This is a genomic window from Paenarthrobacter sp. NPDC058040 (genome assembly GCF_042885775.1).
Classification (GTDB): domain Bacteria; phylum Actinomycetota; class Actinomycetes; order Actinomycetales; family Micrococcaceae; genus Arthrobacter.
Map to the genome: position 1 here is coordinate 108,975 of NZ_JBHVRN010000007.1, position 55,378 is coordinate 164,352.

Below are 55,378 nucleotides of genomic sequence, written 5' to 3' on the forward strand. Positions count from 1 at the left end.
GGCAGTTGGGTGTAACATACTCACATGTTTAAAAGGGGAGAAGCTGACGCTACCTCCTCTTCCCATCTCTACGATCTGGACGCCAACGATCCGCTGCGGCAACTGGTGGACAGGACTGGCCTCAGCGACGCCGACCTGCGGCAGATCAATCAGCTCATGGCCGCGCTAGGCCGGTTGCACGACGCGGAGCAGCGGCTCTCGGACGCCTCGCTGAAGTACATGAAGCTCAACCGCTCGGACATGCGGGCGCTCCACTACCTGATTGTCTGCGCCAATAGCGGGGTCACAGCCACGCCGGGCGCCATCGCTTCCCACCTGAACATCTCGACGGCGTCCACCACCAAGTTGCTGGACCGTTTGGAACGCGCGGGCCACGTTACGCGACAACCGCATCCCACCGATCGTCGCGCGTTGACCATTGCCATTACGGCGGAAACGCACGAGGCGGCCATGCAAACAGTGGGACGGCAGCATGCCCGCCGCTTCCTTGCCGCGGCCCGACTGACGCCCGAAGAACGGGATGTTGTGATGCGCTTCCTCGACGACATGGCCGAGGAGATCTCGGTTGATAAGGACACCTGGGCCTAATCTGCCCGCATCTCGGGTGGACGTGCGGAGAATCACACAGTGGAGCGCCTGACCACCTATTGAACAGATCTCCCCGAGCTTGATAAATTAGCGCTGGCAAGTCATGCCACCCCCCATTTTTCCCGCACAGCACCTAAGCAAGACGGGCACATTTTTTTGAAAGGCCACCATGGAATTGCTGTGGGAAATCGCCGGTTGGACGGGCGCTGCGCTCATCTTGAGCGCGTACTTGAGCGTCTCCATGGGCTGGCTGAAAGCAGGCCGGCGCTTCCAGACCGCCAACCTGATCGGCGCGGTGGCGTTCATGATCAACGGCGCCGTCCACGAGGCTTGGCCATCCGTGGTCACCAACGCCGCGTGGTTCCTGATTTCGGCGATCGCCCTGGTGCGCATGCGCGCGGCCGCGGAGTCTCCTGCAGCCGTGGTGGAAGAAGCGCCCCAGGTCCAGTTCCCCGGCGTCCCGGACACCACTGGACAGATCGCCGTGGTGGAGGCGATTACCTCGGCGGTGCACGGCGACGTGGAGCACCGCGTGGCCGAATGCCAGGCCAGCCTCGCCGGCGGACACCTTGCTGATTACGTGCCCGCCGACGACTGCGCAGGAAAACCCGTAGCGAGCCTCGCAGGGGCTTAGCTGGCCGTTACCCCTGGCCTGACAGCGTCAGTGCGATCAGTACGACGTTCAAACCGACAATCAGCGCTGCACTGGTCCAGCCCGCGATCTTCAACGGCAGGGCGTCTACGTGGATACCCATCACGTCCTTCTTGCCGGTGAGCCGGATCAGCGGGATCAGGGCGAAGGGAATGCCGAAGCTGAGCAGGACCTGGCTGAGCACCAGTGCCAGGGTTGGTTCGATGCCCGCGCCCAGGATGATCAGGGCCGGGATGAGAGTGATGACGCGGCGGGCCAGGAGGGGAATCCTTACTTTGAGCAGGCCGCCCATAATCGTGGCGCCGGCGTAGCAGCCCACGGAGGTCGAGGCCAGTCCGGAGGCCAGCAGGCCGATCGCGAAGACGACGCCGATGGCCGGGCCGAGTGCCGAGGTTACGGCTGCGTGGGCTCCGGCGATGGTGTCGGTTCCCTCAATGCCGCGGAGGCTTGTGGCGGCCAGGAGCAGCATGGAAATATTCACGACGCCGGCCAGCAGCAAGGCGCCGACGACGTCGAACCGTGTGGCCTTGATAAGGCGGGTGCGGACCACGGGGTTGTCCGAGAAGCCGTGCCGGTCCCGGGCGAGTGCCGAGTGCAGGTAGATGGCGTGGGGCATCACCGTGGCGCCCAGCATGCTGGCGGCGAGGAGAACGGTGTCCGTTCCTTCGAAGCGGGGCAGCAATCCGCCCACAGCCTCGCCCGCGTCCGGCGGGTTGACGAATAGCCCGGACATGAAGCCCACGGCGATCACGCCGAGCAGCACCAGGATGGCGTACTCGAAGGAGCGTTGTCCGCGACGTGTTTGCAGGGCAAGCAGGAGCATGGACGCAATGCCGATGATGACGCCGCCGGTCAGCAACGGGAGGCCGAACAACAGGTTCAGGGCCACCGCGCCGCCAATCACCTCTGCCATGTCCGTGGCTCCGGCGACGATCTCAGCCTGCGCCCAGTACAGCCGCCGGCGCTTGTTTCCCAGGCGCTTGCCCAGGATCTCGGGGAGGCTCATCCCCGTGGCCAGCCCAAGCTTGGCGGATTGGTACTGGACCAGCACGGCCATGGCGTTGGCTACCACCAGGACCCAAACCAGCAGGAATCCGTAGTTGGCGCCGGCCGTGAGGTTTGCAGCCACGTTTCCCGGATCGACGTAGGCTATGGCGGCCACGAAGGCCGGGCCAAGCAGGAGCAGTCGCGACCAAACGCGGCCGGGGGTTGCTCGTTTCTCCAGGGTGGGTGCTGCCATGGTCAATCCTCATCATTGGGGCGTAGTGATACTAGGAGGATAGCGGAAAGTTAGGCACACCGAAAAGTAGTAGTTAGGTATGCCGTCTTCTGTTGCTGGCTTAGTACAGGAAGATCGGCAGCCACTCCCGGTTGTGGGCGTGTACCAAGGCGAGGAACAGGACGAAGTCGAAGATCAGATGGACGGAGACCACATACGTAAACGACTTGGTCAGCTTGAAGGTGTAGCCCTGCAACAGCGCGAAGGGGAAGGTCAGCATCGGACCCCATGACTGGTATCCGATCTCCCACAGGAAGGAACTGAAGACCACGGCCTGGAGCAGGTTGGCCAGCCAGTCCGGAAAGTGTTGGCGCAGCAGGGTGAACGTGGTGCAGATGAAGAACAGCTCGTCCCAGATGCCCACGGTGTTCACGCCCAGGAACAGGCGCCAAAAGATGGTGGGGTCCGAGGCGTCGGGCCAGTTTCGATAGACGCCGGTAGTGATGAGGTACGCGGGAAGGATGAAATAGCCCAGCGCCACGACGCCGGCCAAGTAGAGTTTCGCCGCGAAGGGCCACTTGCGCCCGGTATTGACGGGGAACTTGATGATGTTCTCGCGGTAAACAAAGCGCGATGCCAGCCAAGGAACCAGCACTGCGAGGCCAAGCGCGCCACCCATGAGGGCCATGTGTTCCAGGCTCAGGTCGGCGTTGAGCGGCACCAGGCTGATGACCAGGATTCCCGCGGCCACGAGGCTTAGATGCTGCAGTAACTTTCGGTCGACGAAAGCCGCCGTGATCAAGCTCAGCGCGAGCAGGGAGTAACCCAGCCAGTCATTGCCGAGGGCGAACAACGGGATTCCGGACACTGAGAGCAACGTGGAGGGCAGCAGTTTCCAGCTCAGTGCCGTCCTTGGCGCATCCATCGAAAGTGTGGTCACGCCTCCAGCATCTCAGTTCCGGGGATCGTTGCCGACGTAGCTCCCTGGTGGCATGCCGGCGCCGAAGACCGGACCCGGATCCGGCCGCTTGGGGTGACGGTCCTCCCCGGAGCTCCTCTGGGTAAGGCGACGCAGGACCCACGGCACCAAGTGCTCGCGTGCCCAGATGATGTCGCTTGCCCGCGCTGCGCGCCAACTGCTTTCAGGCAGGCTCTTGGGTGTTTGCGGTTCCAGGGAATGAGGAACGTTGAGCGTATCGAGCACCATCATGGCGATGGTGTGCTGTCCCAGCGGGGAGAAATGGAGCCGGTCCGGATCCCACATCAAGGGATTGGTCAGTTGCCGCAACGCCCAGAGATCGGCGATCAGGGCATCGTGGCGGGCGGCGATGATCCGGATGTTCTCGTTGAAGATGGCCACCTTGCCTCGGGCCCGGCCCAGGACGGGAGTCGCACCCCAATCCGGGCCGGTGAACAGCAGGATCGATGCCCCGGAAGCAGCGAGGGCCGCCACCCCGTCATCCAGCTCGAGGGCAAGGTTGTCCGGATCGGTTCTGTGGAAGAGCAGATCGTTGCCGCCTGCATTGAGCGTGATCAGATCCGGCTGCAACGTCAACGCCGGGCCAACCTGCTCGTCCAGAATCTGTTGCAGCAGCCGGCCGCTGATTGCCAGGTTCGCGTAGGCGAAATCAGGGTGCCCCACGCTTAGTTCTTCCGCCACCCGGTCGGCCCAGCCGCGGAGGCCGCCGGGGCTTCGAGGCTCGGGATCGCCCACGCCTTCAGTGAACGAGTCGCCCATGGCCACATAGCGGCTCCATGGGTGCAGGTGGGCTCCCGAATAGCTGGAGCCTTCCTGCGCCTGACCATCGGCGCTGGCGGCGTTCATCTCCCCATACTGCGCGCTGCCGACCGCAAGCGCCATGCCGGGTTCCAACTCATTGGGGGTAAGGGGCCGGGGCAGTCCAGCTGGCGAGTATCCGCATGGCGTCGGCTGTGGCGGATCCAGGTTCCACGGTGTAGACGAGCATCACGAGTCCCGGGTCCGTGGAGAGTTCGAACGATTCGTAGCCGAATTCGAGGTCGCCTACTGCCGAATGGGTGAGCATCTTCTGGCCGGAGCGGTAGCGGAAGACGTCGTGGGATGCCCACAGTGAGCGGAATTCCGGGCTTTGGGTGGAGAGCGTGCCCACGATCCCGATCAGCTCTTTGTCGTAGGGGTCTTGGGCTGATGCGGCGTGGAGGAGAGCCACCACATTGCGTTTCGCGTTGTTGAAGTCCCGATGGAACCTCGGCGCCCGGGAGTCCAGGAACAAATAATGGGCATAGTTGTAGCGGTCACCGGAACCGTCCTCCGGGAGCGAGTACAGTGCTCGCCCGATCCTGTTGGACGCAAGGCGGTCGAGGCGTGCGTTTTGGATGAAGGCAGGGGCATCGATGGAGTCCAGCACACTCTGGACACCGGGCCGGACCACGGTGCGGTTGGAAGGTTTCCGGCGCCGAGCCACCCGTTGGGTGATCCGGGTGAGGTCGAGCAGGTGGTTCCGCTCGTCTTCGTTGAGTTGCAGGGCACGGGCTACAGCTTCGACGACTTCCCGCGATGCGCTGGAGATCTTGCCTCGCTCCAGGCGGGCGTAGTAATCGACGCTGACACCGGCCAGCTGGGCGACTTCTTCCCGGCGGAGGCCGGGCACCCGCCGGGCGCCGTTGTAGAGGGGGACGCCTGCCTGCTCTGGGGTGAGCTTGGCGCGCCGGGAGGTGAGGAAGTTGCTGATCTCGGACCGGGAATCCATGTTTTCAAGGGTATGACTGTGGCCGGGGACGATGTCAGTACCAGGCCGGCCCGTAGTTGACGTACGGGGATTCGAGACCATGTGCCTCCTCATCGCTGAGTGTGAGGGACAGTGCATCAACCGCCTGGTTGAGGTTGTGCGCCTTGGTAGCACCGACGATGGGCGCCGAAACGCCGGGGTTCCGCAGCACCCAAGCCAGGGCTATCTGGGCCATGGTGACACCACGGGCCTCTGCCAAGGCCTCTACGGCGTTGATGACGGGTTCGTCGTAGTCGTTGTCGAACGCCTGGACCACCTTGTCCGTGGTGGAGCGGGTACTTTGTTCACCCGCTGGACGAGCGAGGCGGCCTTTGCCGTTGGGGGAGTAGGGTACCAGGCCGACGCCCGTGTCCGCACACATGGCCATAAGCTCCGGCTCATCCTGGCGGCGCAGCAGGTTGTATTGGTTCTGCATGGAGGCGAATGTGGTCCAGCCGCCACGTTCTGCGGCGCGCTGGAGCTTTGCGAACTGCCAGGCATACATGGACGAGGCTCCGATGTAGCGGACTTTGCCGGCCTTGATGACGTCGTGGAGCACTTCCATGGTTTCCTCAACCGGTGTTTCGTCGTCGAACCGATGGATCTGGTAGAGGTCTATGTAGTCCGTGCCGAGGCGGGCCAATGAGGCGTCGAGTTGCTCCAGGATGGCCTTGCGGGAGAGGCCGGAGCCGCCGGGGCCGCTGTGCATTTTGCCGCGGACCTTGGTGGCAAGGACAACGTCCTCGCGGCGCGAGTACTTCTTGATGGCACGCCCAACGATTTCCTCGGAGGTACCTGCCTGATACACGTTGGCCGTGTCCCAGAACGTGATTCCCAATTCGATTGCCTGGCGGAAGAAGGGGCCGGCGTCGTCTTCGGTCAGGGCCCACGTATGCGCGTTCTCGGTGGTGGGGTCGCCGTAGCTCATGCATCCCAGGGCGAGTCGGCTGATCTTCAGTCCCGTGTTTCCGAGTCGGGTGTATTCCATGGCAGTGGTCCTTCTTTCCTGCGGAGGTGGTCCCTTGACGCTACGAGAGTTCCACCATCCGAAACAGGACCTGTCAGACCCTGTTCCGCCAGGGCTAGATCCACTGCGGCGCTGCCGGGACCCCCTCCGGCGCGGCGCCCTTTCCGGTGGCCGTCACCCCGGTGCTGCCTCGCCCTGCGGCCCATTCGACGACGGCGGGCAGCGGCCCGGTGATAATCGTCGGGTCCGTGGCACTGGTGTCGCCGAACGTTGTGTTGGCGTCCGTGACCTTGATCAACAGCCCGGCATCCGTGCCCCGGGTTTTCCAGGCGGAGGTGATGTCCTTCAGCAGCCGTTCAAGGACGGGTACGGGGATGTCATGGAAGGTGGCGCCGTTGTCCAGATCGACGGCGTGGATCCACACTTCGCGGGTCCGCAGCCAGGCCGTTTCCGAGGCCGGTACGGTTCGGCCTTGGGCCGTGCAGACTTCATTGGCCCACGACGCGTCGGGCAGGTCGCGCCACTCCACGGACAAGTGCACGGCGGAGTGGTCGATCAGGTTCCGCAACGCGATCGGGGACAGCGTGGCGCCGAAGTCGATCTCTTGGTTGCGGGCTTCCGGTGAGGAGTACATGGGCGTCTCCACTCCCGTGGCTGCCCACTCCACCAAACGGGCGAGGGCCCGCGCGTTGTAGCCCACGTGTGCCACAACGTGGCGGCGACTCCAGCCCGGAAGGCGGGTGCCGCCGTCGAGCTCTGCATCGGAGAGTTCGTTGAGCTTCCGGGCGAAGAACGCGGTGCCCCGCCGCGCCTGCAGGATATCTTCCTGCAAGCGCGGATCGGTGGTTTGGTCGTGGCGGGCAACCATCAGGCCTCCTTGACCACGCGGTTGTTCAGCTGGCCGAGGCCCTCAATGGTGGTGACCAGGAGTTGGCCTTCCTGGAGGTACCGCTTGGGGTCCTGGGCGTGGCCGACGCCGCCGGGGGTTCCGGTAGCGATCACGTCGCCCGGGTTGAGCGTGATGATGGTGGAGATGTAGGAGACCAGGAATTCGGGTGTGAAGACGAGGTCGCCGGTGGGGGTTTCCTGTTGGATTTCCCCGTCCACCGCCGAGGTCATGAGGGGGCCTGCAGTGAACTCGTCCGTGGTGACCAAGGCGGGGCCGAACGGGGTGGAGTTCTCCCACGTCTTGCCCTGGAGCCACTGGATGGTGCGGAACTGGTAGTCGCGCATGCTGATGTCGTTCAGGACCGCGTAGCCGGCGATGTGGTCTTTCGCGTCGGCTTCGGCGATGCGGCGGCCCTTCTTGCCGATGATCACGGCGAGTTCGGCCTCCCAGTCCACGGTGTCCGATTCCTGCGGCAACGCCAGGTCATCGTTCGGGCCGATCAGCGATTCCTGGTACTTCGCGAACAGCGTGGGGTACTCCGGAATTTCCCGGCCCATTTCCTTGATGTGGTTGCGGTAGTTGTGGCCAACGCAGATGATCTTCCCCGGTGACGGTACGACGGCGGCGAGGTCCGCGCCGTCGAGCGCGTGCGTTGGTCCGTTGGCCGCCTTCGCTTTCTCTTCCCAAGCGGGATCGTTCAGCAGCGCGCCGACGTCGGCGAAACCGGGGATCTCGGTGAGGGTGGTGCCGTCCTGGCGGACGGCGGCGGTGCCATTTCCGGCTGCGGTTTCGTTGCGGAGGGTGAGGAGTCTCATTACTTGCGTCCTTCGGTGTAGCTGCGGTTGAAGTTCAGGCGTTCAAAGATCGGGGCGTCGCTGAAGCGGAACAGGTCGAATTCCGTGTCTGCCTGCAAGGACCATTCCTGCCAGGACGGGACCACGAACAGGTCACCCTTGGCCAACTGTTTGGTTTCGCCGTTCAGGACCACGGTGCCGGTGCCTTCGAAGACCTGCCACACGCTGGAACCTACTTCGCGGAGCGGCTCGGTGGTGGCGCCGGCGCGGAGGCGGTGAAACTCCGCACGGATGGTCGGCATGACGTCCCCGCCCGTGGTCGGGTTCGTATAGCGGATGGCCGCGTGGCCTTGGGACACGGTGGCTGGGTGGCCCTCGTCTTCCAGCAGGAGCTGTTCGCGCAGGGCGGCGTCGGTGTGTTCCCAACGGTAGGCGGCGATGGGGGAGTTGGTAGTGTCCTGCAGGCCTGAGAGGGGTCGCAGGCCCGGGTGGGCCCAGAGCCTTTCCGAGCGGGAAATGTCCGGGGTGGCCTCGTCCGTGACGCGCTCGGTGCCGAACTCGAAGAACCCGGCGTCCGCGTAGTGCACGAACGGGATGTCCAGCCCATCGATCCAGGCCATGGGCTGGTCGGTGTCGTTGTGGTGGCCGTGGAAGTTCCAGCCAGGGGTGAGCAGGAAATCGCCGCGGCGCATGGCCACGGGATCGCCGTTGACCACTGTCCAGACGCCTTCGCCTTCGACGACAAATCGGAAGGCATTCTGGGAATGGCGGTGCTCCGGGGCCGTCTCGTGTGCGCCCAAGTACTGGATCGCTGCCCACAACGTCGGGGTCGCGTACGGTGTTCCGGCCAGGCCCGGGTTGGCCAGAGCAATGGCCCGGCGTTCCCCACCGCGGCCCACCGGAACCAGGTCCCCGGCACGGGCCGCCAAGGGATACAGGTCTTTCCAGCGCCACACGTGGGGCACGGCCTTGGGAGTGGGGACCATGGGCATCAGGTCACCGATCTCCGTCCACAACGGGATCAGGTTCTCCTGGTCGAAGTCCTTGTACAGCTGGTCCAGCTGGGCCTGTTCCTCAGGGGTCGGCTCCGGCAGTGCGTGGCTGGCGGCCACGGATTCGTGGGTCGTGTTCTCGGCGCTGATGGACACGAAAGGCCTCCTCGATAGGTCCGAACGGATATGGCGTAGTTCGACCCTAGGAAGGCCCCGCCCCCAACGCCCACATAATTCTGCCCTACAGAATCTATGCTCCCGTTGTGGGGCCCGTTGTGCGTGGAATGGGGCGTGTTTGGGGCGTAGGGGGCCCCGCAACGGAAAGGTCAGCCCGGATCGGCTGGATTGGCCGCGATGTCCAGCTCCAGCTGGCGGCACGTCTCGCGCAGGGAGGCGACCAATCCGGCGTCGAACACTTTGCGGAACCTGGTGGAGGGAGTGGCGACGCTCAGCGCCCCCACTACTGAGCCCTGCCGGTTGTGGAGCGCGATGCCCATGGCGCTGACACCTTCCTCCGTGCCTTCGAAGTTGGCGGCGAATCCGTTGCTGCGAACGGACTCCAACTCCCGGAGGAAGGCGGGAAAATCCGAATCCGGAATGGTGTCGCCCCCGATTTCCGCGTTGTGGCTGCGGAACAGCTGCTCGATCATCGCCGGGTCCAGTTCGGCCAGTATCGCCTTGCCGCCGGAGGTCTTGTCGGCGGGCATCACCGTTCCCTGACGATCCCCGATGCGCAGCACGTTGGATCCCTCCACCGTGGCCAGGAAGCGTACCTTGCTGCCGACGCGGACCATCAGGTTCACGGTCTCGTTGAGCTGGGCTGAGAGAAGTTCCATGTGGGGCTGGGCGAGGTCGCGCAACTGCCGGGTCCAGACCAGCCCGGCCGGTCCCACTCCCATGGCGGGGCCAGGGACGTAGCGACGGTTTTCATCCTGCAGCGCGAAGCCGCGGTAGACCAGCATTGCCAGGAGGCGATGTGCCGTCGAGGGGGCAACTCCAAGCTCCGCCGCCGCGTCCTTGAGTCGCAGCGCACCCCCGTCGCGCAGCAGTTGGAGCAGTTGGAGCGCGTTGTCCACGGCTTCGATGGAGTACGTGGGCCTCTTTTGGACAGGTTTGCGGCTTGGGCTAGGCACTGGCTTGTTCTGCACAACAGAATTGTATGGCGGTTAGTCAACCGTTCATTCGACAGTGGCTGGCATGAATCACACACTTCCCGCTGCAGCGTCGCAACGGTTGACCGGTGAAACCCCGGACGCAGTTCCGCGCTTTTCCAAAGGCGCAGCCATGGCGGTCCTGGTCTGTTGGCTCCTTGTGGTTTTCGACGGTTACGACCTCATTGTCTACGGCACGGTCCAGTCTTCACTGATCGCCAACACCGACTGGGGCCTCACTAAAGCAACCGCAGGCACCATCGGATCCATGGCCTTCCTCGGCATGATGATCGGAGCCATTTTCGCCGGCCGAATGGCCGATTCCTGGGGCCGGCGCAAGACCATCCTCGGCTGCGCAATCGTCTTTTCGCTCTTCACCATCCTCTGTGCCTTCGCACCCAACGCGGCAGTCTTTGGAGCCTTGCGTCTTCTCGCCGGGATCGGACTCGGCGGGCTGGTTCCGTCAGCCAACGCCCTGGTGGCCGAGTTGGTCCCGGCAAAGTGGCGGTCCACAATAGCCACGCTGATGATGTCCGGTGTGCCCATTGGCGGATCCATTGCCGCATTGGTGGGCATTCCGCTGATCCCGGCCTTTGGCTGGCCTTCCATGTTCCTCGTGGCCGTGCTTGCCTTGGTGGTCGTTGTGCCGTTGGGAATCAAGTACCTCCACGAGACACTGGCCCCCAACAAAGGCGCCGGCGCCAAAGACGCGGCCGGCTTCGGCTCCCTCCTGCGTGCCCCGTACCTTGGCACCAGCATGCTGTTCGCCTTGGCCACGATTGCCACCCTTTTCGCTTGGTACGGCCTCGGAACCTGGCTGCCGAACCTCATGCAGCTCGCGGGCTACAACCTCGGCTCGGCACTGACTTTCGCACTGGCCCTGAATCTCGGGGCGGTTGCCGGTTCGGTCATCACCGCTTGGGCTGGAACACGCTTTGGCCCGATTCCGACGGCGGTAGCGGCCGCCGCCGTCGCCGCCGTCGGGCTTGTGGTCCTCTTGGCCGGGCCGCCGGTGACGGTGGTGTACCTCGCACTGGTGCTGGCCGGCGTCGGAACCCATGGCACGCAATGCCTCATCATTGCGGCGGTCGCGAGCCATTACCCGGACCACCTTCGTGGTACCGCCCTCGGTTGGGCACTGGGTACGGGCCGCATTGGAGCCGTCGTGGCACCGCAGGTGGGTGGCCTCCTGCTGGCCGCCGGACTGGGCGTCAACTCCAACTTCCTCGCGTTCGCCGGTGCCGCCGCCGTCGCAGCTATGCTGCTGGCCGCCGTCGGACTCAAAATCACAGCAAAACAAGGAGCAACACATGTCTGAGTACGCCAATTCCACGGAAGTGCTGGTTGTGGGAGGTGGCATGGCCGGACTCGCCGGAGCCTTGGCCCTGCGCGAAAACGGAGCGAACGTCACCTTGGTGGAGCGCGCACCGGAATTCGGCGAAGTGGGTGCGGGCCTGCAGATGGCACCGAACGCATCCCGCGTCCTGAAGCGCTGGGGCCTCCTGGAGAAGGCGCTGGAAATTGGTGTCCAGCCCAAGCACCTGGTGTTTCGCGACGCCGTGACGGGTGAGGAGCTGACCCGGCAGAGCCTCAAGGGAGAGTTCGAGGAGCGCTACGGTGCCCCGTACGTCGTGATCCACCGCAGCGACCTGCACCGTGTCCTGCTTGAAGCTTGTGAAGCGGCCGGTGTGAAGCTGGTCAACGATGTCCTGGTGGAGAGCGTCGAAACGGTGAACGGCCGTGGCGTCGTGCGCACGGCCTCCGGACCGGACTACGAGGCCGACGTAGTGATCGGCGCAGATGGACTGAAGTCCACGCTCCGCCCGCTCGTGGCCAACGATGAGCCGGTGTCCTCCGCCTACGTGGCCTACCGCGGCACCGTGCCCATCACCCCCGAGACTCCGGCGACGGATCTTGAAGACGTTGTGGTGTACCTCGGCCCCGACTGCCACCTGGTCCAATACCCGCTCCGCAAGGGTGAACTCCTGAACACCGTGGCCGTCTTCAAATCGCCCTCGTTTGAGCGCGGCGAAGAGCAATACGGAGGAGTGGACGAGCTCGAGGCCGCCTACAAGGACTGCGTTCCGGCTGTGCGGGCCGCGCTGGCCAACCTGGGTACCAGCATCCGCTGGCCCATGTATGACCGGGATCCCATCCAGAACTGGGTCGCGGGTCGCATGGTCCTCATGGGCGACGCTGCCCACCCCATGCTCCAGTACCTCGCGCAGGGTGCCTGCCAGGCGCTCGAAGACGCCGCGGTCCTTCAGGACGTGAGCGCCGGCACGGTCTTCACCGACTCCGGCGTCAATCCTGAAGCATGGGATGAGGCAATCTCTGCGTTCAACTCCGCCCGCGCCGAGCGCACCGCCCGCGTCCAGCGTACGGCCCGGGTGTGGGGTGAGTCGTGGCACGTGTCCGGTGTGGCACGGACGCTCCGCAACCTGCTCTTCAAGAGCCGCAAGGACAATGACTTCCAGTACAACGATTGGCTGTACGGCCAGGCCGGTGAAGGTCGGCCAGCCGAAGAAGCGCCCCGCGTAACCAGCCAGCTGATGTCCTGACGCTTTAGCGCTTGGGCCGCCTGCCGTCGTCGTACTTTCTGGCTGGAAGTACGACGACGGCCCGCGGCCTGGCAGGGGCTGAACGCTTCCGGAACCCCCGGGTTTTCCACATACGCGGGTTGGCGTGGTCACTGGGCGCTAGTGCCGTGACAGGTTTAAGTATGGGAATCGGCGGGCCGGCTGTGGCTGAGAAGGTAGGGTATCCACGCGTCAGCGCAGTGGCCTTACTTGATGAAGGCGCGGCTGCCCTGCAGGGGCTCCGGGGGTCGGTCCTTGGGCAGGCCGCGATGTTCGACCATGATGAGGCCTCCGAGTTCGCCGGCAAGGTGGAGCATCTTTCCCGGACCGTGGAGTACCTCCAACTCGTCGCCGCCCAGGTTGTGGAACGCAGCCGCCAACAAGCCCATCACGCCAGGCAGCTTCAAACGTCCACCGGGGAGGTCGCAGCATGGCGCACCGGTTGGACTGAAAACGTACACGCAGGCGCGGCCATCGACGCGAAGGCGGGAAGTGCGACTTCTGTCCTCGACGACGGCTTCCGGAACGCTGCCGAGTTCCTCCGGGTCCGCCTCCGGATCACCATCCGGGAAGCCCGGCGCCGACTCGCCCTGGCCGGGCGTGTTCTGCCCGGTACCGGGATCTCCGGCGAGCAGATCCCGCCGCGGCACGAAGACCTTGCCGGCGCCGTGGCTGATGCGCAGGTTTCCGCTTCCTCGGCCACCCTGATCAGTTCTGCATTGGACCGGGTCAAGCTCCTGACAGACGACGGCACCGTCGCCGCGATGGAGCAAGCCTTGACCGCGGTGGCCGTCGAATCCGACCCCGACCTGGTCGCGCGGGTTGCTCGACGATGGACAGACCTTATCGATCAAGAAGGGGCTGAACCCACGGAAGAAGTCCTCCGCCAGATTCAGGGGGCCTTCATCCGCAAACCCCGCCATGGCTTGCAGCACCTCGAAATCTTCGCAACAGCCGAGCAGTTCGAAACCCTCACCACCGTCATGAACGCCGCCACCAACCCTCGCCTCGCAGGCCCTTGCACCAAGGCCGGACGCGGAACCAGTGCCGAAGCTGCCGCCGCAGGAGGCTCGGCCGCCGAGGTCAGCGGCCCCGTCCCGGAATTGGACCGTCGTTCCCGTGCCCAGAAACTACTGGACGGTCTGGTGGGAGGCTGCAAGGTTGCCTTGGCTGCAGGCCGCCTGCCGGCCAATGGAGGCCTGAAGCCCCAAGTCATGGTCACCATCGACTATCGCGACCTTTTCGGCCGTCTCCAAGCACCCGGCAGCGCAACATCCACCTTCACTGGGCCCATCCACCCGGAAACCATCCGCAAAATTGCTTGCGACGCCGACATCCTTCCGGTCTTGCTCGGCGGCGAGGGGCAAGTCCTGGACATCGGACGTGCAAGCAGGATTTTCCCGCACCACATCCGCAAGGCACTAACGGCCCGGGATCAGGGTTGTGCCTTTCCCGACTGCACTATGCCCGCTCCCTGGTGCGAAGCCCACCACATCACTTACTGGTCGCAAGGTGGCGCCACCAGCACCGACAATGGTGTGCTCCTCTGCTCACATCACCACCACGTGATCCACAAGGAGCAGTGGAACATTGTTTGCAGAAAGGGCGTCGCGTGGTTCACCCCGCCACCGCATGTTGACCCCAGCCGAACAGCCCGGCGAAACCGCCAGCACAGCACGCCGCTGCGCAGGTAAGTCGTGGCTACCGGTACAGCCCGGACAACACGTCGGCACCGCTGCCGGTCATCGGTGCGTTGGTGCTGCGCACACGGTCGCGCTAAGCCGGTGCATCCCCCGAAGACCCTCGAACCTGCAAGAGCGAAGGAACCTGGTGCAATCGGGCGGGCAGGTCCGGCGTGGACAGCCGTTCCAGGATGAACTTTCCCGCCTCGACCCCCACGGCGAGGTTCCCGTTGTCCACGGACGTCAGTGAGAGGTGCCGGATCTTTGCCAGGTAGGTGTTGTCGTAGCCCACCAGCGAGAGGTCCTCGGGAACTGAAAGATCCAGATCGTCCGCGGCTGAGAGGGCGCCGATGCAGGCAATGTCGTTGTAGGCGAAGATCGCGGTGGGCCGCCCTGCCGAAGAGAGCAGGCGCCTGGCCGCGGCGTACGCTGACTCTTCGCTGACACCGGCGGACAGCACCACTGGCTCCAGCCCGGCGTCGCGCATGCTCCGTTCAAACGACTCCCGCCGCAACCGGCCCACTTCGCCCGGCCCTTGGAGGTGCGCGATGCGCCGGTGTCCCAGCGCGAGGAGGTGTTCGGTCGCTTGCCGCGCGCCGGCGTCGTCATCATTGACCACAATGTCGACGCCGTCCAGCATCGGTTCCCGGGTCCCGGCCAGTACCACCGGGATGCTTTGCGCCGCCTTTTCGATGGCGGCGGATTCAGTGGTGGTTCCAACCACCACCAGTCCATCGATCCGCTGCTCCAGCAGTGTTTCCACGGAGCTTCGCCCAACGCGTTGGTCTGTGTACGAATCCGCCAGCACTGGCGAGACTCCAGCGGAATGCAGGGAGGCGGTGAGTCCTTCCAGGAGCTCAACGAACCAGGGGTTCCGGATGTCGTTGAGCATCACGCCGATGGTCCCGCTGCGCGGCCCGGACAGGCGCTGGGCCAGTCGGTTGGGCCGGTAGCCCAAGTGCTCCATGGCCTCCAGGACCGCACGACGGCGGCTCTCACTGACGTTGGCAGAACCCTGGAGGACCAGGGAGACCAAGGATTTGGAGACGCCCGCGGCGCTCGCGACATCGCGGATGGTGGGTTTCGCGGCCGGCATGCAGTGTCTCCTCTCGTCCAGCGCTCCGCAACCAAGCTTAGGGGCTTGACGCCAGAGACCTGTCACGGCCATTATGGACCGGTCCAAGTAAATTCCAAAGAGTCAATGAGGATCTTTCATGAGTGCACCAAACAGCCGGCAGTTGGTGGCCGGCATGGTCGGGGGAGGGCCGGGCGCGGACATCGGCAAGACCCACCGCTACGCCATGCGACTGGACGGCCATTACGATCTCCAGGCCGGAATCTTCGGCCGGGACCGCAGCAAGTCCCGGCAAATCGCCGTCGACCTCGGCGTGCCGGAAGACCGCACCTACGTCGACATCCACCAGATGGCCCACGCGGAAGCCGCACGCGAAGACGGGGTGGACATCGTGGTGGTGGCAACGCCCAATGACAGCCACTTCGAGATCGCACGGACGTTCCTGCAAAAGGGCATTTCCGTGGTGTGCGAGAAGCCGCTGACCCAGGACTCCGCTACCGCCGCCGAGCTGGTGCGCATCGCCGAGGACAACGAGGCGATCCTCGCCGTGCCGCACTGCTACTCGGCCTACGCGATGGTTCGCCAGGCTGCCCGGATGGTCCGCAACGGTGAGCTGGGTGCCATTCGCTTTGTCGACGTCGAGCATGCCTCCGGCTGGGCAGCAACACCCCTCGAGAACGAAGGCCACAAGCAGGCGAAATGGCGCACCAACCCGGACATTGCCGGCTTCCCGAGCGTCGTGGGCGACCTCGGCACGCACGCGTTCCACCTGCTCCGCTACATCACGGGCCTCGAAGCCGAGCGCCTGTCCGGCCGCCTGCAGACCTTCGTGCCCGGCCGCCGGGTGTTCGACCACGCCACCGTTGAACTCGAACTCACCGGCAACGTCCCCGCCCGCGTCTGGGCCAGCATGGCGGCGACCGGCCACAACCACGGCCTGCGCATCCGCATCTACGGCGAGACGGGCAGCCTCGAGTGGCAGCACGAGGATCCCCACCACCTCAAGGTCCAGGACCTCGCCGGCGCCACCACCGTCCTCACGCACGGACTCAGCACCCTGCACGACGACGCGTCCCGGCTTACGCGCGTCGGCCTCGGCCATCCGGAAGGCTTCCTTGCGGCCTTCGCCAACTTCTACTCGGACCTCGCCAAGGTGCTCCGGGCGCGCCGCGACGGCACACCGCTCCCGGACCGGGAACTGTCCTTCCCCACAGGGATCGACGGGCTGATCGGCGTTCAATTCGTCGAAGCCGTGGCCGCCTCACACCACGACGATTCCGCTTGGAAAGTCCCCGCCTACCAGAAAGCAGCAGTCTGACCATGCCCCGTTTCGCACTATTGGGGGCCGGTTTCATCGGTTCCGTCCACGCCGCCAACCTCGCGGCCCACCCCGGCATCGACTTCCGGCTCGTTTACGACGTCGACCAGCAGCGCGCGCAAACGCTCGCGGCCGCGCACGGTGCCTCCGCCGCCGTCGCACTGGAAGAGGTCTTCGATCCGGAGGAGATCGACGCCGTCTTCATTGCCTCCTCCACCGATACGCACGCCGAACACCTGCGCCGCGCTGCCGCCGTCGGAATTGCCGTGCTGTGCGAGAAGCCTATCGACCTGGACATGGACCGCGCCCGCGATACTGCCGCGTTCGCGCAGCAGAGCGGCATCCCCGTGATGGTCGACTTCAACCGACGCTTCGACCGCGACTACGCCGAGCTCAAGCGCGTGGTGGATTCCGGCGGGATCGGCAAAGTTGAGCTGATCCAGCTGACCTCGCGTGGCCCGTCCATGCCGCCGCTCTCCTACGTGGCCACGTCCGGCGGCCAAATGCGCGACCAGACGGTCCACTTCTTCGACCTCGCGCGCTGGCTGTCCGGGCTGGACCCGGTGGAGGTTTTCGCCACCGGCTCGGCGCTCGCGGAGCCCGGCATTGCGGAGTACGACGACGTCGACACCTCCGCGGTCACGTTGCGGCTCCCCGGCGGGGCGATGGTCCAGATCGATTCCGTGCGCCGCACCGGATACGGGTACGACGAACGCATCGAGATCATGGGCTCGGAGGGGATGGTGGAGGCCCGTCGTCATCGGAACGGCGCTGTGTCCCGGTACTCCGGAACCTCCGTGGTGGACGACGGGCTGCACGCCGGTTGGTTCGAGCGCATTCAGCCGACGTACGCTGCGGCCCTCGCGGCGTTCGTCTCCTCCCTCAACGGCGAGGCCGCGCCGACGCCTTCACTCGAGGACGGTCTGAAGGCCCAAGCGATCGCCGAAGCAGCAGTGCTTTCCCTGCGCAGCGGCCGCCTGGAACCCATCAAGTATTAGCCCAAGTAGGCCGCAATAGTGCGCGTTTTGGACCGTCAAAACGCGCACAACTGCGACTCAGTTGGGGGAGAAGGCGGCGCGGAACGCGGAAAGGGCAGCGTCTCCCGCCTCGATGCCTTGGCCACCCACGGCTCCGGCTTCCATGCCGATCACCCCGGTGTACCCGGCGTCGCGGAGTGCCTTGGCAATGGCCGGGTAGTTGATCTCGCCGGTCCCGGGCTCAAAGCGTCCCGGAACATCAGCCACCTGGATTTCGCCCGTGTACGGCTGGGATGCCCGGACCAGCTCAATCAGATTCCCTTCGCCGATCTGCGCGTGATACAGATCCAGCATCATCTTGACGTTGGGGTGGTCCACGGCCTGCACCAATGCCAGGGTGTCCTTGGCCCGGGCAAGCGGAATGCCGGGATGGTCCAGGATGGTGTTCAGGTTCTCCAGGGCGAAGGTGATGCCGTGCTTCGCGCCCAGCTCTCCGAGTTGCTCCAAAGTGCGGAGCCCCGTCAGCCACATCTCTCCCGTGGAGCGGTGCGTTGGCCGGACAGCCCGCCCGCCCTCGCCAAGTTCAGCGGGGTGCACCACCATCCGCTCGACTCCCAGCTCAAGCGCCGTGGGGATCAACTTCTCCGCCGAGGCCAGGACCTCGTGGGCAGTGGCGGGGTCGATCACGCTGCCGCCAAAGTAGCCGCTCATCGAGGAAAAACGGGCGCCGGTTGAAGCGAGGGCTGCGATGTCCCGCCCACGCGTGTCCCACAGCTCCACCTCGAAGCCAAGATCATGGATCCGGCGCACACGATCGATCAGCGGCAGCTCGCCGTAGACCATTTCGGCGCAGACAGCCAAGCGGAAACTCATGCGCCGGCCCCCTGCAAGGCACCTTCGGCGGCACGCAGTTCGGCGATCTCCGAAACGTCTACGGGCAGGCCGGTTTCCGAGGACTTGAACGCAGCCAACGCCACTGCCAGTGCGTTCCGTGCGTCGACCCCGCCGGGAGCAGCGGACGGCGAGGCGGCCGCCGTCGTGCGTGCATAGCCGCGGCGCGCAGCGACGTCGTCCGCGAAGTGCGCCAGCTCGTCCGTGTAGGCGTCGTGGAAGAGGTGGATGTTCAGGCGGGTGGTGTCCGAGCCGATGCCGGCGGCGGTGTAGCTGGTGGCGTTGGTGGCCTGCGGCGTGCCCGCGGTGACCATGCCTGCGGAGCCGAAGACCTCACCGCGGACGTCGTAGCCGTAGAGGGCGTTGAAGTTCGCTTCCGCCACGGCGATGGCGCCGTTGCTGTACGTGACGGTCACGACGGCGGTATCCAGCAGGCCGCCGGCCTTCGCCTCAGGTGCCACCAGGGCATCGGCCACGGCATGGACCTTGACGGGGACGGCGCCTGGGTTGAGCCAGTTGAGGGTATCGAAGTCGTGGATGAGGGTTTCCAGGAAGATGGTGCCCGGCGCGATCCGCCCAGGGTTGGCGATTCCGGCTTCCGTGCCGGGGTCGCGCGTGAGGGAGCGAAGGAGTTGCGGGACGCCTACGGCGCCGTCGTCGATGAGTTTGCGGGCCGCGGCGAAGTCCGTTGAGTAGCGCCGGTTGAAGCCAAAGCGAAGGACGACGCCGGCACTCGCGGCCGCTTCGATGGCCGCGTCCAGTTCCGCAATAGTCCGTCCGCCGGGCTTTTCGCAGAAGACATCCTTCCCGGCTTTGGACGCAGCGGCGATCAGCTCCGAGTGGAATCGCAGGGGAGCCGCGATGAGCACTGCGTCCACGTCCGGATCGGCCAGGACATCGGCCACGTCCGTGCTGATCTTGGTGACGCCTAGTTTGGTGGCGAGTTCTTCGACGGCGGGGAGGACTGGATCGGTGATCGCTTCCAGCCGGGCATTCGGGATCCGGCGTGCGATGGATTCGGCATGGAACTTGCCGATCCACCCTGCGCCGATCAAAGCGATGCGAACGGGCCGGTCTTCGGCCACCGGATGCTGGAGGTACGTCATTGCTGCTCCTAGGTTCAGGCGTCTAGATCGTTCTAGTCGAACCATGGTGGCATGCTTTCGACGGTCACGTCTAGATCGTTCTAGTCGCTGGATCGGGAGGATTCACGACGGCGGCTGCCGCGCCTGGGTGCGTGGCATCCCAAGGCGAGTTGCAGGACAGGCCCAACCAGCAGGAGGAGCGAGACGCTAAGCACGGCCCCGACGGCGGTGAGGAAAACCAGCCCTCCCATGACCAAGAGGTGGAAGTCCCCAACATCCGTCAAGGACGGGACGGTGAACATGGCTATTTCTTGAGGGGACTTCACGGGGGTACTCCTGCACTGCATCGAATAACTTGCTGATGAAGGAGTGTGCGGCCTGGGTCGATAGTGTCGCAGATTGCCCTGCGGGTTTGCGGGGAAAGGCTACAGGTAATCCCCAGCGTGATCGCGGGCGATTTCCATGAGGGTTGATTGGAAGGCCACTTCCGCGGGTGCGTAGACCTTGTCCTGCCGCTGGGCGAGAAGGACCCGGCGCAAAGGAGCGGCATCGCCCAGGCTGACCACCCTCACGTCCGGATGTTGCAGCGCGACTGCTGTCTTGGGAACCATGGCCACACCCATGCCGACGCTGACCATCGCCTGCGCCTCCTGGTAGTCATTGGCCAGGAAGCCAATGGAGGGTTCAAAGCCGGCGTCGTGGGCCGAGCGCTGGAGTACCTCTACGACGGGGTGGGCTTCGGCCCGGACGATCCAGGACTCCTTGCGCAGTTCCTCCATGCGGATCTCCTCCCTGTCCGCCAAGGGGTGGTTGCGGGACACCAGTAGTACGGTGCTTTCCTGGAACACCTCGGTCAAGCGGATGTCGTCATCCTGGAAGCGATTCCAGGGATAATCCCACAGCAGGCACAAGCCGGTGATTCCGGACTGGAGGTCGCTGACCAATTGATCGAAGCGCGCGCTCCTGAGGGAGAGCTCGATTGCCGGGTAGCGCTTCTTGAACGCACGAATGACCACGGGAAGAAAAGAGCCGGCGAGGGTGGGGAAAGTGCCCACCGCCAAGGACCCGCGCTTGAGCCCGGCTATTTGGTCGAGGTCTGTCTGGGCTGCCTTCATCTGCCCGACGATCTTTCGGGCGTGTCCAGCGAGCACCTGGCCTGCTTCCGTGGGCACCACGCCCCGGGATCGGCGGTTCAGCAGGGGCTGGCCGACTTCCTGTTCCAGCTTCCGCAATTGTTGGGAGACCGCCGAAGGGGTGTACATCATCAGGTCGGCCGCGGAGGTGATGGAGCCCTGCTCCACGACTTCCACGAGCAGTGCCAGGCGGCGGATGTCGAAAAGACTTTGGTAATCGTCGTTAAGCATCGCTTCAGCCTTCCTTGGGAATAGTTCATTCTATGCATTCTTAGGCCGGAGTCCCGCCGTTGAGCGGATGGGAAACTCGCGCTTTCGGCGACAGGGCCGGTACCTTCCTGTTGATCTGAATATGAATGAAGCATTGCTACATCCCCCACTGGAAATCCAACATTGTCTTCATTTGTGATCTGGCTCAACCTCGAAGTATCCCCTTCAACTTTCAGGGGCTTCGGACAGCAAGGAAGAGATCATGAAGATCCAAGCGGAATGGATGCGCGGGGGCACCAGCAAGTGCTGGGTATTCGAAACAGCCAATCTGGAGGCCACGCAAACCAGCGTGGATGTTTTGCTTCCCAGGTTGTTTGGCAGCCCTGACCACCGGCAGATCGACGGTGTTGGTGGGGCAACGTCAACAACCAGCAAGGCAATGATCGTCGAGCGGCCTACCGGTGGCGGCGTGGACGTTGAGTTCACTTTCGCCCAGGTGGGGATTGAAGAAGCCACAGTCGATTGGGGCAGCAATTGCGGCAACTGCTCGGCGGTGGTTGGCCTCTACGCGATCGAGAAGGGCTGGGTGACCCCCGCCGGGGACGTGACCCGCATCGTGACCCGCAATACGAATACCGGACAGATCATCATCCAGCGCGTTGCCACTCCGTCGGGTGCGCTGCCCATAGTCCCCGACAGCTCCATGCCGGGGGTGCCCTTCCCCGGGTATCAGGTGGGATTGGGATTCCAGGATCCGGCCGGCAAAACCACCGGCCGGCTCCTTCCCACAGGTGCCGCCATGGACAGTGTGACGGCTGGCGGGACCCGATGGACGGTCTCCATGGTTGATGCGGGGGCTCCTGTCGTTCTGCTTCGCGCCCAGGACCTTGGCCTCGACCCTGACCGGTATGACACCTGGTTCGGCGGCGTGGAGTTGCAGCTTCAGACCCTGGAGCGCATCAGGCGCCAGGCGGCAGTCCGCATGGGCTTGGCGGCGACTCCGGGCGAAGCAGCCCGCGCCATCCCCAAGGTTGCCATCGTTGCGCCGCCCTCCCGGTCCGACCCGGACAGCGACGCCAGCGTCATGATGCTCTCCATGGGCAAGCCCCACCCGGCACTGGCCATTACCGGAAGCATCGCGTTGACGCTCGCGGCCCGAACTCCAGGCACCGTCATGAATGAATTCATGGGCGATGCCCTGCATCCGACCCTCCGGCTCCGCACGCCTGCCGGGGTCATCGAGACGTGGAGCGAACAGAGGGATGGATCCCTGCTCGTCGGCGTGGACCGTACTGCCCGCACTATCGCCTCCACCACCATCCATCTCCCAGAGGTCCTCGACAACACCGTTGAGTCCTCCCTCGCCAGCGCTACTCGATGAAGAGAGAGCATCATGTCAACTAAGACCGCAGAAAAGACTGCACCCAGCACCACCTCTGACCACGCGTCCGCCCGACCCAAGCGCCGCCGTCGTATCCTTCTGGTGACGGCCATCGCCATCACCGTTTTGGGCATTGCTGCCCTCCTGTTCGGCGGTGCCATGGGCAATCCTTCGGCCGCTTCGGGATCGGAGCCGACCATGACCGCCACGCAAATCATCCCGCTGGCCATCCTGGTGGTCATGTTCGTGGTGGCGACGAAGTGGCCACTGAACATCGGCGTCATGGGGCTGGTTGCCTCGTTCGGTGTGGGCTATTTCGTGCTGGGCATGACGGACAAGCAGATCCTTGAAGAATTCCCGGCCAGCATCGTCCTGACCATCATCGGCGTCACCTACTTCTTCAGCATGGCCCAGCGGAACGGGTCCATCGACATCATCGTGCAGAGCTGTGTCCGGATGGTCAGGGGCAAGACCATGCTCCTGCCCTGGGTCTTTTTCCTGATGGCCGCAGCCTTGACCGCGCTGGGCACCTTCAGCCCCGCAGCGGTGGCATTGCTGGCACCCGCCGCCCTGGGCCTTGCCTACGAATCCCGGATCCACCCCGTCCTCATGGGCGCCTTCGTCATCAACGGTGCCCACGCCGGCGGCTTTTCGCCGTTGTCAGTGGCCGGCGTGCTCGTCCACGACATCGCGCACAAGAATGAATTCCCCATCGATCAAGGTGCCCTGTTCCTGGCGAGCTTTGCCCTGAACTTCATCCTGTCGGCACTCACCATCGTGCTCTTCGCCCTCATGGGCAAGCTCCGCGACAAGCACTCCAACGAGTACGCAGGCCTGGACACGCCCCGGATCGGACGCCCCAGCGGACAGCAGATCCTCACGCTGGCCCTGATCCTCGCGATCCTGGTCTGCACCCTCGGCTTCCATATGCCCATTGGGTTCGTTGCCCTGTCCGCCGGACTCATCCTGGCCTTCGTCAACATCAAGGAGCACAAGACCTTCATCGGTGGGATCTCCTGGTCCACCGTCCTGCTGGTGGCCGGCATGATCACCTACGTTTCCTTGCTCCAGCACGTCGGCGTGATTGATACCCTCGCGGAAATGGCGTTGGCGCTTGGCGCACCGCTCTTGATCGCACTGGTTCTTTGCTACGTCATTGGGGTCGGCTCCGCTTTTGCTTCCTCCACTGCGCTGCTCACAGCCTTCATCCCCATGGCCGGACCGCTGCTGGCAACCAGCTCGCTCAGCGCCTCGGGTACCGTAGCCGCACTTGCCATCGCCGCAACCGTGGTGGATGTCTCCCCGTTCTCCACCGATGGTGCCTTGGTGGTTGCCAATGCACGCGACACCGACCGGCAGCGCGTCTACAAGCAGCTCATGATGTACGCCGGAGGGGTGGTCCTCGTCGCTCCGGCCCTCGCATGGGCCCTCCTGGTACCCACGGGAATCATGTAAGCGTCCCAGACCGTCGGGCCTGAGCCCGGCAGCGTGCGGGAAGCCTGCACTCCAGCGCAACAGGAAACCCGAAAGACGGGCGCAGGTACCTCCCAACGCAAGCAAAGGCGGAGCGGCTCATCAAGGCCACTCCGCCTTTGGCTTGTCCCTGCCAGGCGCGGCAAGCCAGTCAGGTCCGCAGCCGCCGTCGGAATTCCCTCGGCGTCTGCGCCGTTTCCCGGAGGAACAGCCGGTTGAAGTTGGACAGATTGGTGAAGCCAACCTCGAAACAGATTTCCGATACGGGTTTGTCCGTCCGTTCCAAGAGTCGCCGGGCGTTGGCCAGCCGCAGCTTCCGTACGAGGTCGCTGAAATTTTGCCCGGTGGCACGCTTGAAGTACTTGGAGAACGTTGGCTCGGTCATTCCTACCAAGCCCGCGGCTTCGGACATGGCCAGCGGGCCCGCATGATTCGCGAAAACGTATTCCAAGACGATCTCCACCACGGCGGCCGCTTTTCCGTCGAGTTGCGGCTGGAACCATTCTGAAGCGAGAAACCGCCGCTCATCCGCAGGGGCTGAACTGAGAATCCCGAACAGGGCCAGAAGGTGTTGCAATCGCTGGAGTCCACGGGAGCCGCCCATTGCTTCCATGGCCCTTGCAGCGTCAAGTGCCGTAGCTCCGAGGAACTCGATCCCTCGTGCTGACTCGGCCAACAACGGCTTGATCTGCGCCAGTTCCGGCACCAAACCCGCAGCTTGCTCAACCCACGCTCCCTCGAACTGGATTACCGCATCCCGGTTCACCAGCACTTCCCCGGGCTCCACGTCACTCACCCAGTCATGGGGGAGCCCGGGACCCACCAGCACCACATTGCCTGGCTCGAAGGTGCCCACGTAATCACCCACAATGAACTTTCCCGGGCCCTTCCGGGTCAGGTGGATCTCGTACTCAGGGTGGTAGTTCCAACGGGCCAAGGGGCTCGGATAATCGTGCTCATGCCAGCGAACGGAGTGGTGGGGATCTGCGGGCACAACCTCGCGGACGGCTTGCCTTCCCAGTAATCGCTCGGCCAACAGCGCCGCCACGCCACCGCCGGAGCCACCCGCGTCCATGCTGGCATTCCTTTCCCGAACGGAAAATAAGTATCAGTAATCCTCCCTCCCGAGGCTAGTCGTGCCCGGCCCACAGACCTAGTGTTGAGGAAAATCCGCTCCCTCAAAGGAAATCCAGAATGACCATCCACAGCGCAGAGACGCCCTTGCTGGAACAGCCCGAACTGCCCGCGACGATGCGTGCCGCGGTCCTGCAAAGGCAGGGCGAGATGACCCAGGAGACGCTCCCGGTCCCGCATCTCCAGCCGGATCAGGTCCTGGTCCAGGTGGCAGCCGTTGGCGTCTGCGGCAGCGATGTCCACTACTACGACCACGGCCGGATCGGTGATTTCGTGGTGGAGCACCCGCTGATCCTCGGCCACGAGCTGTCCGGCCGGATTGCCGCCGTCGGGAGTGCCGTGGACCCGGCCCGCATTGGCGAGAGGGTCGCCGTCGAACCCCAACGCCCCTGCCGCAACTGCAAGCAGTGCAAAGCGGGCCGCTACAACCTGTGCCCGGACATGGAGTTCTACGCCACCCCTCCGGTGGATGGTGCTTTTGCCGAGTACGTGGCGATCCAGGGTGACTTCGCGTACGCGATTCCGGACTCCGTGAGCGATGAAGCCGCTGCGCTGATCGAGCCGCTTTCCGTGGGGCTGTGGGCCTGCGAACGCGCCGGGATCAAACCAGGAAGCCGCGTCCTGATTGCCGGAGCCGGACCGATCGGCGTGATCGCGGCGCAGGCGGCCCGGGCGTTCGGTGCATCAGAGATCTACATCAGCGACATCGCCGAAGACAGGCTGGCCTTCGCCTTGGAACACGGTGCGACGCACGCGCTGAACGCGAAGACGGACAGCGTTGAAGGGCTCGACGTCGATGCCTTCATTGACGCTTCCGGCGCAACTGCCGCCGTCCGTTCCGGAATCAAGGCGGTGGGTCCCGCAGGACGCGTCATTTTGGTGGGCCTCGGCGCCGACGACGTTGAACTGCCGGTGTCCCACATCCAGAACCGCGAGATCTGGCTGTCCGGAGTGTTCCGCTACACCAACACGTGGCCCCTGGCCATCCAGCTGCTCGCTGACGGCAAAGTGGACCTGGACATCCTGGTCACCGGCAAATTTGGACTCGCCGAATCCGAGGCTGCACTCCGCGTAGGCAAGGAAGCCGGGCAGCTCAAGTCCGTGGTGTATCCGGGCCGATGACCGGAAATACCGGACATAAACGGTCAAAAAGTTTTTTCCCATCAATCCGTCACGATCCGTAGGGGGTCGGCACATACCAAGTGCCCATGTCGTTGCCTCGCGTTCTGTGTTGTCGCCCTTTTCGACGCAGTTCTGCGGGCAACGCTGAGTTGGCAGCGATGGATGTGGCGGGTTCTGGGGCCCGCCCGGGGCGCCGTCGCTGCGCATAACCGGGCTAGTGCGGTCGGTCGTCTGAGTCGCGACCGGCCGCACGCTTAAGGTCCGTGCGGGCCCGCCTTGGATCGTTCTATAGACTGGCTCCGGGCGAAGGAGGGCCATGGCAGGGAAACGTCCCACACTGATGGACGTCGCTGAAGCGGCCGGGGTGTCGCGGGCCCTCGTGTCCATTGTGATGCGCGATGCTCCCGGTGCCTCCGAATCAACCCGGCTCAAGGTCCAGGAAGCCGCCCGGCAACTCGGGTATCGACCAGACAGCCGCGCCAGGCTACTCCGCAGCAGCCGCACCAGGCTCCTGGGCATCAGCTTTTCCACGGCCCACGCTTTCCACGCCGAAATCGTGGACGCTGCCTACGCCGGAGCCACGCAGCGCGGCTACGACATCGCCCTGAGCGCAGTAGCCAACGGCCGCCCCGAAACGCGGGCCGTCGAATCCCTGCTGGACCTCGGTTGCGAGGCCCTGATCATGATCTCCCCAATGCTCGGAGCACCCGAACTGGCAAGCTACGCCGCGCGGTTGCCCGTGGTCAGCCTGCTCCGGGACGATGTTGGCGAAGCCCTGGACTCGGTCAGCAGCGACGACTTCGCGGGAATCCGGATCGCGGTTGAACACCTCACCTCGCTGGGGCACCAACGGATTGCCCACGTCGACGGAGGCCACACCGTCTCCGGTCCGCAACGCCGCGAAGCGTTCCACGCGGAGATGGTGGCCCGTGGGCTCGAAGCCAGGATCATTCCCGGCGGCCCCACGGAAGAGGATGGCCTCCGTGCAGGTCAACAGCTTCTGGACGATCCGCCCACCGCGGTCATCGCCTTCAACGACCGCTGCGCATTGGGCGTCCTGGAAAGCTTTCGCGCCGCAGGTCTTCGCGTCCCGGAAAACGTCTCCGTGCTGGGCTATGACGACAGCCAGTTCGCGCGTTTAAGCTACGTCCAGTTGTCCTCGATCAGTCAGGACGCCCCGCTTTTGGCGCGTGCCGCCGTCGACCGTGCGATCGACCGCTTGGAAAGCCCGACGCCGGCCGCGCACCTGGTGCGGACCCCGCACCTGGTGGTTCGGAGCACCACCGGTCCAGCACGGAGCTGAACAGCGCCGGATCACCCTACACAGCGTCCGGCTGGCTGTCAGTCGATTCCGCCGCGACCGTTTCCGGGCCCAGCGGGTTCGCGAGCTCGTCGCTTGGCATGCGGGCCGCGAAGAGCGCGACGAACGCCATGATCGGGCACACCAGGCCTGCGATGAAGAAGATGAGCCAGATCGGCACAACCTCGGCGACTGGACCCGCGAGGGCCATGGACACCGGCATCAGCGCCAGCGAGACGAAGAAATCGAGGCTGGAAATCCGGCCCAGCAGGTGGCGCGGAACCCGCCGCTGCAGGAGAGTGCCCCAAATGACCACCCCGATGCCTTCCGTCAGCCCGAAAACCAGCATGGCCGCACCGAGCAGCCAGAAGTTGTTGATGAAACCGATGGCGGCAATGGGCAGGCTGCCCAATCCCCACGTCACCACCATGACGGTCAGATAGCGTCGCGGCAGCCGGAATGACGCAGTGGCCAGTGCAGCCAACGCGCTCCCGGCACCCATGATGGCCAGGAGGAAACCGAACATCCGCGAGTCGCCGCCAAGTTGGTCCTGGACTACGAACGGCAACAGGACCTCGATGGGGCCGATCAGGAACAGCACGGAAAGGCAGGCCCAGATCAAGGTCCACAGCAGCCACGGTGTCCGTATGGTGTACGCGAAGCCTTCCTTGAGGTCGTGGAAGAAGGAACTCGAACCCTGCGGCTCAGGTGGTTCGGCACTGCGGCCATCCAGGGCTTCCCGGCTGAGGAAGTTCAGGATGCCGAACGCCAGGCAGTGGCACACGGCAACCCCGGCCACGGCAAACGCGGGCGACAACGACGCCACCACGATGCCCGCCACCGCAGGACCCGCGGCTTGCTGCAGGATCGGCCGGACGGTGCCTTCCATGCCGTTCGCCGCGAGCAGGTCCTCCGCCGGGAGGATGCGGGGCAGGATGGCCGAGTACGCGGGAAAGAAGAACGCCTGGCCCACGCCCAGCACAAACGCACCCAGCGCCAAGTGCCAAAGCTGGAGGACATTGAGGATGGCCAGCAAGGATACCGTGGCGATGACGGCCAGGTTGGCACCCTCAACTGCGATGATCAGGATCCGCTGCGGAAACCGGTCGGCCGCGATCCCGCCCACCAGGACAAACGCCACCAGGCCGACGCTCGCTGCCGTTGCCACCAGGGACAATTCCAGCGGGCCCCCACCGAGGTGGATCACCTCGTAGACCATGGCCACGGCCCACATGCCGGAACCGAAGATCGAAATGGACAGCGCGGAAATAAGCACACGGAATTCCCTGTGTGCAAAAGGACGCAGCGCTCTCATTGCAGCCACCCCACAAGCCTAAGCCTGCCCGCTGATGCCGTGGAAGGCGGGGACGTGGAGGGGAAGCCGCGGAAGGAACCTCTGTTGCGAAGCGCCAGTTATGAAGCGCCCGACGGCGGGGCGTCGCCGTCGTCGATATCCGGACCTTCGGCGGGATCCTGGCTGTGCAGGCCGATATCGTGCGCCACCCAGCCGTCCGTCTCGCCTTCGGCGGGGGCGTCGGTGTGGTGCCTGATGACGTGCTCTTGCTTGTCGGTGGCGCTCATTACGGATTCTCCTGTCCGTGGGTGGACTTGCTTCCGTGAATGCCTTCAGTCTACGCCGGGCACTGCTGCTTGTGGGGTCCGCTCTGCGCGGAATCCGGGCTGGATGGGGCGTAGTGCGGGCCTCACAACGGGAAGGTGTGGCATAGGCTGTGGACATGCCGAAGCGAGCAAACCCGGCGGTACGAATCGCCCAGGAATCAGCCCACAACGCAGTGTTCGACGCCCAAGGCAACACCAAGCCCGGCGTCCACAACGTGCTGCTCAAGGCCGTCGAAGTGCAACGGCCGCTTGTCCTTGCGAACCTTAGAAGGATGCAGCGACGGCACCCCAACGCGACGCCCGCGCAACTTGCCGCCAAGCTCGAACGCGACTACCTGACCGCAGTGGCAGGTGGGGGAGCCGGCGTAGGTGCTATCGCCGTCGTACCTGGTCTTGGAACCGCAGCGTCGCTGGGACTTTCCGCCCTCGCAACCGTCGGGTTCCTCGAAACCACGGCGCTGTACGCGTCGTCGCTTGCCGAGCTGCACGGTATCCGGCTGACCGATCCCGAACGCGCACGGACCATGGTCATGGCCATCATGCTGGGCGAGGAAGGGACCTCCCTGCTGGGCGCGCTGAGCGGGCAGTCGCTGGGCCGTGGCAAGGGCGTGACGAACGAGTGGGGGAGGACCCTCACCAAGAAGATTCCGGGAAGCGGCTTCGGCGTCATCCGGGACGCGATTCAGCGGGCCTTCCTGAAGAACCTCGTGAAGCGGCAAGGGTCCGCCTTCCTTGGCCGCGCCCTTCCCTTCGGCGTTGGCGCAGTGGTGGGCGGTGCGGGCAACCTCATGATGGGTCGCGCCGTGATCGCCACCGCCAAGGAGGCCTTTGGTGCGTTGCCGGATACAGTCCCAGGGGAACTGCTGCCAAGCAGCCCCAAGAACAAGAGTCTGGAAGGCGGTACCAGTGGACCTCAACGCTGACCTCGGAGAGTCGTTCGGCTCCTGGACCATGGGCGACGATGCCGCAATGTTCCGCATAGTGAGCAGTGCCAACGTTGCCTGCGGCTTCCACGCAGGAGACCCGCTCACCATGCTGGACAGCTGCCGCGCGGCGTTCGACCTCGATGTCCGGGTCGGTGCCCACGTCGGTTACCGGGACCTGGCGGGATTCGGCAGGCGCTCGCTGGACATGAGCTTCGATGAACTCTTCGGCGACGTCCTGTACCAACTTGGTGCCTTGGATGGCGTGGCCCATGCGGTGGGCGCGTCCGTGGACTACGTCAAGCCGCACGGCGCCCTGTACAACCGGATCGTCCACGACCCGGAGCAGGCCGAGGCCGTGGTTGCTGCCGTCCACGCCTACGATCCCGGCCTCCCCGTGCTGGGCCTGCCCAACTCCGCGTGGCTGAACCTGGCCGAAGAAGCCGGGCACCCCGTGTTCCGGGAGGCCTTCGTGGACCGGGCCTACCTGTCCGATGGGACGCTCGTGCCGCGCTCGCAGGACGGCGCCGTGCTGCACGATCCCGCCGAGGTGGTGGCGCAGGCCGTTCGTATCGCCACCCGAGGAGAAGTGGTGGCGCAGGACGGAACCGTGGTCCCGGTCAAGGCCGATTCCCTCTGCATCCACGGCGATACGCCCGGCGCAGTGGAGATGGCCGCAGCCGTCCGCAAGGGGCTTGAAGAGGCCGGTGTGGAGATCGAAGCGTTCGCCTAGTCTGGTGTCCTGACGGCAGCCAAAGGAGGCTCGATGAGTGCGATAGTGATGGACCCTGGTGCACTGACCCTCGTGGTGCCGCCTGAGCGTGCCTTGGACCGCGCATCCATCACCCTGGCCAATGCCCTGCTCGGAAACCCCGAATCGGCTCCCGGTTTGGAAGTCCTGGTGGGCGGGTTGCGGCTTCGCTTTGTCACCGGGACTGCTATTTCCGTGAGTGGAGCCGAGGGCTTGGTCAAGCTCAACGGCTCCGAGCTCACCATGAACAAAGCCATTCGGGTGGCTCCCGGTGCCGTGCTGGAGTTCGGGCGCGCACTCTTCGGGATTCGCTACTACGTGGCCGTTCAGGGCGGCATTGAGAAACAGTCGGATGCCCTCCGCACGGGCCGCACCCTCGCATTCGGCCGCGCCCCCGGGCACGGTTTCCCTTCCGTGAACCAGCCTCCGCGGCGCGCTCTCGATTCCGAGCGGCCCGTGGTCGCCAGAGTGGCCCCCGGACCGGACGCACAGAAGTACGACGCCGGCGCCTGGCTTCGCTTGACCACGGAACCTTGGATCCTCTCCCCGGAGTCCGATCGCGTGGGTGCCCGCCTCGCAGGCCGGCCGCTTCCCGATCCCGACACAACTTCAGCACCCGGCACCCAACCGCTGGTTCCGGGCTCGGTCCTGTTGCCGCCGTCGGGCCTTCCCGTCATTGCCCTCGCCGACCATCCCGCCACGAGCGAATCTCCGGTGATCGCGGTGGTCCGCGACGAAGACCTCGATTCCCTCGGCCAGACCCGGCCGGGGCAGATGGTGCACTTGCTGGGCTGAGAATCCCGAGTGGGATTTTCTCAGGAAAGCGCTTTCATGAGAAAATCGGAGATTATCTTTCTCAGCAAACGCCATTTGTGAGAAAATCGGTTATCCCGATTCTCAAGGAGCGGCATGAGCACCCAGACCGGTTGGCCGCCAATCGTCTACGAACAACGCCCGTGGTCGGCCGAGCCGACGGCGGGGATGTCCCGTAGGCAACGCCTCATGGCCAGGGGGCCGTATGAAGCTGCCATTCCAGCAAGGATCGCAGGGATCGACCCCGGGATTGGTTCGAGGACCCAGTCGCTGGTTGAGGCGGCAACCGTCGAGATGGTCCGCTTCGATGCGGAATTGGGGCAGGACTCCGCACCCTTTGCCGCATTGCTTCTGCGCAGTGAATCCGCGTCGAGTTCGGAGATTGAGAACCTCACGGCCGGAGCCCGGAAGATCCTGCTTGCGCAACTGGGCGACCGGTCCAGCATCAACGCTTCCCTGATCGCCTCCAACGTGAACGCCATGCAGGCTGCCATCGCGTTGTCCGAGGACCTCAGCGTGCAGAACATCGGCGCAATGCACCACACCCTGCTCTTCTCTTCCGACCAGCACATCGCCGGCGAGTACCGCGACAGGCAGGTGTGGATCCGCGGCAACTCTCCCCATGCAGCGGAGTTTGTGCCGCCGCATCACACGCGCGTCATGGAAGCGATGGAGGACTTGGTGGCATTCATGCACCGGGACGACATCCCGGCCCTGACCCAAGCGGCGTTGGCCCACGCCCAATTCGAGACGATCCATCCGTTCGCTGATGGCAACGGCCGTACCGGGCGGGCCATCGTCAGTGCCTTGCTTCGCGCCAAGGGCGTCACCGAACGCGTCACCATTCCGATTTCGTCAGGCCTCCTGACCAACACGCGCCTGTACTTCGACGCTTTGGGCGCATACCGCGAAGGTGATGTGGTGCCGATCGTTGAACGTTTCGCCGAGTCGGCCATTGTTGCCGTCGAGCACGGCCGGCTGCTTGCCGCGGACATTCAGTCGGCTTTGCAGGACTATCGGGAGAGGGTGGGCGCGGCTCAGGAGTCCGTTCTCAAGGTTTTGGAGCTCCTGCCTCGCGAGCCTGCAATCACCGCTGAATCGGCGGCCGAGTATGCGGGGGTCTCCCCGGCAACTGCTTACAGGGCGGTCCAGCGATTGGAAGAAGCGGGCATCCTGAGTCCTGCAGGCAAGGTCCGTGGCTTGCGTGTGTGGATCGCGGGAGACATCATCGAGGCGTTGGATGACTTCGCGGCGCGGTCGGGCCGACGGGTCCGCCACTAGCGCTTGCCTCACCCAAACAACAAATGCGCCACCGTGAAGATCAACAGGCCGGCCAGTGCGCCCACCACAGTGCCATTGATTCGGATGTACTGAAGGTCCTTGCCCACCTGAAGCTCGATCTTCTGTGACGTCTCTTCGGCATCCCAGCGGGCCACAGTGTCAGAGATGACCCCGGCAATGTCCGAGCGGTAGGTGTTCACGAGGTACCCGGCGGCGTCGCCGATCCACTTGTTCACCTTGCCGGCGAGTTCGGCGTCGTTGACCAGGCGGGACCCGAAGTCCCGCACGGCACTCTTGAAGCGCTGGCTCAGTTCGCTGTCGGGATCGTCGACGGCGGTCAGCAAGGCGTTCTTGACGGTTCCCCACGTGCGGGACGCCAGTTCTCGGACCTCCGGATCGCCGAGGATCTGCGCTTTGATGGCCTCGGCACGCTCGATCATGGCGGGATCGTGCTGGAGGTCCTGGGCGAGGTCGGTCAAGTAGGTATCAATTGATTGGCGGACCTGGTGGTTGGGATCCTTCTGCACGGCACGCACGAACTTCAGCAGCTCGACGTACACCTTGTCGCCCACCAAGCCGTCCACGAACGTGGGCACCCACAGCGGCGAGCGGTCCGAAACGAGCCGGTTCACGGTGTTGTGGTTGGCATCCACCCAGTCGGCGGCACGGTCCACCAGCAGGTCCACGAGTTTGTGGTGGTGCCCGTCGGCGAAAATCCGCTCGGCCATGCGCCCCACGGGCGGACCCCATGGCGGGGTGAGCAGATGCTTGCGAACCATTCCCTCGATGACTGCTTGGACGTCGTCGTCGTTCAGTACCCGGAACGCGCCGCGGATCATGGCCCCGCCTTCCTTGGCCACGCGCTCCGGGCCACCGGGGCTGGACAGCCACGTGCCTGCCTTCCGTGCAATGTCGATGCTGGCCAGCTTGTCCTGCACCACTTCCTGGGAGAGGAAGTTGCTCTCAACGAAGTCGCTCAGGGATTCGCCGATCTGGTCCTTGCGACGGGGAATGATGGCGGTGTGCGGGATCTTGAGCCCCATGGGGTACTTGAACAACGCCGTCACAGCGAACCAGTCCGCCAACGCACCCACCATGCCGCCCTCGGCCGCGGCCCGGACATACTCAAGCCACGGGTACTGTTTTTGCAGCGCAAACGCGAAGAGGAAGATGACGGCCATGACCAGCAGCAGGGACAACGCCAGCCGTTTCATGCGGCGCAGCGCGGCCGCCTTCTCCAGGTCACCGTCGGAAAGACCGACGACGGCGGAACGCGCTTTGCGGGCAGCCGCACCTGCTGCGGGGGCTGGCTCGGGCGGGTTGGTGACGTCTTCGGCTGGGATTTGTTCAGAGTTCACCTGCATTAGCCCAGACTAGCCCTGAGCGTGCAGCTGCGTGGGCTACCGTGTCTGCATGACCAGTGAATCCTTCGACTCTCCGCGGCCCAAGGTTTACGCGCACCGCGGGGCCAGCGCCGCCTTCGCCGAGCACACCAGGGCCGCGTATTTGAAGGCCATCGCCGATGGTGCGGACGGTGTGGAGTGCGACGTCCACCTCACCCGGGACCAGCACGTTGTGTTGTTGCACGATGCAAACCTGGACCGCACCTCCACCGGCACCGGTCCGGTCGCGGACAAGACCCTCGAAGAACTCCGGGGCTTGGACTTCTCTTCTTGGAAGGGTGCCCGGATTCCGGAGGCCTACGGTGGGATCGCCGACCAGTTCCTCACGTTGCCGGAGCTCCTGGACATCCTGCGGGAAGCGGAGCGTGAGATAGGCCTGGCCATTGAGCTCAAACATCCCAGTCCCTACCAGCTCAAGCTAGAGGAGCGCGTGCTGGACGTGTTGACGGCCGAGGGCTGGACGCCTGCGGAATCACGGCTGGACAACATCCGGATCTCTTTCATGAGTTTCGACTCGGACTCCGTGCAGCGTTTGCTCGAGTCAGTGCCCGCCGAGCACGTCTGCCAGTTGGTGGACAACTTCACGGTCCGGGAACTCCGCGACGAGCTGGGGCTGGGCCCTATCGCTGCAGGCGCCGTGGCCAACGTCATGAAGGCAGCACAGCAGGAAGCCGAACGCGTCCTTGACGAGGGCGAGGCAGGCATCGCTGGCCCGGGAATCGACTATGTACGGGAGCATGCCCGGAATGTGCAGCGCTGGCTGGACGCCGGCCGCGTCTTCCGCGTGTGGACCGTGGATTCCGAGAAGGATGTCGCCCTGTGCCAGGGCCTCGGCATCCACGAGATCACCACCAACAAGCCCGCCCAGGTCCTCGCACAGCTCAGCGTCCCAACTAAGTAGCATTAGTGCGCGTTTTGAGCCCTCTAAACGCGCACAAGTGCGACCCAGTTGGGGAAACTTTGGCGGGGCTCCCTGCCGTTGTGATTGAGTGGTCTCATGTCACTTCGCTGGTCTCCCAAGGCAACACATACTCTCTCAGCCATAGGTCTGAGCACACTCCTGATGGCCAGCGCCATGAAGCATTTCCGGACACCCTCGTTCTACAACCCCGTCGTGCCGGAATACCTGTGCCGGAATGACGAACCGGGGCGCGCTCCGAACGGTCCCATGGCGGTCATGTCCCGTGAGGAATGGATAGCCTCCTCCGGGCTGCTCGAGGCGACCGCCGCCGTCGGGCTCTTGATCCCTGCCACGCGCAAGGTTGCCGCGGACGGCACCACCGCCATGCTTACTGCATTCCTTGCTGGGCATATTGATGCGCTTCGCCGGGCCTATGGTCCCCACGGCACCCAGAAGGAGCGGCGCATCCACACCCTGCGCCTGCCACTGCAGATTCCACTGATCCTGTGGTCGTGGAGCCTCCGGAAGTGAAGCTCAAGGATTCGCCGGCCTTCAAGATCGCTCTGTCGCTGAGCATCGCGACTGGTCTCTACGGAGTTTCCTTTGGAGCCCTCTCCGTGGCGTCGGGCTTTGACTTCTGGCAAACCATGGCATTAAGCCTGCTGTTGTTCAGTGGTGGCTCGCAGTTCGCCTTCATCGGAGTGGTGGCCGGCGGCGGCTCGGGAGTGGCTGCCATGACGGCCAGCGCCTTGCTTGGCCTGCGCAACGGGATCTACGGCATGCAGATCAACGCAATGTTGCGTCCTGGCGGTTGGAAGCGCTACGTTTCGGCGCACATCACCATCGACGAATCGACGGCGACGGCGTCCGGCCAGTCGGATGTGGATGAGCAACGCAGAGGGTTCTGGACTGCCGGAATCGGCATATTCATTTTGTGGAATATCTTTACGGCCATTGGCGCCCTTGCCGGGGACGCCATGGGCGACCCAAAGCAGTGGGGCCTCGACGGAGCAGCCGTTGCCGCGTTCCTCGCGCTCCTTTGGCCACGGTTGAAGGGCCGTGAACCGTGGGCGATCGCGGCCGCCTGCGCGCTTGCCACCATCTTGGCCGTTCCGTTCGTCCCCTCCGGGGTTCCCATCCTGGTGGCGGCGCTCGTCGCAGGAGTGATCGGCTGGTTCAGCCACGCCCGGATGGACGAGGGATTGGAGCCGGACATCGACCCGTACCGGGAAAGCCACGCTCGGCGGGAAGGCGGAGCGGAGTGAATCTTTGGCTGTGGATTGCCATCGCGTGCGCCCTGGCGTACCTAACCAAACTGGTGGGCTACTTTGTCCCCGCAAAACTGTTGAAAAGCCCGCGGATCATGCACATTGCGGGAACCATGACCATTGGCTTGCTGGCGTCGCTGACGGTGGTCAATGCCGTGGCTTCCGGTCAGGGCTTGGTTCTGGACGCGCGCATGGGCGCTTTGGTGGCTGCCGCCGTCGCGCTTATGCTGCGCGCCCCGTTCCTGGTGGTAGTAATTTCCGGGGCCGCCGCGGCTGCCCTGTTGAGGCTGCTCGGCTGGCAGTGACCCGGCTACAACCAGTTAGACCGTTTCGCTGAAGGAAACGCCTGGAATGTCCGACTGCTCAGGAAGCGGACGCGAGGGGCGCTCGGTCCGGATGGCGTCTTCAACCAAGGCAAGGGGTCGCTTCCACGCTTCCGAGCCCGGCTCCATGGTGTCCACGGCGCCAATGAGCATGGCTACGAGCCGCACCATGTCCTCGATGGTGATGTCGCGACGCAGGGAACCCTGCCCCTGTCCGCGTTCCAGCAGCGTGGCCATGGTGTCGATAAGGCCGCGGGTGATGCCCACGAGGAGCCCGCGACGGCCGGCAACAGCGCTGAGCAGGTTGGCCTCATCGCTCGCGACGCGCATCACGGCGTCGATCAGCTTGATGAGGCCTTCGGCGGCGTCCATGCCATCCAGGGCTTCCTGGGCTACCGGGTCCGCGTGCTGGCGAAGCTCACGGGACAGGGCTGAGAGCACCAGTTGTTCTTTGTCGGAGAAGTTGCGGAAAAGCGTTGCGGGACCCACTCCGGCCGTAGCGGCAATGGTCTGCAGGGGCACTTCCGGGCCGTATTCGCGGAAACACTGACGCGCAGCGGTAATGATCTTGTCCACATTGCGTGCAGCGTCGGCCCTGAGGGGCTTGCGTTCGGAGGGCAGTTCCATGCTGCCCAGACTAGCAATGGAGCGCTCATCCCCTGTGGTTACGCGGGAGTAGCCCGTTATATGACATACCGGTACATGAAACACTGGTTTTCATGTTGCTTGCATTCTCAGTCGCCCCTTCGGGCCAGCCCGCCTCCGCTCCCAACGATTCGCCCAATCCGGACGCCTCGGTGCACGACGCCGTCGCTGCCGCCGTGAAGATCGTCAGGGAGTCTGGACTCCCTAACCAGACGGACTCCATGTTCACCACCATCGAGGGTGAATGGGACGAGGTTTTCGACGTCGTCAAGCGCGCCACTGAGGCGGTTGGGCGCTACGGCAGCCGTGTCTCCCTGGTGATCAAGGCCGATATCCGCCCCGGTTACTCGGGTGAATTGACCGGCAAGGTGGAACGCCTCGAGGGCGCGCTCAAGAACCAGGAGTAGTTCCTTCCGCACGGCTGCGCCGGATGCAAGACTGGGGCGCATGATTGAACACGTGGCCGAGCCCGGTTGGGTTGATGTGGAGCGCTACTTGACTGACGTCGTCGTCCGTCCGGATCCGGCGCACCAGCGGGCGCTGACGTCCGCCGTCGAGGCGGGCATGCCCGCGATCGAGGTCGCCCCCAATGCCGGGAAGCTGCTCAAGATGCTGGTCCAGGTGTCCGGCGCCCGGCGGGTCCTGGAAATCGGGACGCTGGCCGGGTTCAGCAGCATGTGGATGGCCCAAGGACTGCCCGACGACGGCCGGGTGGTCACGTGCGAATACCTCCAGAAGCACGCGGACGTGGCACGGGCCAACCTTGACGCGGCCGGTGTGGGCCACAAGGTAGACATCCGGGTGGGTGCTGCCTTGGACACGCTTCCCACCCTGGCGGGGGAGGAGCCGTTCGACTTCGTCTTCATTGACGCGGACAAGGAAAACGACTCCAACTACCTCGATTGGGCCATTCGGCTGGGCCACCCCGGGACGGTCATCGTGATCGACAACGTGATCTGGGATGGCTCCATCCTCGAACCGGAGCGCGATGAAGTGAACGCGCCCGGCATCATCCGTGCCTTGGACATGCTGGGCCAGGACCCACGGCTCGACTCGACCGCCATCCAGACGGTGGGCAGCAAGGGCTGGGACGGCTTCGCCATTGCGCGGGTGCGTTGATGGACTTCAGCGTGCGCCCGGCGGTCGTTGATGATGCCGAAGGGATGGCAATCATGCACGTCCAGGCATGGCGGGAAAGCTATGGGCATCTGTTGCCGCCGGAATTCTTCGCCAAGCAGGAAGCCGCGCTGCAACTCTGCGATCCTTCGTGGTACTCGCTGCCCGAGCACAGGATGGTCCGGCCCTAGGGTTCCGTTTGGTTCCGGGGTATTCCCGGTTCCAAGGGAGGTTGCTCCAGAAGGCTCGGCGGTTTCGGCACCCGTGCAATCAGCAAGCCGACTACAGTCAGCCATGCCGCGCTGACCGAGAAGACCTCCAGCCAAATGGTCATTGAAGCCTCCATGGTGGGACCTTAGGGTGCGATTCACCACTTAATAAGTATCCTTAGTATAGGCTTGTCGACGCAGGCAAACCGGCCGCTCCATTAGGCTGAAGGTATGACTGAGGCAGTGCAACGCTAGTGGCCAAATCCGGAAAATCCAGGAAAGCGGGCCGCTCCGGCAAGGCCCTCAGCTTCGGCGCACAAAGGTCGACGGCGGCAGTCATCGACGTGCCCGATGGCACCCGCCCTGACGGACCGGTTGCAGGCGTCTACTACATCGACACCGGCGACTGCGAGTTGCTGCCCGATCCTGACAACGGCAATGGGTGGCTCCTGAAGATCAACGGGGTGTTGAGCTCACACATCGACCTGGCCGATCCCCTGTTCCTGGACTTTGAGTACATGCGGTGGATCGCGGCCCTGGTGGAATCCCATTGGCCGCGCGAATCCAAGCCGAGGTTGCGCGCGCTTCATCTGGGCGGGGGAGCGTGCTCCATGGCGCGCTACTTCAACGCCGCATACCCCGACGCCCGGCAGGTAGTGGTGGAACTCGACGGGAAGTTGGCCGATTACGTCCGTGGCTGGTTCGACCTCCCCAAAGCCCCGCTGCTTCGGATCCGCGTGGGGGAGGCCCGCCAAGTCACTGAAAGCCTGACGCCGGACACGCGCGACCTCATCATCCGTGACGTCTTCGCCGGTGCCTTCACTCCGCGTGCGCTGACAACGCGGGAGTTCAACGCCCACGCCGATGCTGTGCTGGCCCATGATGGCCTCTACGTGGTGAACTCGGGCGACGCCCCGGACCTCAAGAACGCACGGGCCGACGCCGCCACCATCGCGGACACGTTCGAACACACACTGATCATCGCCGATCCGCCCATGCTCAAGGGCCGCCGCTACGGCAACATGATCATGGCGGGCAGCCATGTACCCTTCGGCGACGACCCCACGCTTGCCCGGAGGCTCCTGGGCGGCGCGGTCCCGGCCCATATCTGGAATGACGCACAAGTGCGCGCCTTCGCTGCGGGCACGCCGGTCCGGCATGACCCAACACCGTTGGCTTCGGAGGTACAGCCGCTGGCGTCCGGGCCTGCTGGCCAAGAGCCCGGAAGCTAGCTCCGGCTGAGTGAGCTGCTCCATGCCTCCCACAGCTGGGCGTACCGACCACCACCGGCCAGGAGATCCTGGTGGGAGCCCGATTCCACAATCCGTCCTTGCTCCATGACCACCACGGTGTCCGCTGTCGCGGCCTGGGACAGGCGATGTGCGATCACCACGGACGTGCGTCCGGCCAAGGCAGCCTCGGCGGCTTGGTCCAACAGGGCGGCCGACCCCGTACCGGCTTCCGCTGTCGCTTCGTCGAGGACGGCGATGGGCGGATCCTTGAGCATAAGCCGTGCCAGGGCCAACTGCTGCGCCTGCTCCGGCGTGAGCTGGTGGCCGCCGGCGCCTACGAAAGTCTCCAGTCCGTCGTCGAGCGTTTCATGCCAAGCCGCCCCGACGTCCCGCAGGACGCGACGCAACTCGTCAACCGACGCCTTGGGCTTGGCGAGTCGCAGGTCTTCGGCGAGCGTTCCCGAGAATACGTGGACTTCCTGGCTGACCATGGCGATCCGCTGGTGCAACGTCGAAGGCGAAGCGGCAGCGGCATCGAGCCCGCCCACCAGGACGCGTCCACCCTGCGGCTTCTCAAGCCCCATGATCACCTTGGCCAGGGTGGTCTTTCCGGCACCGGACGTGCCAACAATGGCCACCCTTTCACCGGATCCGATCCGCAGGGACACGCCGTTGAGCGCGGGCCGCTGCCCGGGGTAGGCGAAGGTGAGGTTGTCCAGGACAACAGCGTCCGACGGCGGACCGCCCTCCTGGGGTGCGGACGCCGCGGAACCTGGCCGCAGAGCTTGGGTCAGCCCGAACATCCGGCCGAGCCCCGCGGCGGCTTTCTGCAGCTCGTCGAATTGCCCCAGGACCATGCCGATCGGATCGAACAACCGGTAGAAATACAGCGCCGCGGCGGTGGCAGCACCGATGGTCACGGCGCCCTCGGCGTGCAGCCAAAAGCCGACGGCCAACACCGCGGACAAACCAATCAGTTCGGCGAGGTTGAGGCGGTTGTAAAACCGCGTCAGGTAGCCGACGCCCCGCAGCGAGTGGCCAATGGTTTCACGTGAAGCCGCCGCCACCAGTCCCGCATGCCGATCTCCGAGGCCCAGGGCAAGGACGGACTGCGAACCATGGACGGTTTCGATGATCTGTTCGGTACGGTTGGCCTCGGTGATCCGGACCGTCCGGTAAATGGGAGCGGTCCGCTTCAGGAACCAGCGCAGCGTGAAAATTTGCAGCGGTGCCGCGATGAGCACGGCCACCGCAAAGCGCCAGTCGATCACGCCCAGGCCGAGCAGCGTCACCGCAATGGTGAACGCTGCGCTGGTAAACGCGGGAAGCACTCCGGAAATCGCCTCGCTGACCGCCTCAACGTCGCCGGATACACGGGCCACGACGTCGCCGATGCCTGCTTTTTCCAGCTGCGCGAGTGGCTTTCGGACGGCCGCGGCGAACACTTCTTCGCGAAGTCCGGCCAGCGCTTCTTCGCAAATTTTGGCCAGCAGGTTTTGCCCCAGGATGCCCAGGAGCGCTCCGGCGCCGCCGGCGAGCAGCAGGCCCAGGGCCAGCCACAGCAGGTCCAGGACCTCGCCGCCGGTGGCCGCGACGTTGACCATGATTCCCAGAAGCGCGGGCGCAGCCAGCCCGCAGCAAGACGCAGCCAACAGAACCAAGACAGTCAGCACCAGCCGTCCGGGCCGCTGGGCCAACAGTTTCCACATGGCCCGGCGCGTCTCCCGCGGTGTGGCGATGGGCAGGATGTCGGCGCTCATGAACCCACCACCGCACGGTAGCTTGCCGACGTCGCCAGCAGTTCGCGGTGCGAACCGGTTTCAGGTGGTCCGTCGGCGGTGCCCAGCACCACCCGGTGGCACGCCGCCAGCAGCGTGGGGCTCGTGGTCACCAGCACCAGCGCCTTGTCCGGAAACTGGCGCAGGCCGTCCGCGATGACGGCCTCGGTGGCGGTGTCGACGGCGGTTGTGGGGTCGTGCAGCACCAGCACTGGCTGCTTCTGGTGAAGGGAGCGTCCCAGGACCAGCCGCTGCCGCTGCCCGCCGGACAGGCTCTGCCCTTGTCCGGTCAGCACAGTCTCGGTTCCTTCCGGCAGTTGCGAAACAAAGTCGACGACGGCGGCCACCGCGAAGGCGCGATGGTCCAGTTCCTGATCGCTTGCCGTCGCGACGTTCTCCAAGACAGTGCCACGGAAAAGGACCCCCTCATGGCTGTCGGCAAACAGGCGCGAGCGGGCATGCGAAGGATCGAGGTCCACGGCATCAAGCCCATCAATGTACACAGTGCCGCGGGTTGCCGGAATGCGGAAACCCAGGGTATCCACAAGCTGCCGGGCAAGCATGGCCTCGGGAAGCACCACACCCACGATTTCCCCGGCCGAAGCCGAGAACGAGGGAAAAGCCACCTCCGCCGAAGAGTGCAGCTCAAGCAAAGGCAAGACCTCCACCCCGCGCTCGACTGGGCCAGCAGTCGGCGCCCCCGCAGCAGCAGTTGCCGGCACCGCCTCCGGCTCTTCCAACAGCACCGCGATCCGCGCCGCCGACGCCCGTTTCCGCGCCAACTCCACGCTCAGGAACCCCAGCGACGCCATCGGCCCTTGAACAAACTGCGCCACGCCCACTACGGCCACCAACTGCCCGACGGTGATGATCCCCTGCACAGCGAACCACGCCGCAAAGAAGGCGATCCCCGCAAGGAACGCCGCGGACATGGCCGTACTCGCCCCCGTGAACGCGGACTTTGCCCTGATGGCCTTCAACGCGGACACCAGGGAACTCTGGCTGGCAACCCGGTACCGGTCCACGGCGGCATCCTCCGCGCCGAGTCCCTTCAATGGCCGCGAGCCCGTCACGAAGTCGGTCGCCAAGGCCCCGGCGCGGGCCGCCGTCGCCTGTTCAACGTCGCTGCGGTCTTCAAGGGGTTTCGTGAGCCGGTGCATCACCAGCAGCATCAGAGGTGTGGCCAGCAGCACGGCCAAACCGAGGGGCACGGAAATCACGAGGAGGGTCACGGCGGACGTCACCACCCCGGCGGTGGCGGCGAGACCGCCAGCGATCAGCCACGACAATCCAGCAACCCTGTCCGCATCCGAGGAAGCGATCGCAACGATTTCGCCGGGCGCACGGCGGGCTGCCATGCCGCGCGGGTGCAGGGTCCGTTCCACAATGAGTTGCCGGAGGTCGTGCGAGCCGTAGGAGAAGGACCGCATGGTGGCGAGGGTGCCGAGACGCCACGAGAGCGCGAGCATGATGAACACGGCGGCGAGTGCGCCGAGCCACCATAGGAGGGCGCCGCCGTCGTGCGGTGAAATCGCGTTGTCCACGGCCGCGCCGATGGTGACCGGCACCAAGGCTTCGCTGACCTGGTGCAGGGTGAGTCCCGCGCAGCCAACCACCAAGTACTTCCAGCGCCGGTTTCCGAACAAGGAGTACTTGAAGAGCCGGGAGGGCTTCCAAGGTGTTTGCTTGTTAGGCCCGGGTGGGCAGGACGAAATGGCGGTACTGGAAGGCATGCTTACCATGGTAAGGCTCACCTAACTTCAAGAAGGCCACATGACCCGCCAAGCTCTATCGCATTCCGGACAGCCCTTGGTCCGGGGTGTGTACACCGCGTTCTTCGACTGCGCCACGCCGGCCACCTGGACAGAGCACGTGCATGACACGCACGAGCTTCTGTGGGGCGCGCGTGGCGTGCTCACTGTCGAAGCGGGCGGCGGCTTCTTTGCCGTTCCGGCCACGCTCGGGTTGTGGATACCGGCAGGCGTTCCCCATGCGGTGAAGTCTGCCGAGGGGACGGGGTTCTTTTGCTCGCACATCGATGCCGACGTTGCCGCACCGCTGGACAGCCGCACCATGGCCGTCAAGGTTCCCGCGGCGGCGCAGGAGCTGCTCCGCCACATGCGGACGTTCGACATGGAACCGGACCTGCGGGAACGTTCGGAGCAACTGGCGATCGGGCTGTTGGACGTCGTTGACGCCCGGCCCATGCTGTTGCCGATGCCCTCGGACCCCCGCCTGGAGCGCATTGCCCGGGCCCTCCTGGATGATCCGGCCTTGGACCGTTCCTTGGAGGAGTGGGGAGCGGAGGTGGCCATCAGTGTCCGCAATCTGTCCCGCCTGTTCCATAAGGAAACCGGCATGACGTTTGCGCAGTGGCGGATCCATGCGCGGGTGCGGGTTGCGCTGGGTCTGCTGGCTGCGGGGTACCCGGTTTCCTCGGTCAGCCGTCGGGTGGGCTACAACAACCCGAGCGCCTTCGTCCAGGTGTTCCGAAAGGTGATGGGGCACACTCCTGGTTGGTATGTGGCCTCGCTTAAGGCCGGAAACCATCACTCCTTGGCCGGTTCCGAATAGATTTCGGGGGTTCAATCCGGAATGCCGTTGTTAGGGTAGGTATACCTAACTTCGGCAGGCCGACGACGGCACCCTCAGAGGGTCGCGGCTGCCAATGGGAGACCTTCAACCTCCCCTGAGCATCGAGGACCACAGTGATTTCACGCACCAAAACCATGTCCGCTGCCCTTGCGGCGCTGGCCTCGGCAGCCTTGCTTCTGAGCAGCTGCGCGAGCCCGGTGGCCAGTGCCAACGACGCCGCTGCGACCCCGCAGACCCGCACCGTGACCAGCGAGGTCAAGGAAGTTGCCATCCCGGCAGAGCCCAAGAAGGCCCTGGGCATGTACACCACGGACCTGGACATGCTCATCACGCTCGGCATCCCGCTGGCCAGCCAGCAGCCCATCCGCGACAGCGGCTACAAGGGCTTCCCGTACTTCTTCGACCAGAAGGCGCTGGAAGGAATCACACCCTTCACCAACTACCCGGAGTTCAACTTCGAGGCCATTCTCAAAGCACAGCCGGACGTCATCCTCAACGGTCTGGGCTACGACAAGGAGTTGGACGGCAAGCTCTCAGGCATCGCCCCGACGTACACGTTCAACGGCTTCGACGGCAGCGATTGGCGGACCAAATTCAAGACCGTCGCCGAGGCCTTCGGCAAGACCGGGCAGTACCAGGCGTGGATGGACAAGTACCAGGCCAAGGTTGACGACGTGAAGAAGCGCCTGGCCGAGGCCGGCAAGAGCAACCTGGTGATCGGGCCGGTGGACTACTACGAGGACCAAGTCAGCGTCAGCTGCTACGGCACTCCCTGCCTGGTGATCAAGGATCTTGGCTTGAAGATTTCCCCGCTCGCTGACGGCGAGGGTGCCAAGCTCAGCGCCGAACAGCTCGAGCAGCTCAACGGAATCGACGCCGTCATCACCACGGAGGTTCCCGAAAAGGATGGTGCCAACCCGGACGCCTTCGCTCCGCTGGCCAATAACAAGCTGTGGACGGCCCTTCCATTCGTGGCCAACAAGCAGATCTTCACCTACGACCTGGAAATGATCTACGGTTCACCGAGCGGCCAGTACGCGCTCCTCGAAAAGATCGAAAAGGCGCTCCTGCCATGATGCGCATCTACCGCGCGGAGGTTGTGGCCACGCGGCTGCTGACGCCGGGGATGGTTCGGATTACCTTCGGCGGTCCCGGCCTGGCCGGCTTCGAAACCACGGGTGTGGGAGACGAATACCTGCGCGTCTTCCTGCCGGACCCGGATCACCACGAGGCCCGGCTGCCCATCTCCACGGGCGATTCCTGGGACTGGGAGGCCGGCGTCAAGCCGTCCGCCATGCGGACGTACACGGTCCGTTCCGTGGATGCCGCGGCCGGGACCGTTGACATCGACTTCGTCGTTCACGACGGCGGATTGGCAGCTTCCTGGGCGCAGCGCGCCCAGGTGGGTGACGTCGTCGGACTCAATTCGCCTACCGGGCTGTACGAGCCGCCGGCTGAGCTGCAGTGGCAGATCCTCCTGGCCGACGCCACGGGCCTTCCGGCGGTAGCCCGCTTGCTGGAACTGACGCCTCCGGGCATCCGGACCCGGGTCCTGCTGGAAGTGGAAGATCCCTCGCACCAGCAGGAACTGACCCTCGGCGCCGGAACCGAGGTCGCGTGGATCCACGGCGGAAACGGACACAGCCAATCCCGGCTGGATGAGGCCCTGCGGTCGATGGAGTTGCCGGGCGGCACCGGTTACATCTGGGTGGCCGGCGAGGCGAAGGTCCTGCGCAGTATCCGCAAGTACCTGCGGCATGACAAGAAGCTCATGCCCGGGTCCTACAAGCTGATCGGCTACTGGACGGATAAGAGCGAAGCCTGGGAAGAGCGCTGGGAGAACCTCGACGCCGAAACCCGCCGCTGGTTCGATGAGCTGTGGTCTGACGAGAAGCGCGACCGCGAAGAAATCGAGGACCTGCAGGACGCCAAGTTCGAATTGCTGGGGCTGTAGTGACAGCTGGAACCATGGCGCGGGCGTCGCAGGCGTCCGCCCCAACCGCCGGCCAGGGGAAGGTAGGCCTCGCCGCAGTCAACCGGTACCGGCTGCTCGGACTCATCGCGGCCATTGCAGCCTTGGCACTCGCGCTCCTGCTGAGCATGGTCATCGGTTCGAAGGATGTGGATGTGGCGCAGCTCTGGCCTGCCATCACGGCGTACGACGGCTCGCCGGAACACGTGATCATCCACGACCTCCGGTTCCCGCGCACAGTGACAGGGGTCCTGGTGGGCGTGGCCTTGGGCTTGTCCGGCGCACTCATCCAGGCCATGACGCGGAACCCCTTAGCGGACCCCGGCATCCTGGGCGTCAACGCGGGTGCTGGTTTCTTCGTGGTGCTGGGCGTGGCCCTGTTCGGATTGAGCAGCATCCAGGACTACATCTGGTTTTCCTTTGCCGGAGCCGTAGTCGCCACAGTGGTGGTGTACATCATCGGGTCCATGGGCCGTGGATCGGCAACCCCGCTGCGCCTGACGCTGGCCGGAGTCGCTTTGGGCGCGGTACTGGGCGGAGTGGCCTCCGGCATCACCTTGCTCCGCCCCGCGGTCTTCGACAGCATGCGCGCCTGGACTGCCGGGACGCTGAGCAACCGATCGTGGGACATGGTGGTCACGGTGGCGCCGTTCATTGTGGCGGGTACCCTCATCGCGCTCGCCCTGGCGCGCCCACTCAACGCCGTAGCCATGGGCGATGACACAGCCAAAGCACTCGGCGCCCACCTGGGCCGAACCCGCACCTGGACCATCATCGCCGTCACCCTCCTCTGCGGAGCCGCGACGGCAGCAGCAGGTCCCATCGGCTTTGTTGGCCTCATGGTGCCGCACGTAGCCCGGTGGATAGTGGGACCGGACCAGCGATGGATCTTCGCCTACACCCTGGTGCTTTCGCCCGTGCTCCTCCTCATCTCCGACGTGCTTGGACGGCTGGTGCTCCGGCCCGGCGAAATGCAGGTGGGCATCATCACCGCTTTCGTGGGCGCACCGGTCCTTATCTGGCTCGTTCGCCGCCGGAAAGTGAGTGCCCTGTGACTTCCGTCGACACCAACCGCATCGACTTCGGCAGGCGAACCGTCGCGGTCCGCCGTTTCGGCGGCCGGCTCTCCCTGCGCGTGGACGTCCGCTCGTTGCTGGTCACCGCCGTCCTGGTGGTCACCGCCCTGGCGCTCGCCGTCGTCGCCCTTGGCCTGGGCGAGTTCAGTATCCCGGTGCCGGACGTTGTTTCGGCACTGTTTGGCCGCTCCAGCGGCGCCATCCACATGGTGGTGGTGGAGTGGAGGTTGCCCCGCGTCCTCCTGGCCCTGTTGTTGGGGGCGGCCATGGGGGTCAGCGGGGCGATTTTCCAATCGCTGACCCGCAACGCGCTGGGCAGCCCGGACGTCATTGGCTTCAACACCGGTGCCTATTCCGGCGCCTTGGTGGTGATCCTGCTGATGGGCGGTGGCTACTACGCGGTGTCCGCTGGTGCGCTGGTGGGCGGGTTGGTGACTGCAGCGCTCGTTTACCTGTTCGCTTACAAGAAGGGCATCCAGGGTTTCCGGCTGATCATCGCCGGGATCGCCGTGAGCGCGATGCTCGCGTCGGTCAACACGTGGCTCATCCTCAAGGCCTCGCTGGAGCAGGCCATGTCCGCGGCTGTGTGGGGCGCCGGTTCCCTCAACAAGGTGTCCTGGGACCAGGTGCTTCCGGTGGTGCTGATCTTTGCAGGGTTGCTGGCGGTGTTGTCCGTTTACGGGCGGCGGTTGGCGCTTTTGGAGATGGGCGACGACGCCGCCCGCGCCCTGGGCGTCCGGCTGGAAGGTTCGCGGGTGGCGCTGGCAACGGTTGGCGTGGCTTTGACGGCGATGGTCACCGCCGCTGCCGGGCCGATCGCGTTCGTCTCGCTCGCCGCCCCGCAACTCGCCCGCCGCCTGACCCGCTCGGCGTGTGTGGGCATGGTTCCCGCAGCCGCCATGGGAGCGTTCCTCCTGGTGGCCAGCGACATCGTGGCGCAGAACCTGTTCGCGCCCATTCAATTGCCCGTGGGAGTGGTGACCGTGAGCATCGGTGGCTGCTACCTCGTCTGGCTGCTGGCGCGCGAGGTGCGGCGGCAATGACTCTGAAGGAGACTGCAATGACCGATCTGCTGGCCGAACCGGTGGTGGCTGGCCCGGGGCCGGTCTCCGCCCGCCTCAGTGCTGACAACGTGAGCCTCGGCTATGCCGGCCGGACCGTGTCCTCTGCGCTGGATGTCCGCATTCCGGATGGCGAATTCACGGTGATCGTGGGTCCGAATGCCTGCGGCAAATCAACGCTGCTGCGGGCATTGTCCCGCTTGCTCGCGCCCTCGTCAGGCAAGGTTGTCCTGGACGGGAAGGACATCTCGTCCTACGGCGCCAAGGACGTCGCCCGGAGGCTTGGGTTGTTGCCGCAGACCTCCCTTGCCCCCGACGGCATTACGGTTGCGGCCTTGGTGGCCCGTGGCCGCTATCCGCACCAGAAGCTCCTGCGCCAATGGTCGGAAGGGGACGAGGCCGCCGTCGTATCCGCCTTGGAGGCCACCAATGTGACTGAGCTGTCCGGGCGGTTGGTGGACGAGCTTTCCGGAGGCCAGCGGCAGCGTGTGTGGGTGGCCATGGTGCTTGCCCAGCAGACTCCGCTGCTCCTGCTGGACGAGCCCACCACGTTCCTGGACATCGCCCACCAGATCGAGCTTTTGGAGTTGTTCAAGCGACTGAACGGCGAAGGCAACACCTTGGTGGCCGTGCTGCATGACCTCAACCATGCCTGCCGCTACGCCTCACATCTGATCGCCATGAAGGACGGGGCCGTGGTGGCCGAGGGGCGGCCTGCCGATGTGATCACTGCCGGGTTGGTGGAGCATGTGTTTGGCCTGCCGTGCATGGTCATCGACGACCCCGTGAGCCACACGCCGCTGGTGATCCCGCTTAGCCCCCACTACCCCGCGCCCAGCAGCTCCTCGCGCCGGTCCTCCGTCTCCTCCCGCAAAGCCTGCACGACGGCGGCCACCGCGGGGCGGCGCATGGAGTCGGGCCGGAGGACCAGCCAGTAGGGGAGGAGCTCGGCGAAGTCTTCGGGCAGCAGCCGGACGAGGTCCGGGTGCCGATCGGCCATGAAGCACGGCAGGAACCCGACGCCAGCCCCGGCACGCGTCGCTTCCACATGGACGAACACGTTGGTTGACGTGAGGCCGTCGCGCATGCCCGGAACCAGGCGTCGCGGCGCGTCGAGGTCGTCCACCTGCAGCATCGAGTCCACGAAGTAGACCAACTGGTGCTGCGTCAGTTCTTCGGCGTTGGCGGGCGTTCCGTTGTCCTTGAGGTACTTCGTGGACGCGTACATTCCCAGCCGGTATTCGCCCAGCCTGACCGCCTCGGCCCGGTGCACTTGCGGTGTCCCCACCACCACTTCGATGTCCAGCCCCGAGCGCTGCTGCAACGCCCGCCGCGTCACCGTCACGATTTCGACGCTCAGCCCGGGGTGCCGGCGCCGCAGCTTCGCCACGGCGGGTGCCGCGATGTAGGCGCTGAAACCGTCAGTTGCGGTCATGCGTACGACGCCGGTAATCGGGTCAGGTGCGCGGTCGCTCGGTCCCAGCGCGCTCACCGCATCTTCCACCCGCTCTGCGACGAGCACGGCTTCCGCGCCCAGTTCCGTGACTTCCCAGCCGCCCGCCGCCCGGGCCAGGACTCGCCCGCCGAGTGCCTTTTCCAACGCCGCGATCCTGCGCGAAACGGTGGTGTGGTTCAGTCCCAAGGCTTGCGCCGCCGTCGTGAATTTACCTGACCGTGAGACGGTGAGGAGGATGAGGAGGTCGTCCGGGTTCGGATTCATATCTGCAATTCTGCACACCCGTGGTGCCTCTTTGGTCATTGAGACACGGCAAATGTGCAGCAATACTCAGTGGAGCAATCCGTGTTGTGGATCACAATGCGCGTGAACAAGGCACTGTCAAAGAAGACACTGAGGAGATGGATATGAGCGTAGAGCAGCGCTCCACACCCGCCGCCGGTAACACCGGCAAAGGATCCGGCCTGAAGAAAATCGTCGCCGCATCCATGGTGGGCACCGTGGTGGAGTGGTACGAGTTCTTCCTGTACGCCACGGCCGCCACACTGGTTTTCGGGAAGTACTTCTTCCCGAGTACCGGCAACGAGTTGGACGGCATTATCCAGGCGTTCATTACGTACGCCGTAGGCTTCGTGGCACGGCCATTGGGTGGCATCGTGTTCGGCCAGATCGGCGACAAGCTCGGCCGCAAGCCCACGCTGCAGCTGACCATCGTGATCGTCGGTGTTTCCACCTTCCTTATGGGCTGCCTCCCGGGTTTCGTGGACATCGGCTACTGGGCGCCCGCCATGTTGGTTGCCCTGCGCTTCATCCAAGGCTTCGCGCTCGGCGGGGAATGGGGCGGGGCCGTGTTGCTCGTGGCAGAGCACAGCCCCAACAAGTCCCGCGCGTTCTGGTCCTCCTGGCCGCAGGCCGCTGTGCCGGTGGGCAACCTCCTGGCCACGCTGGTCCTGTTCGTCATGTCCACCACGCTCAGCAACGAGGCCTTCCTCGGTTGGGGCTGGCGCGTCGCCTTCTGGCTGTCCGCGGTGATCGTGTTCGTTGGCTACTACATCCGCACCCACGTCACCGAAGCCCCGATCTTCCTCGAAGCGAAGGCACAGGTGGAAGAGTCCAAGGCCATCAGCTACGGCGTGGGCGAAGTCATCCGCAAATACCCCAAGGGCATCCTCCAGGCCATGGGACTTCGCTTCGCGGAGAACATCATGTACTACCTCGTGGTCAGCTTCGCGATCGTCTACCTCAAGAGCGTCCATAAGTACGACACTTCATCGCTCCTGCTGGCACTGCTGATCGCCCACGTCATCCACTTCCTGGTCATCCCGCAGATCGGCCGGCTCGTGGACTCTTGGGGACGCAAGCCTGTGTACCTGGTTGGTGCCATCACCGGCGCCGTCTGGCCGTTCTTCGCCTTCCCGATGTTCGACACCAAAAATGCCGTGATCATCGTCCTCGCCGTGACCATCGGCCTGTGCCTGCACGCCTTCATGTACGCCGGGCAGCCGGCCATCATGTCCGAGCTCTTCCCCACCCGCATGCGCTACTCGGGTGTGTCGCTCGGTTCTCAGGTGACGTCCATCTTCGCCGGATCCCTCGCTCCGCTGCTGGCAACCCAGTGGCTCAAGGACACCGGCTCCTGGGTACCCACGGCGATCTACCTCGTGGTCGCCTGTGCCATCACCGCCGTCGCCGTCGTTTCATTGAAGGAAACCAAGGGAATCGCGCTTGAGGAAGTTGACGCAGCGGACGCTGAACGCCACGGACTGGCAACGGCCCCTGCAACCACGAAAGGCTGACCCATGGACAACTCCCTGAACGGGCGCAAGGCCCTGGTAACCGGCGGTGCGAGCGGTATCGGGGCTGCTTGTGCCCGCGCGCTCGCCGCCCGCGGAGCGAAAGTAGTAGTGGCCGACGTCGATGCCTCCGGAGCCGCGGCCCTCGCCGACGAACTCGGCGGCACCGCGTGGACCGTGGACCTGCTGGACGTTGATGCTTTGGCGGCGTTGAGCCTGGACTGCGACATCCTGGTCAATAACGCGGGCATCCAGAGAGTTGCGCCCATCGAGGAGTTTGAGCCTTCAGAGTTCCGGCGCATTCTTGCCCTCATGCTGGAAGCGCCGTTCCTCCTGGTCCGTGCCGCACTCCCGCACATGTACGCCAACGGGTACGGCCGGATCATCAACATCTCCTCGGTCCACGGGCTCCGGGCCTCCGCGTACAAGAGCGCGTACGTTTCCGCCAAGCACGGGCTCGAGGGGCTCAGCAAGGTCACGGCCCTTGAAGGCGGCGAACGCGGCGTCACGTCCAATTGCATCAATCCCGGCTACGTCCGGACGCCGTTGGTGGAGAAGCAGATCGCCGACCAAGCCCGGCTGCATGGCATCCCCGAGTCAGAGGTGCTCGTCAAAGTGATGCTCACGGAGTCGGCCGTGAAGCGGTTGGTGGAGCCGGCCGAGGTGGCGTCGTTGGCAGCCTGGCTTGCCTCCGACGACGCCGGCATGGTCACCGGCGCGAGCTACACCATGGACGGTGGCTGGTCGGCCCGGTAACCCGCGCCCTGCGTTCCGCCCCCGCCCCCGTTCACGCCCGGCGCACCCACCCTTCCCCCGCCCTATCCCGCGAGATGGCAGTTAATGACAATGTTTGGGCTTCGGACTGTCATTAAGTGCCATCTCGGCGGGGGTGGCGTGGGGATCAGGCCGTTTCGTCCACCAACTCAGCCCGGCGAAGGCCGCCACCACGGACCCAGAGTTTGTAGGCCACAAGGAGCAACACCAGCCAAGTCGCGCCGACGTAGAGTGCCACGCGGGTGTCTTCGAAAACTCCCAGGATCACGATCACCAAGGCCATGAACGCCATGGTCAGGATCGAGGCAACCGGCCACATCGGCGATCCGAATTCCGAAGCCGGAAGGCCCTTGCGCTTGATCTCGCGCTTCATGGCAACGTGCGAGGCCAGGATCATGACCCACACCCACACTGTGGCGAACGTCGCGATCGAGGCGATGACAACGAACACGTCCTCCGGGATGACGGCGTTCAGCACGACGCCCACCAGCAGGATGCAGCCCATCATGACAACGGTCATCCACGGGACACCGTGGCGGGAGATCTTGCCAAAGCTCTTGGGGGCGTGGCCCTGCTGGGCGAGACCAAAGAGGATGCGGCCGGCTCCGAAGATGTCGCTGTTGATCGCGGAGAGCGCGGCGGTGATGACCACGGCGTTGAGGATGTGCGGAGCTGCGGGGATGCCTAAGCCATCGAAAATCTGCACAAACGGGCTGCCGCTGCTGCCGATTTCGTTCCAGGGGAAGATGCTCATCAGCACTCCGAGGGTCAGGACATAGAACAGCAGGACGCGCACGGGAACGGTGTTCACGGCCTGCGGGATGACCTTCTTGGGGTTGGCGGCCTCGCCTGCGGTGATGCCGATCGTTTCGATCCCGCCAAACGCAAACATCACGACGGCGAACGCGGCCAAGAGTCCTTCGAAACCGTTGGGGAACAAACCGCCGTGGTTGACGAGGTTCCCCAGTCCCGGTGCCACGCCTCCGCCGTCGTTCCCTGTCTGGAAGCCGAACACGACGATCGCCGCACCGCCGATGATCATGGCGACAATCGCCACCACTTTGATGAGGGAGAACCAAAACTCCAGTTCCCCGAAGACCTTCACGCTCAGCAGGTTCATGGCGCCGAGGAACAGGATGATCGCGAGGACCCAGATCCATCGGTCCACCTGCGGGAACCAGAAGCCCATATAGATGCTGAAGGCGGTGACGTCGGCGATGGCCACGATGGCCATTTCGAACACGTACGTCCAGCCGGTCACGAATCCTGCGAACGGGCCAAGGTAGCGGCTGGCATATTGGCCGAAGGAGCCGGAAACGGGATGCCGGACGGCCATTTCGCCGAGTGCCCGCATCACCATGAAGACGGCTGCGCCGCCAATGATGTAGGCCAGGAGGACGGCGGGCCCGGCCTTTTGGATTGCCGAGGCCGAACCGTAGAAGAGCCCCGTGCCGATGGCGGATCCGAGTGCCATGAAGCGGATGTGGCGGACGTTGAGGCCACGGCTAAGTGCCGAACCGGCGGCCTGAAGGACGGAATCCTTCTCGGCCAGCGTGGTGTGTTGCATGGTAAAACCTTCTCGTCTTTGGGAGGGGATCGCTATTCAGCACATCACTTTCCGGGGACTTGTGATCGGTCTCACGGGTGTTTGCTGTCTTCAATCGCAGACAGGCGGCCCCGGCCCCCTGACTGGTATCTGGGATTCCGGACACGCCTCGAACAGTGGGGCTAGGATCCCGCGCCCTGTTCGGTGCATCCTTGAGTACGGGATACCGGACAGGTGGTGGAGCTGCTGCCTTGAAGGCCACCCGAAAGCACACCAAGCAACGAGGCATCATGACATCCACGCCCATGGCACCCGGCAAGTCCACCTCCAAGGTTCCGGCTGCCGAAAATACCCTTCGCATCCTCAAGCTGCTGGCCTCACGGCGCGGCCCGATGGCGGCGTCGAACATTGCCACCGCGCTCGGATTGCCGCGCTCCAGCGTCTACCACCTGCTGGGGGTCATGGAGGCGAACGGCTTCGTGCTGCACTTGCATGAAGAGCAGCGCTACGGCTTGGGAATCAGTGCCTTCGAGCTCAGCTCCGCCTACTCCCGGCAGGAACCCCTGTCCCGGCTGGGGCGGCCCATGCTTGCCTCGCTGGTGGATGTGATCGGCGAAAGCGCCCACCTTGCTGTCCTGCACGGCCGCGACGTCCTTTACATTGTGGAGGAGCGCGCCAAGAACCGCCCCAGCCTGGTAACCGACGTCGGCGTCCGCCTGCCGAGCCACCTCACCGCGAGCGGTCGAGCCATCCTGGCCGCGCTGCCAAAGTCGCAGGTCCGGGCGCTGTACCCCAACGCTGCCGCCTTTACGTCCCGGCACGAGGTGGAGTTTCCGATCATGAAGTACTCGGCACTCTCGTCGCACCTGGACCAGGTGCGGCAACGTGGCTACGCCACGGAAAACGGTGAAATCACCCCGGGTTTCGGCTCCATCGCCGCCGCGGTGACCGACCATGTGGGATGGCCGACGGCGGCAGTCGCCGTGACGTTCCTCGAGGACAAAGTGCCGGCCGAGCAATGGCCGGTTCTTGCTGCCCGTATCAGGAAAGCGGCGGACGAACTGTCCGTCCGGATCCACGGACGCCCCTCCGCCTGACGCTTCCCCCGCCCAACTAGGTCGCATTAGTGCGCGTTTTGACCCCTCAAAACGCGCACTACTGCGACCTACTTGGGATGTCGAGGCCTGGAACTTAGGGGGTTCCGCGTGGCTTCGGTGTTTCGCGCTCCACGAGTTCGCGGAACACTTCCAGTTCGCCCTTGAAGCTGCCCTTGTAGGAGCCCATCGCGAACAGCCGTCCGAAGATCCCTGCGATGAATCCGTGGGTGACGAACTCCTGGTTGATGCGTGTGCCTCCATTTTCGGGCACAAAATTCACGTCCGATTCGCCCTTCAGGATCGCGTTGCCGAAGCGGGTACGGATGTGCCTGGGCCGCTCGACGGCCAGGACTTCGGTGGGGCTGGACATCCGGCCAAACCACACC

56 protein-coding genes (1 of these 56 running past the window's edge) are annotated in these 55,378 nt (G+C 64.7%); 32 read left to right on the forward strand and 24 right to left on the reverse strand.

The features are described from left to right. Nucleotides 1-24 precede the first annotated feature (24 nt). Both ACFVSJ_RS11245 and ACFVSJ_RS11250 read left to right on the forward strand, forming a co-directional pair. A complete protein-coding gene (locus ACFVSJ_RS11245) occupies nt 25-588 on the forward strand; it encodes a MarR family winged helix-turn-helix transcriptional regulator (RefSeq protein WP_387436874.1) in 564 nt (187 codons plus the stop codon). A 169-nt stretch (nt 589-757) separates the two neighbouring features. Then, nucleotides 758-1,222, forward strand: a complete 465-nt coding sequence (locus ACFVSJ_RS11250; protein ID WP_387436875.1) for a hypothetical protein — start codon at nt 758-760, stop codon at nt 1,220-1,222. Nucleotides 1,223-1,229: 7 nt separating this feature from the next. Here ACFVSJ_RS11250 and ACFVSJ_RS11255 read toward each other — a convergent pair whose 3' ends face one another. The 9 genes from ACFVSJ_RS11255 to ACFVSJ_RS11295 all read right to left on the reverse strand — a co-directional run bounded on the left by ACFVSJ_RS11255 (nt 1,230) and on the right by ACFVSJ_RS11295 (nt 9,996). Next, the gene (locus tag ACFVSJ_RS11255; protein WP_387436876.1) at nt 1,230-2,480 is read right to left on the reverse strand and encodes an Nramp family divalent metal transporter; all 1,251 of its coding nucleotides are present in this window, start codon (nt 2,478-2,480) and stop codon (nt 1,230-1,232) included. Nucleotides 2,481-2,580: 100 nt separating this feature from the next. Further along, nucleotides 2,581-3,384 carry a CPBP family intramembrane glutamic endopeptidase gene (locus ACFVSJ_RS11260; protein ID WP_387437072.1) on the reverse strand — a complete coding sequence of 268 codons (804 nt, stop codon included), beginning with the start codon at nt 3,382-3,384 and terminating at the stop codon, nt 2,581-2,583. A 27-nt stretch (nt 3,385-3,411) separates the two neighbouring features. Further along, nucleotides 3,412-4,284 carry an SGNH/GDSL hydrolase family protein gene (locus tag ACFVSJ_RS11265; RefSeq protein WP_387437073.1) on the reverse strand — a complete coding sequence of 291 codons (873 nt, stop codon included), beginning with the start codon at nt 4,282-4,284 and terminating at the stop codon, nt 3,412-3,414. 49 nt (nt 4,285-4,333) lie between these two features. Continuing rightward, on the reverse strand, nt 4,334-5,188 hold the full coding sequence (locus ACFVSJ_RS11270) for a helix-turn-helix transcriptional regulator (protein WP_387436877.1): 855 nt from the start codon (nt 5,186-5,188) through the stop codon (nt 4,334-4,336). 34 nt (nt 5,189-5,222) lie between these two features. After that, complete coding sequence (locus tag ACFVSJ_RS11275; protein ID WP_387436878.1) at nt 5,223-6,194, reverse strand: aldo/keto reductase; 972 nt, start codon at nt 6,192-6,194, stop codon at nt 5,223-5,225. A 94-nt stretch (nt 6,195-6,288) separates the two neighbouring features. Next, a complete protein-coding gene (locus ACFVSJ_RS11280; protein ID WP_387436879.1) occupies nt 6,289-7,041 on the reverse strand; it encodes a maleylpyruvate isomerase family mycothiol-dependent enzyme in 753 nt (250 codons plus the stop codon). Further along, nucleotides 7,041-7,877, reverse strand: coding sequence for a fumarylacetoacetate hydrolase family protein (locus ACFVSJ_RS11285; protein WP_387436880.1), 837 nt, complete (start codon nt 7,875-7,877; stop codon nt 7,041-7,043). Before ACFVSJ_RS11285 ends, ACFVSJ_RS11280 begins: the two co-directional genes overlap by 1 nt. Further along, nucleotides 7,877-9,004 carry a cupin domain-containing protein gene (locus ACFVSJ_RS11290; RefSeq protein ID WP_387436881.1) on the reverse strand — a complete coding sequence of 376 codons (1,128 nt, stop codon included), beginning with the start codon at nt 9,002-9,004 and terminating at the stop codon, nt 7,877-7,879. Before ACFVSJ_RS11290 ends, ACFVSJ_RS11285 begins: the two co-directional genes overlap by 1 nt. A gap of 170 nt (nt 9,005-9,174) precedes the next feature. After that, nucleotides 9,175-9,996 carry an IclR family transcriptional regulator gene (locus tag ACFVSJ_RS11295; protein ID WP_387436882.1) on the reverse strand — a complete coding sequence of 274 codons (822 nt, stop codon included), beginning with the start codon at nt 9,994-9,996 and terminating at the stop codon, nt 9,175-9,177. A 49-nt stretch (nt 9,997-10,045) separates the two neighbouring features. Here ACFVSJ_RS11295 and ACFVSJ_RS11300 point away from each other — a divergent pair, with 49 nt between their 5' ends. The 3 genes from ACFVSJ_RS11300 (at nt 10,046) to ACFVSJ_RS11310 (ending at nt 14,272) form a co-directional block, all read left to right on the forward strand. After that, nucleotides 10,046-11,317, forward strand: a complete 1,272-nt coding sequence (locus ACFVSJ_RS11300) for an MFS transporter (protein WP_387436883.1) — start codon at nt 10,046-10,048, stop codon at nt 11,315-11,317. Next, on the forward strand, nt 11,310-12,560 hold the full coding sequence (locus ACFVSJ_RS11305) for an FAD-dependent oxidoreductase (protein ID WP_387436884.1): 1,251 nt from the start codon (nt 11,310-11,312) through the stop codon (nt 12,558-12,560). The genes ACFVSJ_RS11300 and ACFVSJ_RS11305 overlap by 8 nt, the downstream gene beginning before the upstream one ends. Before the next feature lie 182 nt (nt 12,561-12,742). Continuing rightward, nucleotides 12,743-14,272: a DUF222 domain-containing protein gene (locus ACFVSJ_RS11310; protein WP_387436885.1), complete on the forward strand. Its 1,530-nt coding sequence runs from the start codon at nt 12,743-12,745 to the stop codon at nt 14,270-14,272. 82 nt (nt 14,273-14,354) lie between these two features. Here the strand turns inward: ACFVSJ_RS11310 and ACFVSJ_RS11315 are convergent, their stop codons facing one another. Beyond that, on the reverse strand, nt 14,355-15,356 hold the full coding sequence (locus ACFVSJ_RS11315) for a LacI family DNA-binding transcriptional regulator (RefSeq protein ID WP_387436886.1): 1,002 nt from the start codon (nt 15,354-15,356) through the stop codon (nt 14,355-14,357). A gap of 118 nt (nt 15,357-15,474) precedes the next feature. Between ACFVSJ_RS11315 and ACFVSJ_RS11320 the strand changes: the two genes are divergently transcribed. Together ACFVSJ_RS11320 and ACFVSJ_RS11325 are read left to right on the forward strand one after the other, a co-directional pair. Next, entirely contained in the window at nt 15,475-16,653 is a 1,179-nt protein-coding gene (locus ACFVSJ_RS11320) for a Gfo/Idh/MocA family protein (protein WP_387436887.1), read from the forward strand. 2 nt (nt 16,654-16,655) lie between these two features. After that, entirely contained in the window at nt 16,656-17,651 is a 996-nt protein-coding gene (locus tag ACFVSJ_RS11325; protein ID WP_387436888.1) for a Gfo/Idh/MocA family oxidoreductase, read from the forward strand. 57 nt (nt 17,652-17,708) lie between these two features. Here the strand turns inward: ACFVSJ_RS11325 and ACFVSJ_RS11330 are convergent, their stop codons facing one another. From ACFVSJ_RS11330 to ACFVSJ_RS11345, 4 genes are all read right to left on the reverse strand, one after another. Beyond that, nucleotides 17,709-18,503: a TIM barrel protein gene (locus tag ACFVSJ_RS11330; RefSeq protein ID WP_387436889.1), complete on the reverse strand. Its 795-nt coding sequence runs from the start codon at nt 18,501-18,503 to the stop codon at nt 17,709-17,711. Then, on the reverse strand, nt 18,500-19,627 hold the full coding sequence (locus ACFVSJ_RS11335) for a Gfo/Idh/MocA family oxidoreductase (RefSeq protein ID WP_387436890.1): 1,128 nt from the start codon (nt 19,625-19,627) through the stop codon (nt 18,500-18,502). The genes ACFVSJ_RS11330 and ACFVSJ_RS11335 overlap by 4 nt, the downstream gene beginning before the upstream one ends. A gap of 80 nt (nt 19,628-19,707) precedes the next feature. Continuing rightward, nucleotides 19,708-19,932, reverse strand: coding sequence for a hypothetical protein (locus ACFVSJ_RS11340; protein WP_387436891.1), 225 nt, complete (start codon nt 19,930-19,932; stop codon nt 19,708-19,710). Nucleotides 19,933-20,031: 99 nt separating this feature from the next. Beyond that, the gene (locus tag ACFVSJ_RS11345) at nt 20,032-20,970 is read right to left on the reverse strand and encodes a LysR substrate-binding domain-containing protein (RefSeq protein WP_387436892.1); all 939 of its coding nucleotides are present in this window, start codon (nt 20,968-20,970) and stop codon (nt 20,032-20,034) included. Nucleotides 20,971-21,211: 241 nt separating this feature from the next. Between ACFVSJ_RS11345 and ACFVSJ_RS11350 the strand changes: the two genes are divergently transcribed. Beyond that, nucleotides 21,212-22,330, forward strand: a complete 1,119-nt coding sequence (locus ACFVSJ_RS11350; RefSeq protein WP_387436893.1) for a PrpF domain-containing protein — start codon at nt 21,212-21,214, stop codon at nt 22,328-22,330. A gap of 12 nt (nt 22,331-22,342) precedes the next feature. Further along, on the forward strand, nt 22,343-23,785 hold the full coding sequence (locus ACFVSJ_RS11355; protein WP_387436894.1) for an SLC13 family permease: 1,443 nt from the start codon (nt 22,343-22,345) through the stop codon (nt 23,783-23,785). Between the two features lie 169 nt (nt 23,786-23,954). On the opposite strand, the gene ACFVSJ_RS11360 is transcribed toward ACFVSJ_RS11355, so the two are convergent. Further along, nucleotides 23,955-24,878, reverse strand: coding sequence for an AraC family transcriptional regulator (locus ACFVSJ_RS11360; protein WP_387436895.1), 924 nt, complete (start codon nt 24,876-24,878; stop codon nt 23,955-23,957). A gap of 119 nt (nt 24,879-24,997) precedes the next feature. Here ACFVSJ_RS11360 and ACFVSJ_RS11365 point away from each other — a divergent pair, with 119 nt between their 5' ends. Together ACFVSJ_RS11365 and ACFVSJ_RS11370 are read left to right on the forward strand one after the other, a co-directional pair. Further along, nucleotides 24,998-26,059 (forward strand): NAD(P)-dependent alcohol dehydrogenase, encoded by a 1,062-nt coding sequence (locus ACFVSJ_RS11365; protein WP_387436896.1) that lies wholly within the window; start codon nt 24,998-25,000, stop codon nt 26,057-26,059. Between the two features lie 316 nt (nt 26,060-26,375). Next, on the forward strand, nt 26,376-27,362 hold the full coding sequence (locus ACFVSJ_RS11370) for a LacI family DNA-binding transcriptional regulator (RefSeq protein ID WP_387436897.1): 987 nt from the start codon (nt 26,376-26,378) through the stop codon (nt 27,360-27,362). Between the two features lie 16 nt (nt 27,363-27,378). On the opposite strand, the gene ACFVSJ_RS11375 is transcribed toward ACFVSJ_RS11370, so the two are convergent. Both ACFVSJ_RS11375 and ACFVSJ_RS11380 read right to left on the reverse strand, forming a co-directional pair. Beyond that, on the reverse strand, nt 27,379-28,674 hold the full coding sequence (locus tag ACFVSJ_RS11375; protein ID WP_387437074.1) for an MFS transporter: 1,296 nt from the start codon (nt 28,672-28,674) through the stop codon (nt 27,379-27,381). A gap of 98 nt (nt 28,675-28,772) precedes the next feature. After that, nucleotides 28,773-28,940 carry a hypothetical protein gene (locus ACFVSJ_RS11380; protein ID WP_387436898.1) on the reverse strand — a complete coding sequence of 56 codons (168 nt, stop codon included), beginning with the start codon at nt 28,938-28,940 and terminating at the stop codon, nt 28,773-28,775. A gap of 155 nt (nt 28,941-29,095) precedes the next feature. Between ACFVSJ_RS11380 and ACFVSJ_RS11385 the strand changes: the two genes are divergently transcribed. The 4 genes from ACFVSJ_RS11385 (at nt 29,096) to ACFVSJ_RS11400 (ending at nt 32,747) form a co-directional block, all read left to right on the forward strand. Continuing rightward, nucleotides 29,096-29,902 (forward strand): hypothetical protein, encoded by an 807-nt coding sequence (locus ACFVSJ_RS11385; protein WP_387436899.1) that lies wholly within the window; start codon nt 29,096-29,098, stop codon nt 29,900-29,902. Further along, nucleotides 29,886-30,635, forward strand: coding sequence for a LamB/YcsF family protein (locus ACFVSJ_RS11390; protein WP_387436900.1), 750 nt, complete (start codon nt 29,886-29,888; stop codon nt 30,633-30,635). Before ACFVSJ_RS11385 ends, ACFVSJ_RS11390 begins: the two co-directional genes overlap by 17 nt. A gap of 33 nt (nt 30,636-30,668) precedes the next feature. After that, entirely contained in the window at nt 30,669-31,448 is a 780-nt protein-coding gene (locus ACFVSJ_RS11395; RefSeq protein ID WP_387436901.1) for a biotin-dependent carboxyltransferase family protein, read from the forward strand. 114 nt (nt 31,449-31,562) lie between these two features. Beyond that, a complete protein-coding gene (locus ACFVSJ_RS11400; RefSeq protein WP_387436902.1) occupies nt 31,563-32,747 on the forward strand; it encodes a Fic family protein in 1,185 nt (394 codons plus the stop codon). A gap of 8 nt (nt 32,748-32,755) precedes the next feature. Here ACFVSJ_RS11400 and ACFVSJ_RS11405 read toward each other — a convergent pair whose 3' ends face one another. Next, nucleotides 32,756-34,111, reverse strand: a complete 1,356-nt coding sequence (locus ACFVSJ_RS11405) for a DUF445 domain-containing protein (RefSeq protein ID WP_387436903.1) — start codon at nt 34,109-34,111, stop codon at nt 32,756-32,758. A gap of 49 nt (nt 34,112-34,160) precedes the next feature. Here ACFVSJ_RS11405 and ACFVSJ_RS11410 point away from each other — a divergent pair, with 49 nt between their 5' ends. From ACFVSJ_RS11410 to ACFVSJ_RS11425, 4 genes are all read left to right on the forward strand, one after another. After that, complete coding sequence (locus tag ACFVSJ_RS11410) at nt 34,161-35,051, forward strand: glycerophosphodiester phosphodiesterase (RefSeq protein WP_387436904.1); 891 nt, start codon at nt 34,161-34,163, stop codon at nt 35,049-35,051. Between the two features lie 96 nt (nt 35,052-35,147). Continuing rightward, nucleotides 35,148-35,582, forward strand: coding sequence for a hypothetical protein (locus ACFVSJ_RS11415; RefSeq protein WP_387436905.1), 435 nt, complete (start codon nt 35,148-35,150; stop codon nt 35,580-35,582). Then, nucleotides 35,579-36,316, forward strand: a complete 738-nt coding sequence (locus ACFVSJ_RS11420; protein WP_387436906.1) for an AzlC family ABC transporter permease — start codon at nt 35,579-35,581, stop codon at nt 36,314-36,316. The genes ACFVSJ_RS11415 and ACFVSJ_RS11420 overlap by 4 nt, the downstream gene beginning before the upstream one ends. Continuing rightward, nucleotides 36,313-36,624 (forward strand): AzlD domain-containing protein, encoded by a 312-nt coding sequence (locus ACFVSJ_RS11425; protein WP_387436907.1) that lies wholly within the window; start codon nt 36,313-36,315, stop codon nt 36,622-36,624. The genes ACFVSJ_RS11420 and ACFVSJ_RS11425 overlap by 4 nt, the downstream gene beginning before the upstream one ends. 15 nt (nt 36,625-36,639) lie before the next feature. Here ACFVSJ_RS11425 and ACFVSJ_RS11430 read toward each other — a convergent pair whose 3' ends face one another. Further along, nucleotides 36,640-37,269 carry a TetR/AcrR family transcriptional regulator gene (locus tag ACFVSJ_RS11430; RefSeq protein WP_387436908.1) on the reverse strand — a complete coding sequence of 210 codons (630 nt, stop codon included), beginning with the start codon at nt 37,267-37,269 and terminating at the stop codon, nt 36,640-36,642. A gap of 92 nt (nt 37,270-37,361) precedes the next feature. Here ACFVSJ_RS11430 and ACFVSJ_RS11435 point away from each other — a divergent pair, with 92 nt between their 5' ends. From ACFVSJ_RS11435 to ACFVSJ_RS11450, 4 genes are all read left to right on the forward strand, one after another. Continuing rightward, complete coding sequence (locus ACFVSJ_RS11435; RefSeq protein WP_387436909.1) at nt 37,362-37,694, forward strand: MTH1187 family thiamine-binding protein; 333 nt, start codon at nt 37,362-37,364, stop codon at nt 37,692-37,694. Nucleotides 37,695-37,734: 40 nt separating this feature from the next. Beyond that, nucleotides 37,735-38,406: an O-methyltransferase gene (locus tag ACFVSJ_RS11440; protein WP_387436910.1), complete on the forward strand. Its 672-nt coding sequence runs from the start codon at nt 37,735-37,737 to the stop codon at nt 38,404-38,406. Next, nucleotides 38,406-38,594: a hypothetical protein gene (locus ACFVSJ_RS11445; protein ID WP_387436911.1), complete on the forward strand. Its 189-nt coding sequence runs from the start codon at nt 38,406-38,408 to the stop codon at nt 38,592-38,594. The genes ACFVSJ_RS11440 and ACFVSJ_RS11445 overlap by 1 nt, the downstream gene beginning before the upstream one ends. 272 nt (nt 38,595-38,866) lie before the next feature. After that, a complete protein-coding gene (locus tag ACFVSJ_RS11450) occupies nt 38,867-39,844 on the forward strand; it encodes a spermidine synthase (protein WP_387436912.1) in 978 nt (325 codons plus the stop codon). On the opposite strand, the gene ACFVSJ_RS11455 is transcribed toward ACFVSJ_RS11450, so the two are convergent. After that, nucleotides 39,841-41,604, reverse strand: a complete 1,764-nt coding sequence (locus tag ACFVSJ_RS11455) for an ABC transporter ATP-binding protein (RefSeq protein ID WP_387436913.1) — start codon at nt 41,602-41,604, stop codon at nt 39,841-39,843. The genes ACFVSJ_RS11450 and ACFVSJ_RS11455 overlap by 4 nt on opposite strands. Next, nucleotides 41,601-43,355 carry an ABC transporter transmembrane domain-containing protein gene (locus ACFVSJ_RS11460; protein ID WP_387436914.1) on the reverse strand — a complete coding sequence of 585 codons (1,755 nt, stop codon included), beginning with the start codon at nt 43,353-43,355 and terminating at the stop codon, nt 41,601-41,603. Before ACFVSJ_RS11460 ends, ACFVSJ_RS11455 begins: the two co-directional genes overlap by 4 nt. 40 nt (nt 43,356-43,395) lie before the next feature. Here ACFVSJ_RS11460 and ACFVSJ_RS11465 point away from each other — a divergent pair, with 40 nt between their 5' ends. From ACFVSJ_RS11465 to ACFVSJ_RS11490, 6 genes are all read left to right on the forward strand, one after another. Further along, on the forward strand, nt 43,396-44,196 hold the full coding sequence (locus tag ACFVSJ_RS11465; RefSeq protein WP_387436915.1) for a helix-turn-helix domain-containing protein: 801 nt from the start codon (nt 43,396-43,398) through the stop codon (nt 44,194-44,196). Between the two features lie 134 nt (nt 44,197-44,330). Next, nucleotides 44,331-45,293, forward strand: a complete 963-nt coding sequence (locus ACFVSJ_RS11470; RefSeq protein ID WP_387436916.1) for an ABC transporter substrate-binding protein — start codon at nt 44,331-44,333, stop codon at nt 45,291-45,293. Next, on the forward strand, nt 45,290-46,171 hold the full coding sequence (locus ACFVSJ_RS11475) for a siderophore-interacting protein (RefSeq protein ID WP_387436917.1): 882 nt from the start codon (nt 45,290-45,292) through the stop codon (nt 46,169-46,171). The genes ACFVSJ_RS11470 and ACFVSJ_RS11475 overlap by 4 nt, the downstream gene beginning before the upstream one ends. Then, nucleotides 46,171-47,244, forward strand: coding sequence for a Fe(3+)-siderophore ABC transporter permease (locus ACFVSJ_RS11480; RefSeq protein ID WP_387436918.1), 1,074 nt, complete (start codon nt 46,171-46,173; stop codon nt 47,242-47,244). Before ACFVSJ_RS11475 ends, ACFVSJ_RS11480 begins: the two co-directional genes overlap by 1 nt. Further along, a complete protein-coding gene (locus ACFVSJ_RS11485; protein ID WP_387436919.1) occupies nt 47,241-48,308 on the forward strand; it encodes a FecCD family ABC transporter permease in 1,068 nt (355 codons plus the stop codon). Before ACFVSJ_RS11480 ends, ACFVSJ_RS11485 begins: the two co-directional genes overlap by 4 nt. 17 nt (nt 48,309-48,325) lie before the next feature. Continuing rightward, the gene (locus tag ACFVSJ_RS11490) at nt 48,326-49,264 is read left to right on the forward strand and encodes an ABC transporter ATP-binding protein (RefSeq protein WP_387436920.1); all 939 of its coding nucleotides are present in this window, start codon (nt 48,326-48,328) and stop codon (nt 49,262-49,264) included. Here the strand turns inward: ACFVSJ_RS11490 and ACFVSJ_RS11495 are convergent. After that, entirely contained in the window at nt 49,150-50,046 is an 897-nt protein-coding gene (locus ACFVSJ_RS11495) for a LysR family transcriptional regulator (protein WP_387436921.1), read from the reverse strand. The two genes, ACFVSJ_RS11490 and ACFVSJ_RS11495, sit on opposite strands and share 115 nt — an antisense overlap. A 143-nt stretch (nt 50,047-50,189) precedes the next feature. On the opposite strand from ACFVSJ_RS11495, the gene ACFVSJ_RS11500 reads away from it, so the two are divergent. Next, complete coding sequence (locus ACFVSJ_RS11500) at nt 50,190-51,578, forward strand: MFS transporter (RefSeq protein ID WP_387436922.1); 1,389 nt, start codon at nt 50,190-50,192, stop codon at nt 51,576-51,578. A gap of 3 nt (nt 51,579-51,581) precedes the next feature. Then, on the forward strand, nt 51,582-52,331 hold the full coding sequence (locus ACFVSJ_RS11505) for a 3-hydroxybutyrate dehydrogenase (RefSeq protein WP_387436923.1): 750 nt from the start codon (nt 51,582-51,584) through the stop codon (nt 52,329-52,331). A 145-nt stretch (nt 52,332-52,476) separates the two neighbouring features. On the opposite strand, the gene ACFVSJ_RS11510 is transcribed toward ACFVSJ_RS11505, so the two are convergent. Next, nucleotides 52,477-53,916, reverse strand: a complete 1,440-nt coding sequence (locus ACFVSJ_RS11510) for an amino acid permease (protein ID WP_387436924.1) — start codon at nt 53,914-53,916, stop codon at nt 52,477-52,479. Nucleotides 53,917-54,185: 269 nt separating this feature from the next. Between ACFVSJ_RS11510 and ACFVSJ_RS11515 the strand changes: the two genes are divergently transcribed. Then, on the forward strand, nt 54,186-54,992 hold the full coding sequence (locus tag ACFVSJ_RS11515) for an IclR family transcriptional regulator (RefSeq protein ID WP_387436925.1): 807 nt from the start codon (nt 54,186-54,188) through the stop codon (nt 54,990-54,992). 94 nt (nt 54,993-55,086) lie between these two features. Here ACFVSJ_RS11515 and ACFVSJ_RS11520 read toward each other — a convergent pair whose 3' ends face one another. Next, a protein-coding gene (locus tag ACFVSJ_RS11520) for an SRPBCC domain-containing protein (RefSeq protein WP_387436926.1) crosses the window boundary here: on the reverse strand, nt 55,087-55,378 show its 3' portion. 155 nt of this gene lie beyond the right edge of the window; only the last 292 of its 447 coding nucleotides appear in the window; the start codon falls outside the window, past its right edge — the gene reads right to left on this strand; it ends in the stop codon at nt 55,087-55,089.

Coding starts and splice junctions, on each gene's coding strand:
- ACFVSJ_RS11270 (WP_387436877.1), bottom strand. CDS start 5,188: ATGGATTCCCGGTCCGAGATCAGCAACTTCCTCACCTCCCGGCGCGCC.
- ACFVSJ_RS11500 (WP_387436922.1), top strand. CDS start 50,190: ATGAGCGTAGAGCAGCGCTCCACACCCGCCGCCGGTAACACCGGCAAA.
- ACFVSJ_RS11350 (WP_387436893.1), top strand. CDS start 21,212: ATGAAGATCCAAGCGGAATGGATGCGCGGGGGCACCAGCAAGTGCTGG.
- ACFVSJ_RS11405 (WP_387436903.1), bottom strand. CDS start 34,111: ATGCAGGTGAACTCTGAACAAATCCCAGCCGAAGACGTCACCAACCCG.
- ACFVSJ_RS11510 (WP_387436924.1), bottom strand. CDS start 53,916: ATGCAACACACCACGCTGGCCGAGAAGGATTCCGTCCTTCAGGCCGCC.
- ACFVSJ_RS11475 (WP_387436917.1), top strand. CDS start 45,290: ATGATGCGCATCTACCGCGCGGAGGTTGTGGCCACGCGGCTGCTGACG.
- ACFVSJ_RS11430 (WP_387436908.1), bottom strand. CDS start 37,269: ATGGAACTGCCCTCCGAACGCAAGCCCCTCAGGGCCGACGCTGCACGC.
- ACFVSJ_RS11275 (WP_387436878.1), bottom strand. CDS start 6,194: ATGGAATACACCCGACTCGGAAACACGGGACTGAAGATCAGCCGACTC.
- ACFVSJ_RS11380 (WP_387436898.1), bottom strand. CDS start 28,940: ATGAGCGCCACCGACAAGCAAGAGCACGTCATCAGGCACCACACCGAC.
- ACFVSJ_RS11255 (WP_387436876.1), bottom strand. CDS start 2,480: ATGGCAGCACCCACCCTGGAGAAACGAGCAACCCCCGGCCGCGTTTGG.
- ACFVSJ_RS11445 (WP_387436911.1), top strand. CDS start 38,406: ATGGACTTCAGCGTGCGCCCGGCGGTCGTTGATGATGCCGAAGGGATG.
- ACFVSJ_RS11325 (WP_387436888.1), top strand. CDS start 16,656: ATGCCCCGTTTCGCACTATTGGGGGCCGGTTTCATCGGTTCCGTCCAC.
- ACFVSJ_RS11465 (WP_387436915.1), top strand. CDS start 43,396: ATGACCCGCCAAGCTCTATCGCATTCCGGACAGCCCTTGGTCCGGGGT.
- ACFVSJ_RS11355 (WP_387436894.1), top strand. CDS start 22,343: ATGTCAACTAAGACCGCAGAAAAGACTGCACCCAGCACCACCTCTGAC.
- ACFVSJ_RS11365 (WP_387436896.1), top strand. CDS start 24,998: ATGACCATCCACAGCGCAGAGACGCCCTTGCTGGAACAGCCCGAACTG.
- ACFVSJ_RS11435 (WP_387436909.1), top strand. CDS start 37,362: ATGTTGCTTGCATTCTCAGTCGCCCCTTCGGGCCAGCCCGCCTCCGCT.
- ACFVSJ_RS11375 (WP_387437074.1), bottom strand. CDS start 28,674: ATGAGAGCGCTGCGTCCTTTTGCACACAGGGAATTCCGTGTGCTTATT.
- ACFVSJ_RS11345 (WP_387436892.1), bottom strand. CDS start 20,970: ATGCTTAACGACGATTACCAAAGTCTTTTCGACATCCGCCGCCTGGCA.
- ACFVSJ_RS11515 (WP_387436925.1), top strand. CDS start 54,186: ATGACATCCACGCCCATGGCACCCGGCAAGTCCACCTCCAAGGTTCCG.
- ACFVSJ_RS11410 (WP_387436904.1), top strand. CDS start 34,161: ATGACCAGTGAATCCTTCGACTCTCCGCGGCCCAAGGTTTACGCGCAC.
- ACFVSJ_RS11360 (WP_387436895.1), bottom strand. CDS start 24,878: ATGGACGCGGGTGGCTCCGGCGGTGGCGTGGCGGCGCTGTTGGCCGAG.
- ACFVSJ_RS11315 (WP_387436886.1), bottom strand. CDS start 15,356: ATGCCGGCCGCGAAACCCACCATCCGCGATGTCGCGAGCGCCGCGGGC.
- ACFVSJ_RS11300 (WP_387436883.1), top strand. CDS start 10,046: ATGAATCACACACTTCCCGCTGCAGCGTCGCAACGGTTGACCGGTGAA.
- ACFVSJ_RS11440 (WP_387436910.1), top strand. CDS start 37,735: ATGATTGAACACGTGGCCGAGCCCGGTTGGGTTGATGTGGAGCGCTAC.
- ACFVSJ_RS11495 (WP_387436921.1), bottom strand. CDS start 50,046: ATGAATCCGAACCCGGACGACCTCCTCATCCTCCTCACCGTCTCACGG.
- ACFVSJ_RS11395 (WP_387436901.1), top strand. CDS start 30,669: ATGAGTGCGATAGTGATGGACCCTGGTGCACTGACCCTCGTGGTGCCG.
- ACFVSJ_RS11285 (WP_387436880.1), bottom strand. CDS start 7,877: ATGAGACTCCTCACCCTCCGCAACGAAACCGCAGCCGGAAATGGCACC.
- ACFVSJ_RS11505 (WP_387436923.1), top strand. CDS start 51,582: ATGGACAACTCCCTGAACGGGCGCAAGGCCCTGGTAACCGGCGGTGCG.
- ACFVSJ_RS11250 (WP_387436875.1), top strand. CDS start 758: ATGGAATTGCTGTGGGAAATCGCCGGTTGGACGGGCGCTGCGCTCATC.
- ACFVSJ_RS11370 (WP_387436897.1), top strand. CDS start 26,376: ATGGCAGGGAAACGTCCCACACTGATGGACGTCGCTGAAGCGGCCGGG.
- ACFVSJ_RS11400 (WP_387436902.1), top strand. CDS start 31,563: ATGAGCACCCAGACCGGTTGGCCGCCAATCGTCTACGAACAACGCCCG.
- ACFVSJ_RS11305 (WP_387436884.1), top strand. CDS start 11,310: ATGTCTGAGTACGCCAATTCCACGGAAGTGCTGGTTGTGGGAGGTGGC.
- ACFVSJ_RS11415 (WP_387436905.1), top strand. CDS start 35,148: ATGTCACTTCGCTGGTCTCCCAAGGCAACACATACTCTCTCAGCCATA.
- ACFVSJ_RS11265 (WP_387437073.1), bottom strand. CDS start 4,284: ATGAACGCCGCCAGCGCCGATGGTCAGGCGCAGGAAGGCTCCAGCTAT.
- ACFVSJ_RS11320 (WP_387436887.1), top strand. CDS start 15,475: ATGAGTGCACCAAACAGCCGGCAGTTGGTGGCCGGCATGGTCGGGGGA.
- ACFVSJ_RS11245 (WP_387436874.1), top strand. CDS start 25: ATGTTTAAAAGGGGAGAAGCTGACGCTACCTCCTCTTCCCATCTCTAC.
- ACFVSJ_RS11260 (WP_387437072.1), bottom strand. CDS start 3,384: ATGGATGCGCCAAGGACGGCACTGAGCTGGAAACTGCTGCCCTCCACG.
- ACFVSJ_RS11335 (WP_387436890.1), bottom strand. CDS start 19,627: ATGACGTACCTCCAGCATCCGGTGGCCGAAGACCGGCCCGTTCGCATC.
- ACFVSJ_RS11460 (WP_387436914.1), bottom strand. CDS start 43,355: ATGCCTTCCAGTACCGCCATTTCGTCCTGCCCACCCGGGCCTAACAAG.
- ACFVSJ_RS11330 (WP_387436889.1), bottom strand. CDS start 18,503: ATGAGTTTCCGCTTGGCTGTCTGCGCCGAAATGGTCTACGGCGAGCTG.
- ACFVSJ_RS11490 (WP_387436920.1), top strand. CDS start 48,326: ATGACCGATCTGCTGGCCGAACCGGTGGTGGCTGGCCCGGGGCCGGTC.
- ACFVSJ_RS11385 (WP_387436899.1), top strand. CDS start 29,096: ATGCCGAAGCGAGCAAACCCGGCGGTACGAATCGCCCAGGAATCAGCC.
- ACFVSJ_RS11455 (WP_387436913.1), bottom strand. CDS start 41,604: ATGAGCGCCGACATCCTGCCCATCGCCACACCGCGGGAGACGCGCCGG.
- ACFVSJ_RS11280 (WP_387436879.1), bottom strand. CDS start 7,041: ATGGTTGCCCGCCACGACCAAACCACCGATCCGCGCTTGCAGGAAGAT.